The organism is Pseudoalteromonas sp. A25 (assembly GCF_009176705.1).
In the GTDB taxonomy this organism is placed as follows: Bacteria; Pseudomonadota; Gammaproteobacteria; order Enterobacterales; family Alteromonadaceae; genus Pseudoalteromonas.
Window position 1 is genome coordinate 112,501 of the sequence record NZ_AP021846.1, and the last position, 57,671, is coordinate 170,171.

Consider the following 57,671-nt stretch of genomic DNA (forward strand, 5'->3'; position numbering starts at 1 on the left):
ATGTTAATCAGGGTAGGGTAAGTCGACCCCTAAGGCGAGGCTGAAGAGCGTAGTCGATGGGAAACGGGTTAATATTCCCGTACTTGGAATAATTGCGATGGGGGGACGGAGCAGGCTAAGTAAGCATGGCGTTGGTTGTCCATGTGAAAGTGTGTAGGCTGGCGACTTAGGAAAATCCGGGTTGCTAAGGCTGAGACACGAGACGAGCCACTACGGTGGTGAAGTTACTGATGCCCTACTTCCAGGAAAAGCCTCTAAGCTTCAGATTATTTCGAATCGTACCCCAAACCGACACAGGTGGTCAGGTAGAGAATACTAAGGCGCTTGAGAGAACTCGGGTGAAGGAACTAGGCAAAATCGTACCGTAACTTCGGGAGAAGGTACGCTGACATTAGGTGAAGAGCTTCGCGCTTGGAGCTGAAGTCAGCCGCAGTGACCAGGTGGCTGGGACTGTTTATTAAAAACACAGCACTGTGCAAAATCGTAAGATGACGTATACGGTGTGACACCTGCCCGGTGCCGGAAGGTTAATTGATGGGGTTAGACTTAGGTCGAAGCTCTTGATCGAAGCCCCGGTAAACGGCGGCCGTAACTATAACGGTCCTAAGGTAGCGAAATTCCTTGTCGGGTAAGTTCCGACCTGCACGAATGGTGTAACCATGGCCACGCTGTCTCCACCCGAGACTCAGTGAAATTGAAATCGCAGTGAAGATGCTGTGTACCCGCGGCTAGACGGAAAGACCCCGTGAACCTTTACTACAGCTTGGCACTGAACATTGACCCTACATGTGTAGGATAGGTGGGAGGCTTTGAAGCACAGACGCTAGTTTGTGTGGAGCCGACCTTGAAATACCACCCTTGTAGTGTTGATGTTCTAACTTAGGTCCCTTATCGGGATTGAGGACAGTGCCTGGTGGGTAGTTTGACTGGGGCGGTCTCCTCCCAAAGAGTAACGGAGGAGCACGAAGGTTGGCTAAGTACGGTCGGACATCGTACGGTTAGTGTAATGGTAGAAGCCAGCTTAACTGCGAGACAGACACGTCGAGCAGGTACGAAAGTAGGTCATAGTGATCCGGTGGTTCTGAATGGAAGGGCCATCGCTCAACGGATAAAAGGTACTCCGGGGATAACAGGCTGATACCGCCCAAGAGTTCATATCGACGGCGGTGTTTGGCACCTCGATGTCGGCTCATCACATCCTGGGGCTGAAGTCGGTCCCAAGGGTATGGCTGTTCGCCATTTAAAGTGGTACGCGAGCTGGGTTTAGAACGTCGTGAGACAGTTCGGTCCCTATCTGCCGTGGGCGTTTGAGAATTGAGAGGGGCTGCTCCTAGTACGAGAGGACCGGAGTGGACGAACCGCTGGTGTTCGGGTTGTGATGCCAATTGCATTGCCCGGTAGCTACGTTCGGAATCGATAACCGCTGAAAGCATCTAAGCGGGAAGCGAGCCTCGAGATGAGTTCTCACTTTAACTTTAAGTTAACTGAAGGGCCGTTGAAGACTACAACGTTGATAGGCTGGGTGTGGAAGCATGGTGACATGTTAAGCTAACCAGTACTAATTACCCGTGAGGCTTAACCATACAACGCCAAAGTGGTTTTGCACGTTAGAAGTTAGTATTACTAGAGTAGTGTTTTACGAATTATCAGAATTTCCGAATTTAAGAATTAAACAAGGTGAGCGACGAAGCGGTATCGCGAAATTGATTCACCTTGCGCAAATGGAATGCTCGTGCGATGCACGATGTCATTAAACATTTGCACTAAGAATTTGCTTGGTGAACATAGCGTTTTGGAACCACCTGACCCCATGCCGAACTCAGAAGTGAAACGAAACAGCGTCGATGATAGTGTGGCAGCTGCCATGTGAAAGTAGAACATCGCCAAGCACCTAATAAAAGAAAGCCCGATTCGAAAGAGTCGGGCTTTTTTGCGTTTGGGGGGTTGTAGGCTGTGATAAGCGCAGCGCCATCCAACATTGAGGTGAGCCCTTCGGCAGTCTATTCACCTTGTGGAGTGATATTCACGTCACTTTTAAGTCTTAGACAGCTCTTGATATAGTTATCGAAGTAGGCCCGATCTTGCCAAAGAGTTTTAACACCAACGTCAAATATCGAAACGTATTGTGCACTGTGCTTATTGATAAGCAAGTATCCTTGAGTTACAAAAGCTGGTTTGTCTTGGAAGGTTATCAACTTATTTTGCTCTTGCGTGAGTGTCTTTGCATATTCCGTTTTTGTCTGTTCTGTTAAAATGACAACGTCTGCTCGTTCTCTGAGTAGGAAAGACAAGTTTTTAGTCGTATATGTTGCGTTGACTATGCTGATATCATGTCGTTCTATTGCTTCAAGTAATTCATCAGGATAAGTGAGGCCTTGGTTGAGTACGAGTCGATATGGTGCGAGATCTTTATAAGTTTGGTAGTTAAGGTTCAAGCTAGTTAAATGATAAAACCGACTAACTTCAGTTGTTACTGGCGTTTTGGTATAGATATAGTCTTGAGCGCGTTGTTCGCTAAAATACCAATAAGCACTGCCCGAAAACGCCTTTTTTTGTCCTTCTTGATATGCCCTATCCCAGGGCATGAATACAAATCTCACTTTAAGGTTTGACAGTGCAAAGGCGTCACGGATGAGTTTTGCAACACAACCTTGATCTCTGCGCCCTTGATCCATATAAGGGGGCCATTGACCTGTGCTAATATATATCGTCTTTGGTGGGCTAAGTGCTGTACATACACCTGCGTTAACTAATAAAGATAGATAAAGAAGTTGTCGTAGCACCATTATTCTCGAAGGAAAGTATTATTATTAAATATAGTCACTTTCTTATTTTAAGGAAATGAGGTGGTCACTTTTTATGGACACATTTAAAACTATTCTAGCAAGTGCAAGTGAACGTAAAGGGGGAAAGCGCAATGTACTTTCTTTACTTACCGAGCCTAGCACACAGCAACAACTTGAAAAGCTTACTGATTCCGATTGGCTTGAAGAATTTACTCGTAAGGTTTTTCAAAGTGGATTTTACTGGAATGTTATTGATGCTAAGTGGCATGGATTTAGGGAAGTGTTTTGGGACTTTGATGTCGATAAGCTGCTAATGATGTCTCCAGACATGCTTGAACAAAGAGCCAGTGATGAACGTATTGTTCGTAATTATAAAAAAGTGATGACCATTGCACATAATTGCATGATGATCTATGAAGTAGCACAGGAGCATGGGTCTTTTTCACAGTTTATAGCGCAATGGCCAACAGATGATATTACAGGCTTGTGGCTGTACTTGAAAAAGCATGGCGCTAGACTAGGTGGCAATACAGGACCATTTGCGCTTAGGGTATTGGGCAAAGATACTTTTATTCTATCGCGTGATGTAGAGTCTTATCTGCGCGCTCACGGCATTATAGACGGTGGGCTACATTCCAAAAAATCACTCGTAGCTACACAAAACTTCTTTAACACCTTGGTATCCCAAAGTGGTTGGTCTTTGCAATCACTTAGCCAGCTTATTGCTTTAAGTGTAGGCGATAATATTGTTCATTCGGTTGAAGCGTCATGAGCTTTTTTGATAGATACACCCAATTGGGTTCACAGTTTGCTGTGATGCACTCGCCAAGGTTAGCAAATAGTGTGAACCCAGAAAAACTCAATTTATTGTTATGGAACGAAGACGTTGCAAATAAATACGCTATTGCTATTGATAAAGGGCAAGCACACCTTTATTTGAGTGGGCATACTCCACTCAAAAACAGCACCGCAAGCGCTTTAGCGTATTCAGGGCATCAATTTGGCCATTTCAATCCCACTTTAGGCGATGGCAGAGCGCATATTATCGGTAGTTTTAATGACAACTCTGGTAACACATATGACTTACAGTTAAAAGGTTCTGGGGCTACGCCTTTTTCGCGAGGTGGAGACGGGCTGTGTGCGCTTGGCCCGGCAGTCAGAGAGTTTGTTATGAGTCAGGCGATTGATGCGCTTGGGGTACCAACGACAGAATGCCTGTCTGTTGTTGCAACGGGCGATGATGTATATCGAGAGTCATTGTTACCGGGGGCTATTGTATGCAGAGTTGCTAGCAGTCACATTCGTGTCGGCTCTTTTCAATATTTGGCTTTGCAGCAAGATAAAAAAGGGTTACAGCAGCTATTAGACATGGCAATTGAGCGCTATTACCCAGAGATCACTGCGCAAGGAGACGACCGACTAGTTGAGTTTTTGCGAGCGGTATGTAAAAAGCAGGTCGCACTTATTATACATTGGATGCGAGTCGGATTTGTTCATGGTGTGATGAATACCGACAATACACTTGTTGGAGGTGAAACAATTGATTACGGTCCATGTGCTATGTTAGAAGGCTTCTCTTTTGAGCAAGTATTTAGCTCTATAGACCGACATGGGCGATATGCGTTTGGTCAACAGCCCAATATAGCTAGCTGGAACTGTGCACGCTTGGCTGAGTCATTATTAATGTTGTTTGCAGCGAACGAGAAGCATGCTGTAGAGCGGATGAGTGACGTACTGGCTGAATATGCAAGTGACTTTAATAACCAGTATCAGCTTATGTGGGCAAATAAACTGGGGTTACTAGAGTGGCGTGAAGATGATGCCAGTTTATTATCAGAGTTACTGGGTATACTTAAAACCGAAGGACTAGATTATACAAATAGTTTTGCGGCTTTAACGAATCTAACTTTTGAGAACCCCTTGTCTTGCTTTGAGGTTCCAAAAGAGCTTTCACCTTGGCTTCCAAAGTGGCGAGCACGTATTAATGAATACAATAGATCGCAAGTGTGTGCTTTGATGCGCTCGGTTAACCCTGCCATTATCCCCAGAAATGCTTTACTGGAGCAAGTTATTCAGGATTATTACGAACAAGGTCAAAGTAAGTTACTTGAGCATTGGCTACCTTTGCTTAAAGCGCCTTATCAGTATCAAGAATACGAACAATGTTACCTTGAATTTACGTCAAAGAGTGCCTCCTACAAAACCTTTTGTGGCACATAATTTTATAGGATGAATATGACACAGACGCTAACTTGGCAAAGCATCAAGCGACAAGTGCTAGCACACAAAAGACCACTTTTGATAGCGCATGTCATCGCATTTTTTGCGGCATTAGTGAGTGTGCCAATTCCGCTGATGATGCCTTTGCTGGTTGATGAAGTATTGCTCGAAAAGCCGGGTCCTGCGATTGACTTTTTGAATGGCTTGTTGCCAGTTGATTGGCAACAAAGTGCGGTTTATATCGTTATCGTACTATTGAGTGTTATGTGCATGCGTCTTGCTGCACTGGTCCTTGGCGTTATCCAGTCGAGACAATTTACCATCATAGGTAAAGATATCAGCTTGAATATTCGTGAGCGCCTGCTGATACATTTACCCAAGGTTAAACTCAAAGAATATGAGACTCAGGGCGCTGCGGCGATTAGCTCTAGGTGTATTACCGATGTAGAAACATTGGATCAATTTATCAGCCAAACCTTGTCACGGTTTTTAATCGGGCTGCTGACAATCATTGGCACAGCGATCGTGTTGTTGTGGATTGATTTAACACTTGGATTGGTGATTTTGCTACTTAACCCCGCGGTTATTTATTTTTCTAGACAGTTTGGTAAGCGTGTCAAACATCTAAAAAAAGATGAAAATGCGGCATTTGAAGCTTTTCAGGCTGCACTGGTTGAGACGTTAGATGCTATAGCACAATTAAAAGCGGTGCGTCGGGAGACGAGCTACTTTGAGCACGTTCGTTCCACCGCAGCCGATCTCAAGTACTTTGCTGTTCAATCACAATGGAAAACAGATGCAGTTAATCGTTTGAGTTTTACAGTATTTTTACTCGGTTTTGAGGTCTTTAGGGCCATAGCAATGTTGATGGTAGTGTTTGCTGATCTGACCGTTGGACAGATATTCGCTGTATTTGGCTATTTATGGTTCATGATGGGACCGGTCCAAGAATTACTTGGCATTCAGTACGCCTACTATGGAGCTTCTGCAGCGCTACAAAGGTTGAATCAGGTGTTTGCTTTTAAAACGGAAGCAGCAGCACCAAAGCAAAACTCTTTCGTGTTTGAACAATCAAAAATAGGCATTTCGTTCCAGCATGTTAGTTTTGCATATCAACCAGAATTGCCGGTTTTGCAGGATGTATCTTTAGAGATCCCAGCGGGTAAGAAAGTCGCCGTTGTTGCCGTATCAGGTGGAGGAAAATCGACGTTAGTGCAACTGCTACTAGGGTTATATGAAAAGCATTCAGGGAGTATTGAAATTGCGGGCACGCCTGTTGAGCAAATTGGATATCAGAATATAAGAGAAAATATTGCGACCGTATTACAGCAGCCCATTCTTTTTAACAGCACTATCCGAGATAATTTATCATTGGGTCGAGAGCACAGTGATGAGCAGCTTTGGCATGCGCTTAAAGTTGCAGAGTTAGATAGTACGGTGAGAAGTATCGATGGTGGGCTCGATGCATTGGTTGGGCGTAATGGCATTCGCTTATCTGGTGGGCAGAAACAACGATTAGCTATAGCAAGGATGGTGCTTTGTGACCCTAAAGTGGTGATCTTAGATGAAGCTACATCGGCGTTAGACATCGAAACAGAGTCTAAAATTCATAATAATTTAAAGGCATTTTTGCATAACAGGACTACTTTGATCATTGCCCATAGACTGAGCGCGATTAGACAAGCAGATCTAATTTACGTTTTAGACGATGGTCGAATATCGCAAGCGGGTGATCATCATAGCTTGTTGTCTGAAGAGGGCTTATATCAAACATTATTTGGTCATCGTTAACTCCATAAATGCGTAAATGTGTTTATGTTAAGTAAAAATTAATTTATAGCCTACTATTATAAGGCTAAATCCATGAGCTATCTGTGCTCACTTAGTATTAAAGGACGGGACAAAAGATGAAATTTAAATCAATTAGCTTGGCAATCGCAACGCTTTTGGCTGCCTCTGCAGTGAATGCAAATGAGCACAAAGAAGGGGTTCACTTTGGCGTGTTTGGCGATTACTACAAAGCAGATTGGAACGATGTGCGTGACGCCGCGAGTGTCGATGTTGATGACTCAACGGGGTGGGGTGCAGAAATCGGATATCGCTTTAACAACAATTGGAGTGCACGTTTAGAGTATGCCGATATGGACTTTGATCTGTCGGGTGCGTCTACGGGGTCAATGGATGCCGATCGTTTTGGTGTTGATGCACTTTACCACTTTGATGATAGCCCTTTTTATGGTCTAGTTGGTTTAAAAGCCGTGGATGTCTATAAAAGCCTGACATTTGCTAATGTGGGTGCCGGTTATCGCCATTACTTCAATAATAACTTTTTTGTTAATGCTGAAGCTGCGGTTTATCAAGGATTAGACCGTGGCTACACCGATGTTGGTGCCAAGCTTGGCATTAACTATTTCTTTGGTTCTAGCGCACCTGCGAAAAAAGTAGAACCAGCTCCAGCTCCTGTGCAACAGCCAGTTGCTAAGGACAGTGATAAAGACGGTGTTATGGATAGCGATGATCGCTGTGCAAATACGCCTATGTCAGACGCTGTTGATAGCAGTGGTTGTACAAAATATGAAGAGCGTCAGGTATCAGTGAAACTGCTAGTACGTTTCCCTCATGATGCATCGAAAGTCAATCAACAATACTTTGATGATATCAATGAAGTTGTTGCGTTCATGAAAGAGTATGAGTCGGCGACGGTTGTGCTTGAAGGTCACGCCTCTGTAGTGGGTGATGCTAAATACAATCAAGCACTATCTGAAAGACGTGCTCAAGCAGTGGCAAAGCAAATGATGAGTGATGGTATTGCGGCTGAGCGTATTTCTACCATTGGATACGGTGAAGAGCGTTTGAAAAATACTGCGAATACCAAAGAGGCACATGCCCAAAACCGTCGTGTAGAAGCAACGGTAACTTCAACTGACCGAGTTAAAGTTAAACGTCAGTAATCTGCAAAACGTATTTCCACGATAAGGCCCATATCATTGGGCCTTTTTATTGTGCACTTTTGAATGCGCACTCGGTTAGCACAAGCTGCTCGTTTAGTTGGTAGCATACTTCAACTTGCATCCCTTTTTGTACGCTAGGTGATAAAGACTCAGTTATGACAAATAGCAACTTCTGCGAATCAAAGTCGATTAGTTGGGCTGCTTCAAATCCAAAAAAACGTTTCACACTGGGATATAGGGCTTTATAAATACTCTCCTTTGCGGAGAATATCACGGTGAGCGGGCAGGGAACGTATTGCTCTAAAGTAGTATGTATTCCAGTTTCAAGGGGGTGGAGGATCTGCCCTTTTAATTTTGTTTCTTGCGATCTAGACATATGTTTTTCAATATCGATGCCGAGCCCTTGCAATTGATGCTCTAGAGCCGTCATCGCAAGTGCGATACCCTGTGTGTGGCTGATACTACCAATGATATTCTGGGGCCAAATGGGCGCTCTATCTTCTGCCGTTTCTACACAGACATGTTCTATACCCATTTGTGCAAGTGCAGTATGAGCACAGATCCTACCTGCTAAGTATTCTGCTCTGCGTTTAGGTACGGCATTCGCTAACTTCGCTGGCATTACTACATTATTTTTAGGGAAATCGGTTTGCTCGAATTGGTCAACATCGAACGTGCAGCAATGGTAAGGGAAGTTGAGTAATGGCTTAAAAGGATGAGCAGGAAGATAGTGCATAAATGATTTGGTGTTATTGTTAGTTGATGAGTAATTTAACATAGTTATGACAAAGGCTCACACGCCTAAAATGATTATTTCTCTGTCGAAGGCTGAACGTTACACTGAAGATCAGTTAAATTGAGGTATTTATCTTTTTTTGGATAATATAATACGCATAGGCCATCTTTCATCAGTAGCTCAAACCGAGTTACAGATATGTCATGCTGACCCAATATGGGCTCGTAGCCGTGTTGATTCATTCCTTGTTCTAAGATGAGCGTGCTGCTGCGCATAAACACGTTATCTGCTAGCTGTGGTGCGACACCGCCTTTGAGTTGCACAATTGCGTCTTGGAGCTGCTTTTTTACTGCCGGCGAAGTATTTGCCAAGTGTGCTTTGTAAGTCATAGTGGGTTGGCTGTGTTTACAGCCAACCAGTGTAAAAATACAGCCCAGTAACAGATATGAAGCGCGCGATATCATTTAGTGTGACTCCTTAATCGGCAGTGTTACAGCGCCATTTCTAAGTGGGTGCATAGGGATATCAATCGCAGGGCCGTAGGCATTCATGCTAGCACCTTGTATCGCTCTGTTAGCGGTTTTTTGGGGGCATTGACCCGTATTCATATAGTTTAACGCAGCCGCAAAGAGCGCTTCGTCAGGCGAGCCAAGCGCTCTAGAGAAATCATCACCAACGGTACATCCTGATACTCTGTTAGATAAGCCTAGCTCAACATTGTTTTGGCCAGAAGGTACTGGTAAAAAGCCGTCGGCATAGTCACCAAATCCTTTCGCATTTTCACTTCTAAATTGAACGGTATAGTAGACTTGCCCACAGTTTGCGGTAGGGAAAAAACCATAAGGCTTGCCACATGTTGGTGCGCCAATCATCACCACATCGACATCTATTCCTCGTAATGCATTAATCACCAGCTCACTGGCTGAGCAAGTACTGTTCGTTGTTAATATATATACTCTGTCTAAATTGATACTGGGGAGCGTTTCATCGGTATACACTTGTTCTTCCCAGTCAATTACTCGATACTCGAAACCCATAGCGCGGTTTTCTGCGGTGCGCTTATCATTGTAAACTGTGTTGCTGAACACCCTTCCTGAATTGTTGGGACCTGCTCCCGTATTCGTCGGTCCAGCAATCATATAGGCCAGCTGAGAAGCCATATTGATAAGGCCGCCGCCGTTGTAACGTAAATCAAGTACTAGCTCAGATACATTTTTCTGAGCAAAAACCTCAAATGCTTCAATTAGCGGCCTTTGTCCTACAGAAATAAACTGATCAAACTGTAAGTAACCAACACGACGGTCGTTAATCGTGGTTACTTGATGCTGTCGAACCGGCGTTGAGGCAATATCACCAGCGATCAGAGATACTTCATTGATGCTGCCATTGTTTTTTAGCAGTGTAAAAGTATGGCTATCTCCGGCTTGAGGGATCAGCGCGTTATTGATGGCTGCCAGTTCATTCGAGCTGGTGGCACTAATGTCTATCCCGTCAATGGCGGCTATGGTGTCTCCTCTTTCAAGGCCCGCTTGCGCAGCTGGAGAGTTCTCTTGTATGTAAGCTACGCGTATTACCCTCGGAGGGGTGCGATTAACAAAAGCCCAGCGCACACCATAGCTTGCTGAGACACCTGATTGCGATTCTTTCTTATAGTCTTCGTAGCTTTCTGAAAAGTGGAACTGATCTTTTTGCTTACCAGACGCCGTTGTAGCCGAGGTTTTCAACGAATTAAAATAAGCTTTAATTGAGTCGAATGTACTCGGGTTTTGATCGGGTATTTCGTCATACCACAGATATGTTTCGTGGCTAAAAGAGCGCAACCAGAGCTTTTCTAACATGGCGCTGCCTGCTTTATCGGGGTAGGGCGTATTCTCAAAAGGGTCTATACCACTGCGAGGGTTTGCACAGTAATGTTGGTATTGGCTTGATGGCGGGTATACTGAAGCATTCCACGTTTCTGAAGGCGTGTTAGACGCATTCACTAGAGCAGTTGTGGAGTTATCACTGCCGCCTCCGCCACAACTTACCAACGTAACGGTAAAAACTAAACTTAAAAGCCTAAAACTGAAATTAGAATTGTTCATATTATGCGCTTTTTAAAACTAATGACTAAAAGCTAGCAAGGGCAGATTGCAAAGGCAATACAAAAGCACAAAAATCGTTCCGATATTGTTTACTGTTTTAGAAAGTAGCAGCCATCAATAACGTTGCTCGCCAGTTATAGGTGCAGATAGGACTTTACTATAGCCAGTCAGAGCTTACTTGGTTACACTTGCCTTTAGCAGCTATCTTATAATCAATTAGTTTAGGTAAATTAAATCATATGTCAGAAATACAGTTTTTAAACGTCGACTTGGAATTAGAGTCAAAACATGACATTAGCGCCTTAGTAAGTGATTTGAAGCAAAATGCCATTGTTTTACATTACGATAAAGATGAATATCGCCAATTAGCACGTATTGAAGCGGATGCTGACGTGTTGAGTCCCGATAAGGCGATAAATCACCTTTGCGAGCTAATTGAATCGTGCTCAAAAGCGGCTTTAAAGCAGTGGCTATCATGTACAAAGCGTACTTTTGACATTGGATTTAACTCAGGTACTTCTCCAAAGTGTTACTCACAAGCATTACATGCAGATACTTTGCTACGCATTTCAGCCATTGGTGCGGGCTTAGAAATTACTTTGTATCCTACTGAATAAAAACTCTACTTTTTTAGTGTCACTTATTGAGCGGTCTACGTGATGAGGGTAGACCGACTTAAAATTCATTTAAACATTGAAAAAAAAGACTTTGTGACTTGGTGTGCGATTGCTATGGCGGTTATGTCGCGACAGCTCTTCGTTCCGATAAAAATAAATTTGTTAATTTTATTTTAACGGGTTGCTAAAAAGTTAAATAAGTTTTATCTTCTTCTACTCAACAGCACGGATTATTGTCAGGAGTAGAATGTGAAAAAACTAACACAATTAGCATTACCCGCATTATTGGTGGCGATGAGTTTGCACGGGCAAGCTGCTGCGTCAACGTTACAAGTTCAACAGGTATTTCCAGCACTTGACGTGTATAACCCTGCCAGCGATCAAATTGCTGGAATGAAACAACAACTGGCGCATCAACTTGCTAAGCAATTACCAAGTATAAGCACTCATTTACAAGCACAAATGAGCCAATATCGTTTGCAAGTGCCGTTATCTGAGAATGTTGTGTCAGGGACGCTAGCAAAACAACTCCAAAGTGCAACAGACTACACGCGCGTATTAAAAGGCTTACCAAGTTCAGCTGATTCTTTATATCAGCTAAGACTTGCCGATGTGGCTATGCTTGAGCGCTGGCAGCAAGGTGAAGAGGTATTGATTGCTTTTGCGCCTAAAGGCGATGATAAAACTTGGCTACATGTTGAGGCCTATGATCAACAAGGTAATACGCATTTGCTTGATGCGCATACATTGCCTAAACAGCCTGTACTTGTGCTAGAAATTGATGGCCGTCAGAGTATGAAAGAAGGCTTGGCAGTGATGCAAAGTGTCTTTGATAATCGCCTTGGCAAAACAGAGCCATTATCAACAGAGATACAAAGTGATGCGCAACCTATTTCGACTAGCGTCCTTAAACGAATTCGTCTAAATGACGATGAAGAACCTTGGATCCTAGGTGCCGCAGAAGTATACGGTGTTGTTACTGGTGTAGACCCTAGTCGAGATGAACCTGTGCTCGATATCGTTGATATGCCATACCTTGATCACGATGGACGAGATTACACACCAAACCAAATCGTCATTCATTGGGAACGTTACCGTTGGCAAGCTGCTGATATGTTACTAATGGAGCAAGACGACAACACCAACTATCAAACCTTGGCGACGACATTTTTGGATATCGTGACTCAGGTGATGCGCACAATTCCAGACCCTAATGTACAGGGGTATGCCATTATTCCTCAGTTAACCAACCAGCTGATCAAGGCAATGCCAAGCTCATGGTTCACTAATGATGATGATTATGTTGATGTGTTTTACACCCTATTCGAAGGGCAGCAATATACGGATCATATGGGTGCCAGTGGCAACGCTAAAGTCAGTTTATCTCCCTTAACCATTAACCCTCGATAATTCCCCATTGAGTTGGTTAGCAGCCTAATGGACTAGGCTGCCTTTTTCAACAATGAGTTATAAGCAAAAAAAGCCACGATGAAGTGGCTTTTTAACGGTTTACCAAATTTGTTGCACAAATTCTGGATGATCAACAAATGGGTTACGGTTGCCTTGGAATTCATGGGCCGCTTGGTTGCGAGCGCGCTCTAGATCATCTACTGGATCTGCTTGGTGCCAGCGCAGTAACATAGCAACAACCCACGGTTCAAATACTTGAGTCGACGTACCATTGAGTACCGCATCACTGTATGTTGTGTTGTTTTGCCAGTTACTTATCACATTCTCATACCGCGTAGCCATATAGAAATAAGCACGGGCAAAATCACCTTTAAATTGATCTATGGGCTCAAATACCGTCCCTGTATAGTTTAGGGTGCTTGATGCATTGCCTAGCTTACTGCCATTACTAGATACATAAGTGGCGCTGGCAACTTCACCAAATGGAAAGTTACTGCGCTTTGAGTTCACAAAGCCATCTGTGGCAAAAATATGGTGAATGTCAGAGTTCATAGGTTCTATTTTGCCGCCAAACCAGCTTTTGGGAAAAGAGTGTTCACGATTGTAACAATCCCCCTCGCTAGAATAGGAACCACATTGATTAGTCACTGCAACATAGGTAATGCTATCTGCACCATTTGGCTGCTCTGAATAGCGATCGAGTACAGAATTATCTTTTTCAAAGTAATTGTCGCGCTCTGATTGATCGATAAATTGCCAAATTGCTGAGTAACCCTGTGATTGGTGCGTACTGATTATGCTGTGCAGCTGACTTTTCAGTGCATAGCCCGTCAGCCCTGTGGTCGATGCATAATACTCTGAAGGGTCGGTGGGTGTGCCACCGCCGTTACCGCCCCCATTACCGATGGTAAAGGTGTGCTGTTGTTGGGTCGTAAAGCTGCTGCCTTGTGCGAGTGTGCCGCTAGGTCCAGTTAGGCTGTAAGCGCCATTACCATAGCTACAACACATGCCATCACCATAGCTATCCAATATGGTGAAAGTGTAGCTATCATCATTTACGCATAGTGTTTCAGAGTAGCTTTTGTTGCTAGCATAACCACTGCCAGAAGCGACTTGTGTATTGCTGCTGTTGGTGAGTGTCCAGCTGGTTTCACTGCCATAGTTGTCGGTAGTGAGTGATAAGTTTAAAGATGTGGCTTGGCAGGTGTTAGTAGGTGGTGGGGGGGTGGCTTCGGTAGGTTGAAAATTATCGATGTAAACAATCTCACTACCATCAAATCCGGTGCCATCATAAAAGCGCAACCCTACATTGATAGTGGCATTGGCTGTTGCTGTGTATGTGTGGCTAATTTGCTGCCATTGGTTAAGGGTGAATGGATCGGAGTAGCCATGATAACCATCGACGATTAAACGTGCTTTTACGCCCCCTTCAGTATGATACACCCATGTACTGAATGTATAGCTTTGCCCCGCTTGAACGCTCACTTGCTGTAATAAATCGGTGTTGCTTTGTGTGCTGGTATTCACAGTGACTCGTGCCGCAGTTTGGCCAGACTTTATTTGATCACTTGTTGCGCTTAGTGCAACTCCAGAGTCTACAGTGGTCCAACCTGATGGCTGATTTTGCTGCCAAACTTCAAAATCACCATTGATCACTTGAGCGAGTGAGCTTTGGCTTAACGATGTTAACCCTATGACTAGCGCAAGCTTATGTTTAAAGGAAAGTTTCCCGTGTTTCATTTGGTTTCTCTTTTTATTTAAAGTTATATTTTTGCTTTTATGTAAACAAAGGCCGAGCTTACTGAACCTTTGTTATTGCAATGTTAATATTAGAGTGTCTATTTTTAAAGCAATTCTTTTAATCTGTTTTTGTTGGTGTTTTTGTATATTAATAACCAAATGGAATATAAAAGCAGATCTTCGTCTTTTTCTTGTCTGTAGAGATCAGTATGCTGCAGGCATAGAAAAGCTTGCTGCTAACTTTTAGCAAGTTAAACACCAATCTGAGCAAACGATGTTTTAGGGTTACGGGGATTATTCGATGTTGTTAGGTCAACTTAGTGCTGCGGCAAGCCCGCTCACGCAAGAGCAAGTGCAAAAATTACAGGGTCTAGTTGCAGAGCTAAATCCAATTCAGCAAGCCTGGGTAAGTGGTTATTTAGCTGCCAATGCTAATACTGCGTCATTAGCTGGTAATGTGGGTGCTGCTGGTAGTGCTGTTGAAGCTGCGCCATTGACTATCCTATACGGCTCTCAAACCGGTAATGCGAAGGCTGTTGCGAGCCAATTAAAGTCGCAAGCTGAAGCGCGAGGTTTAAGTGTTAAGCTTGTTAACATGGCAGATTACAAAACATCGGCGCTTAAAAAAGAGAAGTTTCTAGCCATTGCTGTATCGACGTACGGTGAAGGCGAGCCTCCCGAAGATGCTGAAGCGTTACATGCATTTTTAGCCAGTAAGAAAGCCCCTAAATTAGATGGGGTTAAAGTTGCCGTGATTGGTCTGGGTGACACAAGTTACGAGTTTTTCTGTCAAACAGCGAAAGACTTTGAACAGCGTTTAACGAAGCTTGGCGCTGATGTAGCTTATCAACGGGCAGACCTAGATGTTGATTACGAAGAGCAAGCTACACAATGGATAGCGGGTGCATTAGATGTTTTTGAGCCAGATTTAAAAGCGCAGCAACAAAGCCAGAACAATGTGGTTAGCATGGGTCTATCAGCACCTGTTGCGCAAAGCCAATATACTAAACAAAACCCGTTTGCGGCTGAGCTGAGCGTAGTACAAAAAATTACAGGCCGAGATTCAACTAAGGATGTACGCCATGTTGAGATCTCATTAGAGGGCTCTGACATCACCTATCTACCAGGTGACTCTTTGGGCGTGTATTTCTTAAATGATGAAGTGCTGGTGGATAAAGTCTTAGCGGCGCTAGAGATAGCTCCAGAAACGTCGGTAACAATTGGTTCAGAGGCATTATCAGTTAGAACTGCGCTGATTGAAAAACTAGAACTCACTCAGTCTTACCCTGGCTTTGTAGAAAAGTATGCGCAAGCAACGAATAACGCACAATTATTAGCGTTAGTAGAAGATAAAGCCGCACTTCGTGAATATATTGAAGCGCGACAAATTTTTGATGTGATCTTACAAAATCCAGCAAAGATTGCCGCTCAAACATTGGTAGAGTGTGCGCGTAAGTTACAAGCGCGTTTGTATTCTATCGCGTCAAGCCAAGCAGAAGTTGAAGATGAAGTACACCTAACGGTGGGCTTAGTTGAATTTGATGCATTTGGTGAAAAACATTTTGGTGGTTGCTCAGGTTATTTAGCAAATCGCGCTGAAGAAGGTGTGAAGGTTAAAGTGTTCAGTGAGCACAATGATAATTTTCGTTTACCTGCCAATGATGAAACGCCCGTGATCATGGTTGGGCCTGGTACCGGTATCGCGCCATTCCGAGCATTTTTACAAGAACGTGAAGTACGCGAGGCGAATGGTGATAACTGGTTGTTCTTTGGTAACCCTCATTTTACTCAAGACTTCTTGTATCAAGTTGAAATTCAAGGATACGTTAAGTCAGGGTTGTTGAATAAAGTCGATTTGGCGTTTAGCCGTGACCAAGCGCAAAAGATTTATGTGCAAGACCGTTTACGCGAAAAAGGCGAAGAGGTGTTTGCATGGTTAGAAAAAGGCGCACATTTTTATGTGTGTGGTGATGCCAACCGAATGGCAAAAGACGTACACCAAGCCTTGATTGATATTGTTAAAGCCCATGGTGGCAAAGATGACGAACAAGCTGAGCAATACCTAAAAGAGCTGCGCAGTCAAAATCGTTATCAAAAAGATGTGTACTAAACCAAGTACACAAGAATGACCGTCACAGTAGAATTTTTAGGATTGAGCCATGAGCACAGATTACAAACCAAATAGCAAGCTAGACCCCAACGCAAAGTTTGCAGATAACGAGCGCTTGAAAACGCAAAGTAACTTCTTACGCGGCACCATAGAAGCCGATTTAAAAGATCAGCTAACGGGTGGTTTTACTGCAGATAACTTTCAGCTTATCCGTTTTCATGGCATGTATCAGCAAGATGACCGCGATATTCGCCCTGAGCGTACTAAACAAAAATTAGAGCCATTGCATAATGTGATGCTGCGTGCTCGTATGCCTGGCGGCATCATTAAGCCACAACAGTGGTTGGCGATTGATAAGTTCGCACAAGAAAAGTCGATGTATGGCAGCATTCGTTTAACGACCCGCCAAACGTTTCAATTTCATGGTGTACTTAAGCCAAATATTAAAGAAATGCACCAAATGCTTAACAGTGTTGGCATTGACTCGATTGCAACGGCAGGCGATGTAAACCGTAACGTCCTTTGTACTACAAACCCGGTTGAATCGGAGCTACATCAAGAAGCGTATGAGTGGGCAACTAAAATTTCTGAGCACTTATTACCACACACCAAAGCGTATGCGGAAATTTGGTTAAACGGTGAAAAAACGGAAACTACTGAAGAGCCAATTTTAGGGTCTACGTACTTGCCGCGTAAGTTTAAAACCACGGTGACGATCCCACCGAATAACGAAGTAGATGTGCATGCCAATGACCTTAACTTTGTCGCGATTGCTGATAACGGCAAACTGGTTGGCTTTAACGTGTTAGTCGGTGGCGGCCTAGCGATGACCCATGGTGATGTGAATACGTACCCACGTAAAGCAGACGACTTTGGTTTTATTGCGCTTGAGCATACGCTGAAAATTGCAGAGCACGTAGTGTCTGTACAGCGTGATTGGGGTAACCGCGTTAACCGTAAAAATGCGAAGACTAAATATACCCTAGACACGTTTGGAGCGGATGCGTTTAAAGCGGAAGTAGAAAAACGAGCGGGTGTTACATTCGAAGAAAGTCGCCCGTATGAGTTTACTCACCGTGGCGATCGTATTGGCTGGGTTGAGGGCATTGATGGTAAGCACCATTTAACTTTGTTTATTGAAAATGGTCGTATTTTAGATTACCCCGATAAGCCATTAAAAACAGGTTGTAGAAAAATTGCCGAAATTCATCAAGGTGATTTCCGTATGACGGCAAACCAAAACCTGATCATTGCAGGTGTGCCGTCAGAGCAAAAAGCGCTGATTGAACAAATAGCGCGTGAGCATGGTTTGATCAATGACGCACATACTAACCAGCGTAAAAACTCTATGGCGTGCGTTGCATTGCCAACGTGTCCATTAGCCATGGCGGAAGCTGAGAGATACCTTCCAGACTTAGTAACTCAGGTTGAGGGCTTACTTGAGAAGCATGGGGTGGCTGATGACAATATTATTTTGCGTGTTGTTGGTTGTCCAAATGGGTGTGGTCGAGCCATGTTAGCGGAAGTAGGGCTTGTAGGTAAGGGGCTGGGTAAATATAACGTGTATTTAGGCGGTAACCGTCAGGGAACGCGAGTGCCTAAATTGTATTTAGAGAATGTTGGTGAAGAGGTTTACTTACCTGCGCTAGATGAACTCATCGGCCAATGGGTGAGTGAGCGTCAAGAAGATGAGTGCTTTGGAGATTTTGTGATCCGTAAAGGCATTGTGGCTGAAGTTAAAGTATCAAAAACCGACTTTCACGCATAAATAATAGGTGACTTGGCAAGTACGCTTGCCAAGCTAGGAATGACTAATGAGCGACTACAAAACACTCTTACAGTTAGATGGCGAAGAACAAGCAGCATTGCTCGCTCAAGCGAATGAGTTGTTAAAGCCGATGACGCCACAGCAACGTGTAGCATGGGCTTTAGAGCATCTACCTGATACGGCTTTTTTGTCATCAAGCTTTGGTATTCAAGCTGCTGTGATGCTGCACTTGGTGACATCAGAGCGTGCTGATATTCCTGTAGTATTAACGGATACCGGTTATTTGTTTCCAGAAACCTATCAGTTTGTGGACCATTTAACTGAGCGCTTAAATTTAAACTTAAAAGTGTATCGTGCTGCTTTAAGCCCTGCATGGCAAGAAGCCAAATTTGGCAAATTGTGGGAGCAAGGGCAAGATGGTATTAAGCAATACAATACATTGAACAAAGTAGAACCAATGACGCGTGCACTGCAAGAGCTCAGTGCTGGCACTTGGTTCAGCGGTCTGCGACGCGACCAAGCGTCTAGTCGTGCAGACAAGCAAACACTAGAGATAAGCAGAGGCACGGTAAAAGTGTATCCGATCATTGAGTGGAGCAACCGTGATGTTTATCAATACCTGACAAAGCATGACTTACCGTATCACCCACTTTGGGAGCAAGGGTACGTGTCTATGGGCGATGTGCATACAACGCGTAAGTTAGAGCCTGGTATGAGTGAAGAAGAAACGCGTTTCTTTGGTCTTAATCGTGAATGTGGTTTGCATATTGACGGTGATGGCATTTAAACATTCTCCAGCCATGGAGGAGGCTAAAAGCACAACTTCGGTTGTGCTTTTTTATTGCTTATTTTCGGTGTATGCTGCGATTGAGAGCTATTGCAAAGTGCAGAGGAAGTAAGGATGAAGTATTTTAGTTATTTAATGATCATGGTCATGCTGGTGGGAGTCGGCTCACTCTTCATTCTCAAAAAACCTGATGGTACACCGTGGCTAAGCTTTGGCGATGTAACTTGGCAAGCACAGCAAAAGGCCAGTACACTGCTTAATGAGGCTAAAAGCAACTTTAACCAAGTAGTCAATGAGTCTAACGTTGATAGTTCAAATTCATCGTCAAATTCAGGCGCTATCTATAAGTGGCAAGATGCGAATGGCAACTGGGTATATTCTGATACGCCTAACACCCAAGGTAACAGTCAAACACACACTTTAGATGCCAGTAGAATTACGGTGATGGCTGCAGAAGACACGAGTATTTTAAAGGAGCTAGCGGCACAAAAAGCCCAAATTGATACCCAACTAAGTAACCCGTCAGCGTTAAATCCTAATGATGTGAAAAAACTCATGCAAGACGCAAAAAACATTCAAAAACTGATGGATGAACGTACCCAACGACTCGACCAAGCCATTGAAGGTAATTAGCCTCAGCTGAGGTTAATTATAAGACAAGTACATTTTCCTACCTACAGTTTTGCTGGCATGTGTCATTACCAGTTTTGTCTGATGACGACATTTTACCGTTCAAAACGCTTCGTCAAACTTGTGGCTAATTAGCCTAACGGTCGAGTCACCTTGTTGACGACATGCTGCGCAATTGCAAGACTGGCGGTCAGGCCTGGAGACTCGATACCAAACAAGTTAATCAGCCCTTGAATACCATGTACGGTGTGATCTTGGATAACAAAGTCTTGTGCGCCATTTCTAAATAGCTTCGGGCGTATACCACTGTAGCTAACATGTAGTCGGCTACTATCTAAATTAGGCCAATATTTGATTATTTCTTTTACAAAATGTGCCTTTGCCTGCGCGTTTGGTGTGTAATCGAGCGTATCAATAAATGTAGTGTCGGGGCCAAACCTTAATTGTCCAGCCATATCAATCGTCGCATGAATACCCAATCCCTGCTGCTCTGGCATGGGGTAAATAAGGTGTTGAAACGGATGTGAGCCTTGGTAGCTAAAGTATTGCCCTTTACAGTAGTAAAGCTCGGGGATAAAACGTGCGTCTAAAGCATCTATTTGTTTCGCACAAGATTGTGCAAACAGCCCTGCGGCATTAATGAGGGTGGTGCATTTTAGGTTAAATAATTCACCATCACAGTTAAGTGTTACGATAAAGTGTTGGCCATCAAACTGTGCACGCACAAAACGGGTGTTATTGACATACTGTCCAGCGTGCGCTGAGAGTTTGTTTAAATAAGACAGCATAAGCTGGTGGCTGTCTACAATGCCTGTTGATGGAGACCAAACTCCCAGCGAGGCTTTGACTTGCGGTGCTTTTTTTGCAAGTTCAGCCTGACTTAAAAACGCTAGATCTTGTACGTTGTTGTCTTCGGCTTGTTGTACGAGGGCATGTAACTTTGCTATTTCTCTTTCACCGTGTGCCACTAACACTTTGCCGACTTTTTTGTATGGAACATGATAGCTTTGGCAATGCTGATACAGTAATGCTTTACCTTCAATACAAAGCTGAGCTTTTAAGCTATTACTCGGGTAATAAATTCCGGCATGAACAACTTCGCTGTTTCGGCTACTTGTGTGCTCACCAAAGTGGGTATTTTGCTCAATCACTACTACGTCATGATGCTCACTAAGTTCAGCTGCAATGGCTAAACCAACTGCACCTGCGCCAATGACTAAGGTTTGTATGTGTTCCATAATGTTTAGTGCTGCGTATTAATAGGCAACATGTTAGCAAAGACAGCAATAAGGTACTACGGAGCATCGCTTTTCACCGTGCACTAAAAAGCCTGACGGTTTGCCTGAGTGTCAACTAAACTTGTGATTATGATAAATATGACAAAAATATGTATGTCCAAACAACTCAAAGTTGTGCTCATCGCTTTGACTTTTTTTGTATCAATATCACATGCGCAAGTCAGTAAGGTTATAGGTGGGCATAATCCATGGCCACCTTACATAGAAAGCGATGGGTCGGGCTTAGTACGAGATATTTTGCTGGCTGCTTTTGGCTCCCAAGGAATGGAGTTAGAAATTCAGATCGCGCCGTTTAGTCGTATGATTGTGCTGCTTGAAAAACGAGAAGTCGATTTTATCGCGGCACTTTGGTGGACTGAAAAGCGCCATAAAACCATTTTGTTTAGCCAGCCTTATTTTCATAACGAACTGGCTGTGGTGAGTAAGAAAAACAAACTCATCAACTTTCGCGGCGCTAAAAGTCTGCAATATAAGAGTGTGGCTGCAATCAGAGGATATGCATACCACGACTTACTGCAAAGCATTGAACAGCTTAAAGTGATAGATGTACATAGCCTACATGCTTGCCTTGAGTTAGTTCACAAAGAGAGAGCAGACTTTGCTATTGCTGATCAGTTGGCTTTTAAACATGAATTGAGATTGGACCCGTCGCTTAATGATTTGGTCGCCCATTCGCCTGTGTTATTAAGTTGGCCTTTACATATTGGCGTGAATCGCGCTCACCCCAATGCAAAGGAGATTATTCGTCGCTTTAACCAAGGATTAATGCAGATTAAACGTGAAGGACGTTATCAACAGATCATTGCTAAGTATTTTGGCGAGCACGCGCAACGATAGCTGCCGTCATGCGAGACACACAGCACAACTCCCCTTTGGCATTGGTGATTTTTACTTCCCAAACTGAGGTGCGCTTTCCTAAGTGCAGTGGTTTAGCCGTGGCGGTTAACATGCCATTTCGAGAGGCTTTTAAGTGGTTAGCATTGATCTCTTGGCCGACACAATAATATTGCTCAAAATCTACAGCAAAGTTGGCCGCATAGCTTGCAACGGTTTCTGCCAGTGCCACATTGGCGCCTCCGTGTACCATGCCAATCGGGTTGTGGTGAGCTGTGGTTGCGGGCATTGTTGCCACTAAATAGTCATCGCCAATCTCTGAAATTTGTATACCGAGTGTTTTCATCAAGGAGCCTTTGCCATGCATGCCTTCGTCCAGTTGTTGACACAGCTCTAACGTGATGGGTTTGTACCAAATAGCCATAGTTTTTAAAGTGCTCTACAGAGGGTAAAAGTGAGTTGTAGTGTAAGAGAAATAGTCAGTTAAGTCACTTTAAGGAAGGAGGTGATAGCGACCACCTCCTATCAGTGTAACTCACTTAGTTCTCGCTGAGCATATTCCTTAGAACGTATTGCAATATGCCGCCATGGCGATAGTAATCCCACTCTTTAGGCGTATCAATACGCACATCAACAAGAAACTCTTTGCTGTTATTTTGCTCGTGAGTTGCGATTATTTTGACTTCATCACAATTGTCACATAGCCCCATCACTTCAAAGTCTTCTTCTCCTGTCAGCTCTAATGATTCATGGCTATCACCCGCTTTAAACTGCAATGGCAGTACGCCCATCCCAATCAAGTTAGAACGATGGATACGCTCATAGCTTTGCGCAATGACCGCTTTTACACCAAGCAGTAGCGAACCTTTGGCAGCCCAATCGCGTGATGACCCTGTGCCATATTCTTTACCGGCAAGAATAATCAATGGGGTATCACGTTTTTGATATTCCATTGCTGCGTCATAAATGCTCATGATTTCATCATCAGGCAGTAAGCGAGTGATCCCACCTTCAGTGCCGGGGGCTAACTGGTTGCGTAAACGAATATTGGCAAAAGTGCCGCGCATCATTACCTCGTGGTTACCACGACGTGAACCATAAGAATTAAAGTTGCTTTCTTTGATCCCTTGTTGTTCTAGGTACAGGCCTGCAGGTGCATCTTTTTTAATGTTGCCAGCCGGAGAAATATGATCCGTGGTGACTGAGTCTGCTAGTTTTGCTAAACATTTCGCACCCGCAATATGCGGCAGTTTAGGGACCTCGGTGGTCATATTTTCAAAAAATGGCGCATGACGAATATAGGTTGAATCTGATTGCCAAGGATATAGTTCGCTGCTTTCGGTGCTAATGTTTTGCCAGTTCTCATCGCCTTGATAAACATTGCTGTAGTTTGACGCAAACATGGTTTGCGTTACGGTCTTGTTGACTAGTTGCTTTACCTCGCTGACGCTTGGCCAAATATCTTTTAGGTAAATGTCTTTGCCGGCTTCGTTTTGGCATAACGGCTCGTTGTACACATCAATATTTGTGCGCCCAGCTAAGGCATAAGCCACAACAAGTGGGGGAGAGGCAAGAAAGTTCATTTTCACATCTTGGTGAATACGTCCTTCAAAGTTTCTATTACCCGATAGTACAGAACTCACGACGAGTTTGTGTTTATTGATAGCTTGTGAGATCTCTTCAGGTAACGGGCCTGAATTACCGATACACGTTGTACACCCGTAACCAACTAAATCAAAACCGAGTGCTTCTAAATGTGTCATCAAGTTGGCTTGTTTTAGGTAGTCAGTCACCACTTTTGAGCCCGGAGCCAATGAGGTTTTGACCCAAGGTTTGGGTTTTACACCTAGTTCGTTGGCTTTTTTGGCAACCAATGCCGCGGCTAAAATAACACTGGGGTTCGATGTATTGGTACAGCTTGTGATTGCGGCGATCACACAGGCTCCATCTTTGAGCGAGAAAGTTTCGCCTTGATAAGTTACTTGTGCAAAACCCAATACTTCTGACTCAGTTGATGCATCTGCTGGTTGGCCACCTTCGTCAACAATTTGCGCCTCTGGTAATGAGGTACTTTGTTCACTGCGCTTATCTTGCATCGCTTTAAGCTGCTCATTGATGAGCGTGCCAGCGGCATCTAAATTTATCCTATCTTGCGGGCGACTTGGGCCGGCTATGCTTGGCACCACGGTGCTTAAATCTAAGGTGAACGTATCGCTATATTCAGGTTCATCACCATCATAGCGCCACATACCTTGATGTTTTGCATAGGCTTCTATTAAAGCCAGTTGTTGTTCATCACGGTTGGTTAATCGCAAGTAGGTTAATGTCTCTTCATCGATCGGAAAAATACCACAGGTCGCACCGTATTCTGGCGCCATATTGGCAATGGTTGCTCTGTCGGCCAGCGGTAGTTGTGATAAGCCATTGCCATAAAACTCAACAAATTTACCAACCACACCGTGCTCACGTAAGATTTGTGTAATGGTGAGTACTAAGTCAGTTGCTGTGGTGCCCTCAGGTAGCTCGCCTTCTAATTTAAAACCAACAACTTGCGGTATTAATAGACTTATGGGTTGGCCGAGCATAGCGGCTTCGGCCTCGATGCCGCCAACACCCCAGCCAAGCACGCCTAAGCCATTTATCATGGTGGTATGTGAATCAGTACCAACCAATGTGTCGGGGTAGGCGAAAGTTTCGCCATCAACTTCGCTTTGAAATACCACGCGTGCTAGATACTCGAGGTTCACTTGGTGCACGATGCCGGTGGCTGGTGGTACCACTGTGAGGTTATTAAAAGCTGATTGTCCCCAACGTAAAAATTCATAACGTTCTTTGTTACGTTGATATTCCAGCTTGGCATTTAAGTCAAATGCGCCTGAGTGACCATATTCGTCGACTTGAACAGAGTGGTCAATCACCAATTCGGCAGGAGAAAGCGGGTTAATTTTTTTAGGATCGCCGCCAAGGCGTGCCATGGCATCTCGCATCGCTGCCAAATCAACAATCGCTGGTACACCAGTAAAGTCTTGCATGACAACACGTGCGGGCGTAAATGCGATCTCTTTATTAGGGGTGGCGTCTGGCTGCCAATTGAGTAGGTGATCGATATCTTCTTTGGTCACCGCTCGGCCATCTTCATGACGTAGTAAGTTTTCTAGCAGTATCTTTAGGGAAAAAGGCAAGCGTCTGGCTTTTGCGCCGAGCTTGTCTAATGAATGCAAGTGAACCTGCTGTTGGTTGACGGTCAGTTGTGTGAGGGTACTGTAAGAATTTTGCATGCTACCTCCGCTCAATGCGTTGTGAAGCGATGATTGGCATACGCCGCTTACCCTGCGGCATATTTTTTAGCCATATTCTTAACTGTATTGCGATAGAATGAAAAAATTCAAGGGTTGTGTGTGTTTTTTAACCAAATGAGATTGGTTTACGACCCGTATTGCTGTCTTTTTTATCTTTTCGGCTTCTATTGCGTTTTTTGCGCTGACTTGGTGCATCTTGCACTGCGTTAGTTGGGTTCTCATGCACTGGGCGCTCCGCCGGTTTAACTCCTTGGGCTAAAGTCAGCTGGTAATGCTCACCATCAAACTCTAAAGTGTCTCCAGCGTAGAGCTTCTTTCTTTTCACAGTGCAAAGCTCATGGTTGACGGCTACATAGCCCTCACTTATGAGCATTTTTGCTTGTCCACCTGTTTCAGCTAAATCAAGTACTTTCAAAAGGTTGCATAGCTCTATGGGCTCTTCTTCTAATTCTATTTCGATATATTCTAAGGGCTGCTCTAACATCTCTAACTCGTGATCTTGCCATTTACGTTAGTATAACTGTTTGCTGCGATGAGTGACGAAACTTTTTCTAATTTTAAAAGGTCTTTAACGTAACTGAAGTAATTGGCGTGTATCTTGCTGCCAGATTTGCATGAGTTGATTGTTGCAATTGATGATGAGGAGCAAACAATATGGGTATTCGTTCAGCATTAAAAAAGGAATTGATGAACTTAGATTCGTTGGACCTAATGACTGCAGACGACGTAAGGGGTTATTTGCAAACGCATATAGAACAAGTAGAAGGGAAAAGTGCTCAGCACTTTAATTTAATTGCTCGTTTTAATGCTCAGCACAATCAAATTCAATCAGGTTTACCTGCCCAGAAGTCAATGTTTACGCATCAACGCCATCGTCTATTTAAAGAGGTACTTTATTCTAAAACTGAGGTACAAAAATGGGTGTCTCAGCATGTATGATTTAGCGCTCAAGTCGTGGCACCGCGTGTTTGCTTAAATGATACATGGTGCTCAGCGCTGTAGGAGTACACAAAAGTAATCACTCAAAACGAGCCACTGTCTGCTAAGCTTAGAAAACCCCTCGACAAAACGTGCATAATTTTTATGATTAAATATTTATGCCTTGCCTTTAGCTTGTTTTTATCATGCGCATTAATAGCTCAATCTTTTGTCATTAATGTCAGTGAAGATGTTGCTTATCAGATGGGGAAAGACAAAGTTCGCAAGTCACTTGAGATCATTTATGCGCCGCTTGCTATTAAGCCTACCCTCGTTTTTATCCCCAGCCGTCGAGGTTTGAGCCTATTAAATCGCGGCGAAATAGATGCGGATGCCGGAAGAATCGATTCGGCTATGATAAGTTATGAAAATGTGCTTCAAGTTCCTTATCCGCTCTCAACCATTCGGCTTTTTATTTATTGTATTCGTCCTGATGACTGCATGCTTAGCGAAGGTGCGGAGCACTTAATTGTTAAAGGTACGGTGATCTCTGAACTTTACTGTAAAAAAAGACGGCTCAAGTGCAACATCGTAGCCAACGATGTATCTGCCTTTTCTGCCTTAGCTAAGGGCTTTGCGCCAACACTGATAGCCAACGATCGCTTTTCTGTCGGGACATTGTGTGCATCTAAGATAGAAGAAATATACGCTAAACCGCTCACAGGCGTACTCAAAGCCTACCATTATGTACATAAGAAGCATGCCGATCTGGTACCTAAGTTAACCGAGTCTATCACTGCTTTAATGTCTAGGAATATACTACAAAATAGCTTTCAGAGTTTAACTGACACCGCCAGTGCTTGTGGTGTGAAACTGACGATTATGGAAAATATGACCCTATCTGAGTAGGCTTTAGTTATGATTACTCAATGTTATTGTTTTCTATCTCAGTCAATATAACGCCACACTCGTTCGCCGCATCAGATAAACTTTGAAATGTGTTTGGTAGAGCACTACTTTGTACCAGCTGCTCGATAGATTTTGTTATTTTAGGAACCAATGCCGCGTGTTTATTATGAACATAATGATGGATAGGAAGTTCTTTGGTTAAAGGGCGGGTGTACAGTTTACGCAGGCCCGATTCGCATATGGTCGCCAGCGCAAACCTGTCGTTTGCAATAATCGCGGGGGCATGGTGTTTTTCTAGTGCTTTAAAAGCAGAAATATCGTTCATGACTTGAGTACAGTTTAGGTGTTGTTTTTTACAAAATTGCTGCGCTATTAACCCCCCTTGAATTGTCACAGCACTGCTATTGGCTGTTGCCGAGCAGTTTTGTGCTTGTATGCAATAAATAGACAATCGCGTTTGAGATAGCGGGTAGGATATTTTTATTAAGTTCTGATAATTATGGACAGCACCTTCTATACGGCCAGCTTCCGCATCCAGCTGGCCATTATCTACGAGTTGTAAACCGCGTCGGCTTGGCAAAAAAATTACTTCAGGAGTAATAGACAGTGGTGCATAAATGGCATTCATAGCATCAATGACTTTTTCTTGCCCAAGCTCATATGCCAACCCTTCACTTGCGTTAATGGTATAAGGTCTGGCGTAAACATGGCTGTATACAAACAGGCTAATTAGAAGAGTTATGTACTTTGACATGGTGAGCTGATACAAGTTAGTTTTATAAAAGCATAGCAAAAATACTAAGGGTTACCTGCATTTGTACAGATGTGCTTTTTGACAGGCAGCACGTATATTTTGGCACATCAAAAGATAAAGGAGCGAACTATATGAGACAGCATATACTTGTAACCGGCGCCAATCGAGGGATCGGGCTAGAGTTTTGTAGACAACTTTCGGAGCAAGGCAATGAAGTAACAGCAGTCGTACGGAAACCATCAGCAGCGCTTGAAGCACTCGATGTAGAAATAATAAGCGGTGTTGATGTCAGTAATGCCCAACAAGTCACTCAGCTTGCCTCGCAATTGTCTGGCAAAGCAATCGATATCCTGATTAATAACGCGGGTATCTTCGAAAGTGAGACCTTAGCAAATATGGATTTTGATGCTATCGAAAAGCAGCTGCAAGTGAATGCGCTCGCGCCTCTTAGAGTGGTACATGCGTTATTACCCAACTTAAAAGAAAATAGCAAAATAGCGATGATCACCAGTCGAATGGGCTCAATTGCTGATAATAGTTCAGGTGGTTACATAGGCTATCGCATGTCGAAGGCCGCTTTAAATGCAGCCAGTGTCAGTTTAGCGCATGAGTTAAAAGGAAAAGGTATTGCCGTTGGGCTATTTCATCCAGGGTTTGTGCAAACACAGATGGTTAATTTTGCCGGGGATATATCACCTGAAGTGGCAGCTGAGCGGCTGTGTAAAAGGATTGATTCACTGACTTTGGAAAACACCGGAGGCTTTTGGCACTCTAATGGTGAAACACTGCCTTGGTAAGATATTTGGCTTGGCTGGGCATATCGAACACTCAGGGTATGCCCCAGCGCCTAGTGCATTAAGCTTAAGGGCATTGTATGCTAGTATCTGCCTATCTTTTATTTTTTTATGTGGCTTACCTGCATGGACTTGTCTGAAAATACCCCACTTGTTTTACCGCTTTTTTTACTCAATGATACGATTGAACAACGAGATATTGAGCACCCTGATCTGACACTGGAAGTAACGCTTGATGAGACGCTTTTGGCGAATTTATGTCAAAACCCCAGTATTGAGGAAAATATAAGTATCAACCTAGCGCAATACAGCTTGAGTGCGCATGAGACTGAATATGAAACGGCTATTAGCAGTGCGCATCAGGCGCAGCTTATTCTTAATCATGGCCCTGTATTAAGCGCAGTAGTGAGTTTAGAAAGTGAACTCGTTTTTATTTCTCCGCCGATGGAAATGATGCCTACGTTTGACTTAGGTGAAGAAGAGGACAACTAATGATGGTGCGTGCTTGGTGGATGTTGGGGGTTGCCGTTATTTTATGTGGCTGCGTGACTTTGGGTATGAGTCACTATGACGATATGTATGGTCACCCCAGTGTGCAAGTACGCAATGTTGAACATACGCAAGGCCAGGGCTCTGAATACTTACAACTTGTGAAACCGATTATAGATCAACGCTGTGTGGTATGTCATGGATGTTACGATGCGCCATGCCAGTTAAAGCTGTCTTCACCTGAAGGTATTGATAGAGGTTTGAGCAAGGAACGAGTCTATCATGGTACTCGGCTGCTAGCCCAAGACCCTTCGCGACTTTTGTTTGATGCAACAAGCACGCAGCAATGGCGGGATAAAAGCTTTGCCCCAGTGCTCAATGAGCGCGCACAAAGTGAGCAGGCTAATTTGGCTGGTAGTGTGCTATACAATAGTCTTTTACTAAAGTTGAGTCATCCTTTTGCACAAGAAGGTTTGCTTGGCGAAGAGTTTGATTTTTCTTTGGATAGAGAACAAAGTTGTCCGAGCATGGATGAGTTTGACAGCTTTGCAAAAAAGCAACCTCATGGTGGGATGCCATACGGCTTACCCGCTATCTCACAAGGTGAGTTTAAGCAGTTAGAACGTTGGCTTAAAACAGGCGCAAAAATGGCGCAAATAGCCCCACCCTTGGAGGCTGAGCTGAGGCAGGTTAGCCGTTGGGAGCAGTTTTTAAATCAATCGGGGCTGAAGCATCAGCTGGCTGCACGGTATATCTACGAGCATTGGTATCTCGCTCATATTTATTTTCCTGAACAAAATAGCAGCACGAGTCCAAGTTTTTTTAAATTAGTGCGCTCAAAAACGCCGCCGGGTGAGCCGATAGAATTAATCGCTACACGACGCCCATACGATGATCCACAGGTAACGCGAGTGTATTACCGCTTAATGCATGAGCGCAGCAGTATTTTGTCGAAAACACATATGCCGCTAGCATTATCCGATAAAAAAATGGCGCGTTTGTATGAGCAGTTTATCGCACCTGATTTTAAAGTAACTCAACTGCCAAGTTATGAGCCAGAAGTAGCGTCGAATCCATTTAAGGCATTTTCTGCCATACCTGTAAAATCAAAATATCAGTTTATGCTTGATGAAGCAGAGTTGATCATCAAAGGGTATATCAAAGGGCCTGTCTGCAGAGGTCAGGTCGCGCTTAATGTCATCAACGACCACTTTTGGGTCGCGTTCATTGATCCGCAAAAAAATAGTGTTCCCGCTGTAAGTGAATTATTAATGCGCCATGAAGATGACCTTGCCTTACCTGCGCAAGAGCAAAGTAATGCTTTGCCTATATCCAGTTGGGTAAAATACGCAAACCGTCAACATGAATATATTAGAGCCAAAACACAGCTTGCAAATGAGTTGCTAGCGGATGGTCAACTATTGACTACTGATTTGATTTGGCAAGGGGATGGTAACAACGGTAATGCTGCGCTGACGGTGTTTCGTCATTTTGATAGCGCAACTGTCGTTAAGGGCTTTGTAGGACAAGCACCGAAAACAATGTGGTTGTTAGACTATGCGTTGTTCGAGCGGATCCATTATCTATTAGTGGCTGGGTTTGATGTGTTTGGCAACATAGGACACCAGTTGCATACGCGCTTGTATATGGACTTTTTGCGTTTAGAGGGTGAGCAAAATTTTATTAATTTACTGCCGCAAAATGTGCGCCAAAAAGTGAAAAATCACTGGTATCGCCGCTCTAGTGTAAGTTTGAGTGAATTTATTAATCGTAAAACCTTGTTAGCTACACCCAGTGGTATTGAATACACCACAGACAACCCTAAAGAAGAACTATACGCAAAAATAGCAGCGGCGCTGCAGCCTGTATTGAGCGAGCGTTACAGCTACAAAGCAGTAGCTGAGCCTTTGGCTAAGTTAAATGACTTACCCTACAAGGCTATTAATTTTTTGCCGCAAGTCTCCTTTATATTGCAAAGACAGCCCAATGGAGAACACAAAGCATTTACCCTTATCCATCACAATGCGCATTATAATGTTTCATCTTTGTTGAATGAGGAAGCACAGCGCGCATTTGAAGAAGATACCGCCACATTGGTGCCTGGCTTTATTGGCGATTACCCTGAAGCAATCTGGTATTTGGCAGATGAAGCAAACACCCAGGCCTTTGTAAGTCAATTACAAAAGGTAACGAGTGAGAGACAGTACCGCGCGCTAACGCAAGCATATGCCATTCGCCGGACACACCCACAATTTTGGCAGTACAGCGATTTATTACATGATGTTGCCAAGCAATATCGCGGCGTAGAATACGGCCTGTTCGATTATAACCGATTAGAAAATCGCTGATAAATGAGCTTGAAAAGTTAGCTCTCAGTCAGTGCACAATGCTGTTGGCTGAGGTATCATTATGGCCTTTTAAAGCACAAAGAGAGAGCGCAATGTCAGCCAATATCACTAAGCTAGCCGTGATGTTAGAAATGCAAAATGCCATGAACACTAAAGTACATGAGCAGTGGTTTAACCAAGGGTTTGAGTGGTACCGAGCAATCTGGGTTGAGTGTGCCGAAATGCTTGATCATTATGGTTGGAAGTGGTGGAAAAAACAAACACCAGATACTGAGCAAGTCATTTTGGAACTAGTGGATATTTTCCACTTTGGCCTGTCTTTGCGCATTGATGGTAAAACGTCATACCAAGCTCTTGCTGAGCAACTCGAGGGCGAGTTAAGTCAACCGCTAGCTGGCGACAACTTTAAGCAAACGCTTGAAACATTGGCAGCCAGTGCGGTTGCTGATAAACAATTTAATGCCCAAGCATTTGCTGGGTGTATGCAGCAGATCGGTATGGATATTGACGACTTATACCGAGGCTATGTTGGTAAGAATACGCTTAACTTCTTCCGTCAAGATCATGGCTATAAAGAGGGCACTTATATCAAGGTGTGGAATGGTCAAGAAGACAATGAACACTTAGTCGAAGTGGTAAAAAGCCTAGATACTGAACATCCAGACTTTGCGAAAAATGTATACGCAGGTTTGCAAGCACGTTACCCAAGTTAATGCGCTATTTGATAGGCAGCAATGTCCTATAATCCGTGATAGACAAATAGTCAGTGATCACATTCACTGGCTGTTTACTATCGGGGTTAGCGACGGCTAGTAAGTGGCCTATACCAAATTCTTTAGCGGCGTTGAGTACACTCAAGCTGTCATCTACAAATAGTGTGCGCTGTTTATCAAAACCAAGATCAGCCTGAACCTGCTGCCACAGTGATTGACTCTCTTTACTCACACCATAGTGGTGAGTTGAAATCAAGGCATCTAAGTAGTGAGCAAAATCAGCCAGCTCGATTTTTAAGCTCAAGCTATCAGGGTGAGCATTAGTCAGTAATATTAATTCTTTCCCTGCATCTTTAAGGGCAGTTAAAAACTCAGGTACATCTTCGCGAACGGAGATCAAATCTTGAATTTCTCGTTTTAAGGCCATAATTGGCAGCCCTAATTGCTCTTGCCAGTAGTCTAAGCAGTACCATTGGATTTGGCCATGTACGGCTTCATAACGTTTTAGTATATCTGCTTTTGCAGCTTCAAAACTGATGTTTTGTTTTTTGGCGTGCTCGGTGGGAATAACATGGAGCCAAAAGTGGCTGTCAAAGTGTAGATCCAGCAAAGTGCCATCCATATCGAATAGCACGGTATCAATTTCAGACCAATTTAGCATAGGCATTTATCTTTAAAGGCTTTATGATTAAGTGTATGTCATCATAACAAATAAATACTTATGTCACAGAAAAAGCATCCGATACCGCCTGAGATCTTGCATTGTGAAGTCACTGCTAAAAGTCGCTTATTTACTGTTGAAGCGCTGCAATTGCAGTTTTCCAATGGCGAGCAACGCCACTATGAGCGTATTCGAGGCGGAGGAAGAGGTGCGGTGATGATAGTGCCTATTACCGCTGATAATGAGCTATTATTAGTAAGGGAGTACTGTGCTGGAACACACAATTATCAGCTGGGGTTTCCCAAAGGGCTTATTGACCTCGGAGAAACGGCCATTGAAGCAGGCAATCGCGAACTTAAAGAGGAAGTTGGGTTTGGTGCTAAGCAGTTCAGTGATTTAAAAACTCTTTCATTGGCACCGAGTTACTTTAATGCGCAAATGCATATTCTCGTTGCCAAAGACCTATATCCTCAAAAGTTAGAAGGTGATGAGCCAGAGCCACTAGTTACTGTAACGTGGCCTGTTGATAAGTGGCAATCACTACTGAGTCAAAGTGACTTTACGGAGGCACGTAGTGTTGCAGCGTTGTTATTGCTTCAACAATATTTAGCGACGGAGGTTTAACATGCAAAAGCTGCTAGAACCTTGTATAGCCTTAGCGATTAAAGCTGGGGACGCGATCATGGATATCTATCAAAATGAAGATGTTGGTGCGCGAGAAAAGTCTGATCATACCCCTGTTACTGAGGCTGACTTAGCGGCAAACGAGGTACTCATGGCTGGGTTAAAAGCGCTGGCGCCTGATATTCCTATTATGTCTGAAGAAACCCCCATTCCCGCACTATCTTTGCGTGAAACATGGCAGCGATACTGGTTGCTCGATCCGATGGATGGAACGGGCGAGTTTATCTTACAAAGCGGTGACTTTGCAGTAAACATTGCATTGGTGGAAAATAATCAACCAGTACTGGGGGTGATTTATTGGCCCTCTAAACAAACGACTTACTATGCAACCAAAGGACATGGTGCTTTTAAGCGAACTGAACAAACACAGAAGCAGATTTTTGTTGCTCCGCCAGATAGCTTGACGTTAGCTGTGAGTCGTCGTCAAAAGTTGGAGGCGGTAAGCCAGTATTTAAATAGTCACTTTGATACTGTGGCTTTGGGATCGTGCTCTTTAAAAGCGTGCATGATAGCCGAGGGTAAAGCGGATTGTTTTTTGCGGGTTGGGCCAACGGGCGAGTGGGATACTGGCGCATCACAAGTGATTGTTGAGGAAGCGGGTGGATGTATTACAGATGCTGAGTTTAACCCTTTGACATACAACCAGCGAGAGCATACAGAAAACCCCGACTTTATTGTGATGGGGCACCCTGATTGGCAGTGGCAAAAACTCATTACGCCACATCATCGTAGTTAATATTGCATTTTGTGTGATATTTGTTCACTTAGTTTGTTTTGGTGTTTAAATGCTTGCATTTAAAATTCAATCCTATATGATAGCGACCTCTTCGAAAGACATGCCTTAACAGCTTGTTTATTGAAGGATAAAATTTAAGATAATTTCTTAAATTTACAGGCGCGGGATGGAGCAGCCTGGTAGCTCGTCGGGCTCATAACCCGAAGGTCGTCGGTTCAAATCCGGCTCCCGCAACCACTTTTATGTGGTACTGTAAACTTCTTTAGTTAAGTCAGAAGTATAAATTAGCACTTACATATACAGGCGCGGGATGGAGCAGCCTGGTAGCTCGTCGGGCTCATAACCCGAAGGTCGTCGGTTCAAATCCGGCTCCCGCAACCACTTTTATGTGGTACTGTAAACTTCTTTAGTTAAGTCGGAAGTATAAATTAGCACTTACACATACAGGCGCGGGATGGAGCAGCCTGGTAGCTCGTCGGGCTCATAACCCGAAGGTCGTCGGTTCAAATCCGGCTCCCGCAACCACTTTTATGTGGTTACTTCGAAGACAATCAATTCGTTTAAACTCACTCCTTTTTATTTCAATATGCTAAGCCTCACTGCTTAAAACTAAGTTTTTAACCCATAGTCCTGCATTTAGTCGATTCTATTGCTTTTATATTTTTTCTTGTAAATTAAACAACCTGTTTATTTTACATGAGAAATATTTAACGCAGTTAATGAGTTATTTAGCTCGCTAGAATGATCAATGTATTAATAAAGTTGGTATAAGGGTAATTGCGAGTTGCTATCAACCTCAATCGATACGTATCAAGCTTCAATGACTTTTGTAAATAGGTAGGAGCAAAGTGAACTTTGCTCCTGTGTGATGGGATTAAAACTGTGTTGCGTACTCTTCAGCTTGACGCCAAACACGCAGCGTATTGCCACTTAGAATTTTTTTGATTTGACCCTCGCTATAGCCTCTGTCCAATAGCCCTTGAACAAGGTTTGGATAGCTTGAAACATCTTTAAGGCCCACAGGTAGAGAGTCACCAACACCATCATAATCTGAGCCTATACCAACATGGTCGATACCAATGAGTTTCACCACATGGTCGATATGATCAAGTACCTGCTCTAATGTAGCGTAAGGGAAAGGGTTCTCTTTTATATATTTTTCTCTTTGATCAGCTTTATTGCGTTGGTCGTACCAATTGCGTGCACTCGATGTGACAAAGCTTGAACCAAAGTTAATTTGAATGACACCGCCATTTTTTTTCAGCGCTTTAAGCATGTCGTCATCCATATTTCGTTCAAAGCCAGGTGTATATTTACGCAAAGAAGAGTGTGAGGCGATAACTGGTACTTTTGACAGCTCCATTACTTGATAAAAAGCCGCATCTGAGATGTGTGAAACATCGATTAACATGCCTATTTTGTTCATCTCAACAACAAGCTCTTTGCCAAATGGACTGAGCCCTTTCCATTTTCGGCGTATATCATACGACGAGTCAGAGATGTGGTTACTTTGCGAATGAGCAAGAGTAATGTAGCGTACACCTCGGTCAAAGAAGTGTTTTAGATTTTTTAACTCTCCTTCTATAGGAGAGCCATTTTCCATGCCCATCGCAATCGAAATTTTGCCTTGTTTAAAATGGGTGTAGATATCTTTGCTTGATGTAGCGATAGCAAATTTATCAGGTGCTCTGAATGCTAAAGCTTCCATGCCGTCAATGAGCTGGTTTGCTAGTTGATAGCTTTTACCTTTGCCTTCAAACTCAAGGTTCGCAGGGATATAGATAGACATAAAAGGCGCGTTTAAGCCACCTTTGACGGCGCGTGGGTAGTCAAAGTCTCCGCCTTCTGTGGCTTTGCTAACGTCATCCCATTTATCTTTTATGCGATAGGGTACGTCGATATGAGTATCGATCAGAATGCTTTTTTGAGCGATGCGCTGAGCGCGCTCAGACGCTTGATAATCTTGTGCTTGTGCTGATAACGCCGACAAAGCAAGGGCGCAAAGAGTAAAACGTAATGTCATTAGCCTGCCTTTGGTAATTATAGGTATATCCAGACTATAACTGAAAAGTGCGGCAGGCTAAATGGTCTGCGACCAGTTACTCGTATTGAGCATACTCTTCACTTTGCATTGCTTGAAACTGCGCTTTTGAAACAATGTTAACTGATTCATGCAGCTGCGAAAAAACAATGATGGCTTCGCCGGTTTTTAATTGTGACTTTACGTGCTCTACTTTGGCGTCTGTTGAAAACTCTTGATCTCCATAATCTGTGCCTTCACGAAGGACATAGTGCTCAATTAGGTTATTTAGAGTGTCTTTATCTATTTGCTGATAGGGAATAATCATTTTAACTTCCTTTGGTCCAGTTCGTTAAAATAGTTCGGTACCACTTTTTCTAACCAAAACTGGGGTTTGAATGGGTTTGCGCCACTAATAAAACCCACATGCCCACCTGTTTCTGATACGGCGAGCGTGACTTGCGCACTTACTTGCTCAGCTTTGGGCACCGCTTGCGATGACAGCATGGGGTCGTCTTTTGCGTGGATCAACAAAGTTGGGGTGGTAATGTCTTTTAAGTAATTTTGCGCACTGGCTTTGGCGTAGTAATCCTCAGCATCATCAAACCCATGCAGCGGTGCGGTGATCAAATTATCAAATTGCCACAAGTCATCAATGGCGCGAAGCTTTTGTTCATCAACGGGTAACACATCGGTAATGGTATCTAGTTTTCGGCTAAATGAGCGTTTCATTCGATCCAGCAAATACTTTTGGTAGAGTCCAAAGCAACTTTTTCTTATTACTTGGCACGATGATGACAAATGATGAGGAGCTGAGATCACTGCAGCACCTTGTAAGCCGCTTAACGCCTGCTGTTCACCCAAGTATTTGGCCAGCACATTGCCGCCAAGAGAAAACCCCACAGCATAAAGCGGGCGGTCAACAAAGCGCTGTTTTAAAGTCTTGATTAGAAAACCAAGATCTGATGTTTCGCCGCTGTGATAAGCACGCGGTAAGCGGTTTGCATGTCGAGAGCAGTTCCGAAAATGCATCAATACGGCATCAAACCCTTTGTGAGTGAGCGCTTTGAGCATACCCTTGGCATAAAAGCTGTTAATGTTTCCTTCAAGGCCGTGTAACACAATAGCAAGTGGTGCATTAGGGCGTTTTTCATGTGCCCATGCTAATTCTAAAAAATCGCCGTCTGGCGTAGTTAGCTCTTCAAATTTAACAGGCACCTTTTGCAGTGGTCGAAAAAAGCGCGGCAAAATTGTTTGAGCATGTCGATTGCGCATCCACCATGCGCTGTTAAATGAATAGTCCATAAAGCGTCTTACAATCCAAGGTGGCAGCAGTGTAGCAAAGATAGTTAAGTCTGTTGAGCGTAAAATAAAAAGCACCCGACTAACTAGGTTAGTAAGGTGCTTTGTGCGTCGTGCTTAATTCTTGTAATTCTGGGGGGAACCAGTAGTGGGGTTTTTATACCCTCAATGCTGATTTAGTGTATGACCACTGAGCTCAACATACGCTTAAATAATTAATTTGGTACTTCAGCTTCTTGTACTTTTTTAATGAAGTAGTAAACGTAGAAGATACATAAACCAATCACCACACCTAGGATCCCAAAAGAGAGAAACAACACTGGGTCACTGAAAAAGTCTCTAAAGAATACGTTCATGGCTGATGCCTCCTAACTTGTCGATGAGGTAATCTTAGTTGAGGCGAGGAGTGGGAGATATGATCTCGATCAAGTTTCAAACTGGGTAGCAACGAGTGATACAGAGAATTTGATCTCGATCATGATTTAGCGGTTGTGAAGCTCATTTTTAACTGCTGGAGTTGGCTTTCATTAAGATACAGTGCCAGGTTATTGCTTGGATTCTTTAAGGTTGTGGCCCCTTGATTAAGGGCTCGGATCAACTCCGATTGCTGCAACTTCTCCAGTTGTAGCTCACTCTGTAATAGTTGCTGGCGGATCTCGCTATACTCTGAGTGCGTAATGAACTGCGCTTTGAGCGAGCGTCTGATCTTGCGATGGGGTGCAAGCAGGTGTGCATCTAAGCTTTGGCACAAAGCGTCAAGATGCACGAATGTAGTATGGCTAAGCTGTAAATTGAGCGTGTCTAAATAATACAACAGCAAACACAAGTTGATATTTTTATGCTGCTCATTTTGTAGGGTCAGCAAGGTGTGTTGCACACTGCCTTGCTGATACACTGCACATGAAAACTGCCAAAAAGCCTGCTCATCTAAGGTACTCATGCGTCGATGCTTTGTTCAAACTCGGCTTGCTTTTCTTCAAGCTCTTCTAGGGCAAATAATAGCGACTCTTCTACTTCATTTAGTAGTGGCGTTACTTTGGCTTGCTCAGCGAGTAACTCAGTCAGTTTGGTCTTGTTTTCTTCCTGATAAATATCGTTGTCAGCAAGTTGTTGTTCGATTTTAGCAAGTTGCTCTGAATATTTATCGAGTGATTTCTCAAGCTTCTCTATGTTTTTCTTCAGTGGTTGTACGGATTTTCTAAACTCCGCTTCGAGGCGTTTTTGCTCTTTTCGATTAACGCTGGAATGCGCTTTATGCTGATCTTGTGGCTTCTTACTCGCTTCTTTATTAGCGTTGAGTAGCCATTGATAGTAGGCATCTAAATCGTAGCCAAACTGTGTGACTTCACCATTGTCGACTAAATAATATTCATCCGCGGTATTTTTCAGCATATGACGGTCGTGCGATACGGTTACCATCGCCCCCTCAAAGCCTTGCAATGCCATCACCAATGCGTGACGCATCTCCAAATCTAAGTGGTTGGTTGGCTCATCCAGTAACAGTAAGTTAGGTTTTTGGTAAACCAGCATTGCCAATACTAGCCTTGCTTTTTCGCCACCAGAGAACGGTGCAACAGGCTCAAGTGCCTTATCACCGTGAAATGCAAAACCCCCTAAAAAGTCTCGCAAGGACTGCTCGCTGGCTTTTGGGTCTAGGCGTTGAATATGGGTCACTGCACTGGCACTTAAATCTAGAGATTCCAGTTGATGCTGAGCAAAGTAACCTACCTTTAGCCCTTGATGCATAAATACTTCACCAGATTGTGGCTTAAGTTCGCCTGCGAGTAGTTTAATTAGTGTTGACTTACCTGCGCCATTTCGACCCAGGAGCGCGATACGGCTACCGGGTACCAAGTTAAGCTTAATTTTATGTAGTATCGTTACATCACCGTAGCCTGCTTGTGCACCATCTAGTGTCATAAGCGGATTTGGTAGCGTTGTCGGCTCTGCAAATTCAAAATCGAAGGGGGAGTCGGCATGTGCTGGGGCTAATTTTTCCATGCGTTCCAGTGCTTTTACACGGCTCTGTGCTTGCTTAGCTTTACTGGCTTTTGCTTTAAAGCGGGTAATAAACTTTTCCAAGTGCGCTATTTGCTCTTGCTGCTTGGCAAACAGCGCTTGGTGTTGTGCCATACGTTCAGCTTTTTGGCGCTCAAATTGCGAGTAGTGACCTTTATAAACATTAATTTTTTGTTGGTCTATGTGCCAAATTTGATCTACCACCGCATCTAAAAATTCTCTATCGTGAGAGATCAGCACCAGTGTTCCTGTGTAGGCGCGCAAGAATCGTTCCAACCAGTAAACGGCATCTAAATCTAAGTGGTTAGTTGGTTCATCCAGTAATAATAAGTCGGCGTCACGAATAAGTGCCTGCGCTAAGTTTAAACGCATACGCCAGCCACCTGAAAATGCGCTGACAGAGTGAGTAATTTGTTCATTACTAAAGCCTAAGCCATGCAGTAATTCACCGGCTTTTGCTTCAATGCTATACCCTTTCATCAGTTCTAGCTGTTGATGAACTTTGGCTTGTTTTGCGCCATCTTGAGCTTGCTCTGCTTCTTGTAATGCAACACGACATTGGTAATATTCAGGATGCCCTTGCAGCACATAATCTAGTGCACTTATCTCTAGTGCAGGGGTTTCTTGTTTTACTGAGGCAATAGACCAGTCTTTGGGAATTTGTAACTCACCGGCATCGAGGGTTAGCTCTCCTTTAAGTAGCGCAAAAAGCGAAGATTTTCCGCTACCATTTGCGCCAACAAGGCCGACTTTATGTTCAGGGAACAAAGTTGCACTGGCATTTTTTAGTAGGCTTTTAGTACCGCGCAGTAATTCAATATCAGACAGCTGGATCATAGTGTTTTATTGTTAAACCCGAATAATCGACATCATATCATGAACGATTGTGTTTAAGTCAGCACAGAAACATCGATAATTGATGAATACAATTAACAAGCATATCCTCGCTCATTGGTTTAGGTTAAAATAGCGACTATTGAAGTTTGGCGAATAGTTGTAGGGGCGGCCATGAGACAAAAAAAGCGTTTTATTGCGGGGGCTTCTTGTCCAGAGTGTAAAGAGCTCGATGTGATGATGTTGTTTAAAGAACATGATGTAGAAAAAGTGGAATGTGTAAAATGTGGTCATGTGATGACGCAGCCAAAAGAAGCTGTACAGGCGTCGACTCGTCAGTTTGAGCAGGTCATTGGAGTGTTTAAGCCAGAGTGAACCTCTGGCTTAGTGGTTTAGTAATGTGGCGGCGGTGGCTCTTGGTTTTGTGGCATTAAGCCCTCTTCGCGGCCTTCCTTTATTTTTTCACCCAACAACTCAATCTGACGCTGCATTTTGGCTAACCTTTGTTGATGCATTTTGAGTTCATCATTGAGTGTTTCAATGGTATCGTCTTGAAAAGCAATTTTTGCTTCTAGCTCCATAACGCGGTTTTCTAATTCTGTCATTGGGACTCCAATTGATTAAAACGCTCTAATAAACCGCTGGAACTTTCGGTCATTAAAGCATTATCTTGTTCGATAAATGTAACATCGAATACCACTGCTGATTTAGGCCGGCTGCCTTCTCGTGGCTGAACTTTCCAAAGGCCGAGTTTTTCTCCATCCTTTACCCGCCATAATGTCAGCTCTCTATTGGGGGAGCCTGTGGCAAGTAAAGTGCCTGATTGATTAAAGCGCACCGCACTAAATATTTTCTGGCGCGCAATATACTGCAATTGCGACACGAGATCACCTGAAGTTAATTGCCAGATACTGGCTTTTTTTAAACTGTCGGCTGTGAATGCGTATTGGCCTGACGCATCCAATGCTACTTTTGTCACTCTACTTGGGTGATTGAAACGGTGAATGACTTGACCTGTGCGGGTGTCCCAGAAGTAGGCGCTGTAGTCGTTAGCTCCGGTGAGCGCAAAGGCACCATTAGGGGATAAAGCGATAGAATTAATTTTTTCTTGGTGACCAAGGAACTCTATGCGTCTTCCACTTTCTAAGTCCAGATGTACAGCCACGTTGTCACTGCGGCCATACAATACAAAGCGGCCTTGATTGCTAACAGCAATGTCTCTGATAGTACCTGTTTGGATACGATAATAACCAAGGTTTTTACCTGTGGTAATATCCCAAATGGCAAAGGTCTCATTTTCTGCGGTGACTGCAACACTGTTGTCGTAGGCAATGGCCAATGAATGGACTAGGTTGCCATCAGGCTTGGATTGTTGCCATTGATATTTTAGTCCATGGACTTGATTGTCCCAGAGACTGACACCATGTTCTACAGATGACACTAAACTGTAACGGCCATCGTGTGAAATAGCGGCAGCAAAAGCGCCTCGGGCGGCATGCTCAACGGTTAAATCGGCTTTTTTGTCAGCTGGTGTGCAGCTACTTAATAAAAATAGCGCGATGAGCAGTAATAAGCGATCAAGTTTGGGCATAATATGGGTATTTCCCCTTAACGCTGTGAGTTACACAAGGTAGACTATTAGTATTTAGATACTTTGCGTGCATTGGTACTTTGATAGTAGCGTATCGTTATCACAAAGTCGCTACAAGTCACAGAAAACGTTATATATATGCAGAAGTGCTTTACGATTTGGCATCTATTGCGATGAATGGTAATGTGGCTAAACAGATTTAACCATTAATATAATATTAACAGACAGCCGCAAGGCTTGTCGGAGAGAGAGAATGAAACAGACGATTAAATTGTCTTTGGTCGCAGCGTCGGTACTTGCACTGACTGCATGCAACCAAAAAGCAGAAGAAAAACCAGCTGAACTAAAACTAGAAACAGAAGCTCAGCAGCAAGCCTATGGCATTGGTGCATCGGTTGGTAACTTTTTACAAAAAGATTTAGAAGATAAGAAGAGCTTTGGCATTGAACTTGACCAAGCGTTATTAATGCGTGGTTTTGAAGATGCACTTGCAGGCAATGCACAGCTTGATGAAGCTAAAATCCGTGAAGTACTCACGTCACTTGATACATCAGTACGTGAAAAGCAAGCAGAAAAAGTGAAGCTTGAAGCTGAACAAAATAAGGCTGATGGTGAAAAGTACCTAGCTGAAAATGCTCAAAAAGAAGGTGTCGTAGTTACTGATTCAGGTCTTCAATATGAAGTTATCTCAGAAGGTGAAGGTAAAAAGCCACTTGATACTGATGTAGTTAAAGTACATTACAAAGGCACGCTACTTGACGGTACTGAATTTGATAGCTCTTATGCGCGCAACCAGCCAGCGACTTTTGGTCTTCGTCAGGTGATCAAAGGCTGGACTGAAGGTTTACAATTAATGCCTGTTGGCTCTAAATATAAGTTCACTATCCCTGCAGATTTAGGTTACGGTGAGCGTAACTTAGGTAAAATTCCTGCAAACTCTACTTTGATCTTTGAAGTTGAACTACTTGAGATCCAAGAAGAAGAGAAGAAAGCAGAAGCTGAATAAGCCAATGCGATGATATTAAAAAAGGGCCTTTTGGCCCTTTTTTAATATTTGGTACGTTCCGCTTCGTACAAAATATCAGTCGCTGTGATTAGCGTATAAATTATCGATTAACTCGTCTTCTAATTCAAAACGAGACTCTAACACTTCGCCTAAACGAGATAAGTCTTTGTCAAAGTCTTCCAATACCTGCTCTTGAGCGTTTTCTGCGTACTTGTCGTTAAAGTCTAATGCGACGTCAGTTGTATCTGCAATACGCGGATATAATGCTTTTGCTAGCTTCGCACTATCTGGGCCCTTTTCTTCGCATGCTTCAACGAGATTGTCATAGATCTCAAAGTGCCCTGCTGAAAGGTAATCCATGAGAATTTGGCAAAAAGACTGTATTTGCATTTGATCAGGCAATGCATGATCTTTTTTGTCATAAGGAGAGAATCCTGCAATTTTGTAGTACTGCAGCAATAACTCTTGTCGCTCTGCTAACCATGCATCAATAACACTATGGCTGCCTCCCCATTTTTCTTGGGCTTGTTCTAACCTCGAAAGCATAGTGATCTCCTGTTGCGGATTGTTTTATTCTATAAAAAGGAAATCTGTGGCAAAGGTCAACCTATTTTTATTTTTATTGTTTAAAAACATTGCAAGGTATTGATTGGTAAGAAGTTCCTTTTTTGGGGTTTTAGAAAAAGAAAAACCACCTTAGCGGTGGTTTTAATGCAGTTTAGCTATTTGATAATTGTTTTTATTATTATAAAGGTGTTTTGTTGTTATTTTTGTAACGCGGCATTTTTATAACAAGTTTTTACCTATGTTGTAAATAGTTATATAACATGTTTTTTGCTTGTTTTTGATGGTGACCATATAACGCTATGAGTTAATTGCACTTTAATCTAGATCATAAGGTAGCGAATTAGCGCTTGGGTTTAGATAGAGTGCATGGGAAGATAGTGATACAATCTGCACAATTTTTGAAGCTTTGGAATCGAGATACGCTATGAGCGAATTGAAAAACGATCGTTATTTACGTGCACTGATGAAACAGCCCGTTGATGTTACTCCCGTTTGGATGATGCGTCAGGCAGGTCGTTATTTACCTGAATATCGTGCAACGCGAGCACAAGCTGGCGACTTTATGAGTTTGTGTAAAAATGCAGAACTGGCGTGCGAAGTAACCTTGCAGCCACTGCGTCGCTATCCACTTGATGCTGCCATTTTATTTAGCGATATTTTGACGATTCCAGATGCGATGGGTTTAGGGTTGTACTTTGAAACTGGCGAAGGTCCTAAATTTGAGCGCCCGATCAGTTCATTGCAAGATGTAAAAAACATTCCGAATATCGACCCTAACGATGAGTTGGGTTACGTAATGAACGCGGTTAGTACCATTCGCAGAGAATTAAAAGGCGAAGTCCCACTGATTGGTTTTTCGGGTTCTCCATGGACATTGGCCACTTACATGGTAGAGGGTGGAAGTAGTAAAACTTTCGGAAAGATCAAGAAAATGGCTTTTGCCGAGCCACAAACCCTGCATTTATTGTTAGATAAATTGGCTGATTCGGTGATTGACTATTTAAATGCTCAGGTAAAAGCGGGCGCCCAATCATTGATGGTTTTTGATTCATGGGGTGGTGTGCTTAGTCCTCGTGATTACAAAGAGTTTTCGTTGCAATACATGCATAAAATAGTGGATGGCTTGATCCGAGAGTATGATGGTCGAAAGGTACCAGTTACATTGTTTACCAAAAGTGGTGGTCAATGGATTGAAGCGATTGCAGCCACGGGGTGCGATGCAATTGGGTTAGATTGGACTATTGATATTGCTGATGCGAAGCGCCGCGTGGGTGATAAAGTTGCGTTACAGGGTAATATGGACCCTTCAATGCTACATGGGACACCTGAGCGCATTCGTGAAGAAGTACAATCTATCTTGGCTGGCTTTGGTGAAGGGTCAGGGCACGTGTTTAACTTAGGGCACGGCATCACGCCTGATGTAGACCCAGAAAATGCTGGTGTATTTATTAATGCGGTACATGAGTTCAGCGCGAAATATCACAAGTAAACTTAGCTGAATAAAGATTATAAAAAACCCAAGCCAGGCTTGGGTTTTTTCGTATTTAAGACGCGTGGTTCTCAAGGTTATTTGGTAAACGCACGCTTCATAAAATTAGGTGTTGCGAGTGCACCTTTGTGAATACCGGTGTTGTAGTATTCTGTCGAAAATATTGCGCTATCTGCATCAGCTTCCCTAAAGCCATTAAACGTTTCACTTTTACGTGCCAGTGTTGCAGACCATAAACCGCTTGGATAAATCGGTTGAGGGAATGGTAAAGTTTGCAAATCTACAAAGCCCACATCTAACATGGCATCGCGCATTTCTAACAATAATGGCATATGAGTAAGTGGTGACTCACTTTGTTGGACCATAATACCGCCAGGGCGTAATGCGTTTAAGCAGCTGGTATAAAATGCATGATTAAATAGCCCTTCACCGGGACCTACAGGGTCGGTGCCATCAACAATAACGACATCAATAGACTCCGGCGCCGCTTCGCGCATATACTTGATGCCGTCATCAAACATCACTGTGGCGCGCGGGTCTTTGTTAGATTCACAAAGCTCAGGGAAGTATTTCAGTGACATTTGCGTTACGACTTCGTCGATATCAATCTGTGTGACTGTCTCAACATCTGGATGTTTTAGTACTTCTCGCAATGTACCACAGTCGCCGCCACCAATGATCACGACATTTTTTGGCGCAGGATGAGAAAACAGCGCTGGGTGGCTCATCATTTCATGATAGAAAAAGTTTTCACGCGAGCTGACCATGGTACAGCCATCGATGATCATCAGGTTGCCATAATTGGTGGTCTCATACATTTCGACATTTTGAAATGGCGATTGAATTTCATCTAGCTTTTTGTTGATGCGCAACGAAAACGCGCTGCCATCGCGGTCACTGACTTCGGTAAACCAGCGGTTTGCTTCTAAATTCGACATATCAATTTCACACTTACTAAAAAATAGTTGGCAATTCTGCCAGTGCTTGCCCATTAGCTCAATCAAAATTTACCCAGTGAGAGTAACTATTCGAGCCGATGTGTACGACACTGCAGCAGTTTAATAATAGAGCAAGTTTCTACTTTATGAAAAGCAACGATGTGCAAAGAGTAAACAAGGTCCAATTTGTTTGATTTGCGTACAAAAAGTGAATGTTATAGTCTGTTTAGGTAAACATCAAAGAATCAATATAATAATTACTTAAACAGGAAAAGGAGATTGTATGGACATGAGTAAAGCTATAAAAGTGATTGGCGTTATCGGCTTTGGTGTGGCTATAGCTGGTTGCAGCAGTACTCAGGATACCCAATCAGGTAGCGCTGCATCATGGAAAGACCCCGACATGGTTTGCGAATCAATAGCTCAGACTGGCAGTAACTTGCGTAAAAAACGTTGTATGTCTAAGGAGTTAGCTGATGAGATTAGGGCAAATACAAAAGAAGGGATGAGGAAGTTGGAAAACAATAGCCGAACCGTTAAATAACAGAGAGCTTAGTGTTAGCTTTATTTGGTTAATTAATACGTATTTCTAAACAAAAGTTTTTACAAAACACGCATAATTATTGTACTGTTGCAGAGCAGTGCACCAAAAAGCACTCAAAATTTTAACGCTTTACAGCACATATAAGGAAGATATATGAAACTAAAATTACATTTCTCGGCGGTAGTAGCTGGTAGTATCTTGTTGCTCAGTGGTTGCAACTCTACGAGTGAAAGTAGTGGCGACCGAGTTGCAAAAGTGGATAACGATTTAGTATGTGAGTCTCGCCCAACGACAGGAAGTAACCTAAGAAAAAGGCGTTGTATGTCTCGAGAACTCGCTGATGAGATGCAAAAAGAAACTAAAGCATCTATGCGTAAGGTTGAAGTTAAAGGTAGAGCACAGAGCCACACCAAACTTTAATTACAGCGTCGTCAGACCATTTTTAAATAAGCGCTGCTATGTAATGTTAGCGCTTTTTTATTGTTATTTTTCTTGTTAAACCTGCGCTTTTACTTTCCTTTACTGCACATCTACAAATTAGTGCATGCCAAAAATCGACCTTAAAATTCTATCGCTAATCATACCTGCTCGTATTAAAATAGAGGTTTTAGTTACTTAAAAGAGTTGGCCATGAATTGGGGTTTAGATACAGCACGCGAAATTTACAACGTTGCTCATTGGAGTGAAGGGTACTTTGATATTAATTCCCATGGTGAACTTGTGGCTTACCCTGATGGCGACCACAATAAATCGCCTATCTCGCTTAATCAATTAACCGAAGAGTTTAAAGTGCAAGGCTTAACGTTGCCAGTTTTGGTGCGTTTTACTGATATTCTTAAACACCGCGTTGATACGATGACAGAGGCATTTTCTTTGGCATGTGAGCAGCGTGGCTATCAAGGGCAATACAACTGCGTTTACCCAATTAAAGTGAACCAACAACGCTCTGTTGTAACTAAGTTGCTGGCGCACCCAAGTGGTCAAGTGGGCTTAGAAGCCGGCTCAAAACCCGAGCTTATGGCGATTTTAGGTGTGGCGACTACGCCTATTACGATTGTTTGTAATGGTTATAAAGATAGTGAATTTTTAAGGTTGGCATGTATTGGCCAAGCGATGGGCCATAAAGTGAATATTGTGGTTGAAAAACTATCGGAACTGACAACCTTAATCAAAGAGATCGATGATTTAAATATTGAACCTGCCATTGGCATTCGTATTCGTTTGAACTCTGTCGGTAAAGGTAAGTGGCAAAACACAGGCGGCGAAAAAGGCAAATTTGGCTTAACAGCAGGACAGGTGCTTGAGGCCGTTGAAATGTTGAAGGCTGCCAATAAATTGCACCTGATGAATTTAGTGCATTTTCATATTGGTTCTCAGATAGCAAACATTCGAGATATTCACCGTGCCCTTAAAGAATGCGCTCGCCACTTTGCTGAGCTCTCGCAGCTGGGTGTACCTTTAAAAACCGTTGATGTGGGCGGTGGCTTAGGTGTTGACTACGAAGGTTCTGGGTCGCGAAGTGCATGCTCAATGAATTACACGGTTGCTGAATACGCTCGCAATGTAGTCAGCGCATTTGCTGAGGTATGTGAACTACACGACTTGACTCACCCTGCCATTATTACTGAATCTGGGCGAGCATTAACAGCGCACCATGCCGTACTCATTACCGATGTTATTGACGTTGAAAAGGCACCAAATCAGCGTATCCCCAATGCCCCATCACCTGATGCGCACGCTATCTTACAAGAACTTTGGCAAGCATATAGTCGTATCACTGTGCGTTTAGCACTTGAGACATATCACGATGCAATGCATCTATTTAGTGAAGCGCATGCGCAGTATGTGCATGGCTTGGTTAGCATGACTCAGTGGGCTCAGATCGAGCAGTTATACTTTACCATACTCCATCGAGTCAGAGAGTTACTCAATGAAAATGCGCGCACGCATAGAGAAGTGCTTGATGACTTAAACGAAAAACTGGCAGACAAACTGTTTGTAAACTTTTCACTGTTCCAGTCATTACCTGATGTATGGGGTATTCAGCAGTTGTTCCCTGTTATGCCGATAGAATCATTAGATCAGCCACTAACGCAACGCGCCATTTTGCAGGATATAACGTGTGACTCAGATGGCCAAATTCGTGACTATGTTGAAGGTTCTGGCATTGAATCAAGTTTACCTATTCCTACGTATATTCCTGGTGAACAGTATCACATTGCGATGTTCATGGTTGGCGCTTATCAGGAGATTCTAGGTGACTTGCATAATCTTTTTGGTGATACCGACTCAGTACATGTCGAGCTAAGCGAGGATGGCTATAAGTTAACGAATGCGATAAAAGGCGACAGTGTACAAGAGGTGTTAAAGTTTGTGCATTATGATCATACGCAGTTAGCTCAAAATTTCGTAACCACAATAGAGCATAACGTCACTGATGAGCAGCTCAGAGCACAGTATATTGAGGAGTTAAATGCGGGCTTAGCTGGCTACACTTACTTTGAGGATTAGATAAATTATAAGCTGTTAGGTTTTTTGCATATCGAAAACAAGGTATCATCTTTTGCCATATTAAAGGCTTAGCCATTCACAATTGGCTAAGCCAGTTGGTTTGGTTGTAAAGGAAGCATTGCATGTCATTGTTACGCTGTATTTTGAGTTTGCTATTGTATGCTCTAAACACGCTATTCTGGTTTGTGCCAATTTTTTTATTTGGTCTGATCAAATTAATACCCATTACTGCATTACAAAAGGCATGCAGCAGGTTGGCTAAGGCGTTTGCAGGCTTTTGGGTTGCGGGTAATACTTGGAATCAGAAACTACTCTCGCCGTTTGCTCTAAATGTTGTTGGTCTAGATAGCCTTAAACAGAAAGATTGGTATTTGGTGATAGCAAATCATCAAAGTTGGGTGGATATTTTAGTGATGCAACGCATGTTGCATGGGAAAATACCTTTTTTAAACTTCTTTTTGAAAAAAGAATTGTTATATGTGCCTTTTCTAGGCCTTGCGTGGTGGGCGTTGGATTTTCCATTTATGACGCGCACCAGTAAAAGCCAATTAAAGAAAAACCCTAAACTTAAAGGTAAAGATGTAGAAACAACACGAAAAGCCTGTGAAAAGTTTAAGACTATGCCAGTGAGCATCGTGAACTTTGTTGAAGGGACACGATACACGGATGCGAAGCATCGCCGCCAAAAAAGCCCTTTCCAGCACTTACTCAAACCTAAAGCGGGCGGTATTGCGTTTGTGATGCAGGCGATGGGGGAACAGATCAGCAAGGTGGTGAATATTACAATTCATTACCCGGATGGTATTCCCACTTTTATAGATTTTGTAAGTGGCCGCGTGACGCGAGTAGATGTGCACGTTGAGATCCTGCCAGTCAGTGAAAACTTAATTGGTGACTATAGTAATGATAGTGATTTTAGAGTACGTTTTCAGAGCGAGCTGAACCATTTGTGGCAACAAAAAGATGAACAATTGCAGCAGCTAAGTGGTTCAGAATAAACAGTCTGTGAGGTTGCAAATGCTTAGAAATGTGTTACCAAAGTGGTTTTTCGGGTTAAGTGCTACCGTTATTTTGCTGGCTAATACGATTGTGTGCGGCATCGTTGTTTTTGTGCTGGGGTTAGTCAAATTATGCCTACCATTTCGTGCTATATCTCACATTTTACACGCAGCTTATGGGATGTGGTGCAAAGGTAATAGGCTTGGTCTGCAAGTGGGATGTGGACAAATAGATGTTAATGTACCAGCCCAAGTAAAGCAGCAAGGGTGGTATTTGTTGGTATCTAACCATATTAGTTGGCTCGACATTGTGGTACTAAGTGCAGTTGACGCTCTGCCAGCGCCGAAATTTTTTCTTAAAGATGAGTTGAAGTACATTCCTTTTATTGGCACTGGTGCGTGGGCTATGGGTATGCCTTTTATGAAACGAGCAACGAAAGCGCAAGTTGCTAAGGATCCCAAGCTAAAAGGGTTAGATGTGGCACGTACGAAGCGAAGCTGCCATAACTTTCGACGCCACCCGACAACAGTAATTAATTTTGCTGAGGGGACACGTTTTACGCCATCTAAAAAACAACAGCAAAATAGCGACTATCAGCACCTGCTAAAGCCAAAAGCAGGAGGTACCGCGTTTGCCTTGGAAGTCTTAGCTGAGCAGCTCGATGGATTGCTAAACTGCACCTTGGTTTATCAAGCGCAAGGGCAGCATATATGTCGCAGCTTTATCCTTGGACAACTCCAGAGTGTGCATGTTGAAATTGATATCTCAGATATTAGCGCCATACCACAAGGGAGCTATCAGTTTGATAAAGAATATCGAGTTGCTTTTCAAAATTACTTAAATGCACTTTGGTATGACAAAGATGAGCAAATAACGCGACATATTCTTGAATACGATAACCTGAGCACACAGACGAGCAAGGAAACGGCACCATTATGACTTTGGTTCATTTGACGGATCTATTCGATACTTGGTTTGCCAATGTCCCTCAAGGCGCTTTTTTGAGTGCGTTAACGGCAAACAGTGTTGGTTTTATCGGTCTAATTTTATTGTATTTATTCACTCGCCGGCTAGTTTTCCCAACTATTCAAAAAGGGTTAGTACGAGTTTCTCCAACTCGAGTGGGTCACTTGGCACCAGAGCTTAACAAGGTAACGGGACGTTTAGCGGCAGTGATCTGTAGTGTCGCGTTCTTGGCGCTCAATGATAAAGTATTGGTTGCGCCAACATGGGTAATGGATGTTTTGCATTCGCTAGGGCAAGTGGTATTGGTGATCCTAGCGGGCTTTTTATTCAGTGGTATGGTCAATTTGGCTCATGCTATTTATAACCAGTTGCGGTTTGCTCAAGATGTGCCAATTCAAGGGATTGTGCAAGTTACCAAGCTGATGACATTTATTATCAGCGGTATCTTTGTGATTAGTTTAGTGCTTGATAAATCTCCAACATATATCTTGTCGGGTTTTGGTGCGATAGCCGCTATTACATTATTAGTATTTAAAGACACGATTTTGGGATTGGTAGCAAGCATACAGATCGCTGCTAATCGACTAGTAAAAACCGGGGATTGGATCCAAGTCGATGCATTTGGCGCAGATGGTGAAGTAATTGACTTAGGATTAAATACAGTAAGAGTTCGTAATTGGGATAATACAGTAACCACCATTCCCACCTATATGCTCATTTCTGACTCCTTTAAAAATTGGCGCGCGATGCAAGAGTCTGCAGGGCGAAGGATCAAAAGAGCAATACTGGTGGATATGCACAGTATTAAAGTGCTTGCCGAGCATGAAGTTGCACACTTACAAGCGCAATTTAGCGAATTAACACACCTTGAGCACTGGCCTGATAAGACCACAAATTTAGGCTTGTTTCGTCGATATGCTGAAAAGTATCTGCAAGAGCATCCGGCCATTAGCAAAGAATGTGTGTTAATGGTCAGAGAGCTTGCGCCTGCAAACAATGGCTTGCCCGTAGAGTTTTATTGCTTTAGTGCGGATAAAAGATGGGTTGCTTATGAGCATTTGCAGGCGGATATTTTTGACCATATGCTGGCTGTAATGGGCGAATTTGAGTTACGCCCATATCAGAATTTTTCAGGGCATATGTGGCAATAGTATACCTATTGAGGCAAATAACAGTAACATCATCCAAATTGGTGGCTTAAAGTATTTAAGCAATGCAAAGCCGCCAACCGCAAAGGCGATATGCCAAATAGACTGAACACTTGATAGCCAAATAGGATTGTAAAACGCAGCAGCGAGCAAACCTACAACCGCGGCATTAAGTGCTGCAGTTATGCTCGCAAATCGCGGTAATGCGCTGAGTGATTGCCAGTTATGATGGCATGCCCACATCAGCAATAATCCCGGCAAGAAAATGGCAATAGTAGCCAGCATTGCGGATAACACTGCGTTTGCACTGCCTACCTCTGCACCTAGATAGGTCGCTATGCTAAACATAGGTCCTGGCACCGCTTGAGCTGCAGCGTAAGCGGTTAAAAAGCTTTCTTGCGAGAGCTCTGGTACACTATTTTGCAGTAAAGGCAAAACCACATGTCCGCCCCCAAATACTAATGCACCCGCTTGATAGAACTGTGAAAAAAGTACATTAGGTAGATCTGCAAACGTTAAAGCAAACAAACCAAAAAATACAGCCAGCACCGGCCAATTCAGCATGAGCTTAGCGCGTTTTTTAGTATCAGGAATGGCGCTAAACGAATATAAGCTAGCAACGAACGCGACCCCAAGGAGTAGCCACAATTGCGCATGTAAGTTGGGAAAAAGTAATAATATCAGCGTGCTTACAAAGGTAACGATTTTGAGGGCTGTGGTTTTACAAAAACTTTTAGCCATGTTTAAAATGGCATCTGCAACTATCACGACAGCAAATAGTTTTAATCCTGAGATAACATTATCAAATACTCCATGCATTTGGGTCGCTGTCATGGCAAGCATTAGCATGATTAAAAAAGAGGGTAGGGTAAAACCTATAAATGCGGCGATACCGCCAATGATACCAGCACGCTCTAACCCGATAGCAAAACCTACTTGACTAGAGCCTGGACCTGGAAGAATTTGTGATAAGCTTATCATCGCACCGTAACGTTCATGACCTATCCAGCCTAAATTGTCGACAAAGTGCTTTTTAAATATGCCTAAATGTGCGGCGGGACCACCAAAACTGGTACAGCCAAGTAAAAAAAATTGATAAAAAATACTCAGTGCCATAGTTCACCTTGTGATACAGTTAACATTAAATGCTGACACAGTATTGTGACATATTTATTTCAACTTAAATCGGCTTTATCGTTTTGTTAGCTAAGTCACACAGTCATGTCAAAATTAGAGGTATTAGAATTTGCAGCAACTAGCATTATCTTTGTTGTTTTTCGCTTTGTATGCCAGCTTTAATGTGTGTGCTGCACATCGCGCTATTCAGGTTGCCATCGATCATGCTCCCCCATACAGCTCCGTGAGCAATGACGGGGAGTCCTCTGGATTAATTTTAGATATTATTAGTGCCACCGCTGGCACAAAATACCCGATCCGTCCTGTTCCTTGCCCTGTGTCTCGGTGTTTGCGCATGTTGGAGCAAGGGGAAGTTGATGTGATGGGAGGGTTGCTAAAAACACCTCAACGTCAAGAATCGATGGTATTCGTAGAGCCGCCATATATGGCACTTTCGTCGTCTTATGTATTTTATGCAAAAAAAGGCAGCAATTTATCGGTTATGCGTTTTGAAGACCTGTACGGCAAACGTATCGCAGTGATGCGAGGTGCAGCATACTTTGAACGTTTTGATAAAGATACAAAGCTTAATAAAGTGGATGTAACGTCTGAACAAATCGCGCTAGATTTAGTATTAAAGGAACGCGTTGACCTTGCTATTGGCATTGAGGATACGGCTGAAGTTGCGATGAAAGTGCTCAAGCAACCTATTTCTCAGCTAGAGAAAATGCATTATCGGCAAACGAATGTAATATACGGCTACATGGCGTTTAGTCAGGATTTTGCACAAACAGATGCTGCACACTATATCGCTGAAAAAATGCAAGAAATTGCAAGAAGTAAGTTACTGGACAAACTGATAGCGCCATATTCATTACCCCCAATCCCCAACGAACTGATGCAATAAACAGCATAAATTAATATACCATTCATCAAGCGCTCGCTAGCCTAACAGACATGAATTCTTAGAACCCACCTCTACATGCGCTTCATTGTTTGAGGCTGGTACTTTGGTGGGGCACATCTGATTTTAGAAGTTTGATATCGTTTCTTTGGATCCGAGATAAAGCAATGTATTACTGGGAGAAACCATAACGTGAATAAAAAAGGGTTTATAGCAATTACACTGGGTGTTGCTTTGGTATCTGGCTGTGAAATGACGAACACAGGCAAAGGCGCTTCAATCGGTGCTGCGACCGGGGCGGTTTTGGGTAAAGCAACGGGCAATCATAAAGACAAGCGTATTTTTATCGGAGCCGCTATTGGCGCAATAGCGGGGGCTGCCATTGGAGATTACATGGACAAGCAAGAAGCTGCTTTTAAAAAGGAGCTTGCAGGTTCGGGCGTAGAAGTTATCCGCGAGGGTGATAACATGCGTTTGGTGATGCCAAGTAATATTACCTTTGCATCCGGTCAAGCCAATATATCGGTAGACTTCTACCGTACGTTAGATGGTATCACTAAAGTGATGAACAAGTATGAGAAGACATTTCTAAATATTGTTGGCCATACTGACAGTACAGGCTCTGCGCAGCTCAATCAACAATTGAGTGAGCAACGTGCCAATAGTGTAAAAAATTACTTGCTAGGTCAGCAAGTATTAGCAGCGCGTTTGCATACTCAAGGTATGGGAGAGTCAGCCCCTGTTGCTAGCAATACCACTGAACAGGGCCGTGCCAAAAATAGGCGTGTAGAGATCCAAATCGTACCAAATAAGGCATAGGTTAAACGTGTCGTTGTTATCATGATACAGCGGTGCATCTACACCGCTGTATTTTTTGTAAAACTAGTTTGAATTTGCCAACTGCAGGGCTAAGTGCAAAATAGTGTTGAATGCCTGATTATTGGATTGATGATTATCATCGCCATTGCTGAGCAAAATGACCCCATTTTGTGTTGTTAAATTGCCTATCATCTGAGATATCACACCAGGGTCTGAGCCATCATGGTGAATATACTCTCCATCAAGCTCCCAAAAATAACCAATATCACGGCTTGGAACTGGTGTGGTTGTTTGTGGCGTCAGCATGGCTTCAACGGCAGCTTTAGACAAGGCTTGTTGTTGCTCTATTTGTCCGTTATTCATACTCGCAATTAAAAAGCGTGCCAGATCGTTAACTGTCGAAATAGCTGAACCGTCGGCATAAGTGATAGCGCCATAGTTTGGCATTGCGACGCGCTCCCCTGTTTGCGGATTGTGCACAAATCGAGTTGCGACATTATCCGCGGGCTCTCCAACTCCCCATGTACTATTGCTCATGTTAAGTGGGGTAAAAATGTATTCTTGAGCAAGCTCTACGAAGGGGATATTCCTCTTTTGCTCTAAGGTATAGGCTGCGAGGGCGGTGGCGATGTTTGAATAAATATACACTTCGCCAGTGTTAAGCCCGTATTGCGAGGTAAAGTTTTCTTGTTGATAATATCTGCCATCACGATTGAGGTAATCCGTTAAATAAACTTGTAAGTCTGGGTTGATCTGACTATCACACGTGTTGGTACCTAACATGGCATCACTGATGTTTTGTTTGGTGGCGTGAATATAGTATGCACATAAAAATGCGGGGCTCGCATCAACAATACCACTAGTATGCGTGATCAGGTGGCGTAAAGTTACGGGCGTTTGTTGAGCGGGTGTTACATCAATCGCAAAAGGTAGCAAATGGGCAATGTTCTCATCAATTGAGATGGTTTGCGCCGATGCGGCATGGGCGATTGTTGCACCGACAAGTGCTTTACTAACAGACGCAACATAAAACGGGGTATCTGCAGTGACAGGCGCGTTTTGTTCATTAGCAATGCCAAAGCCATTAGCATATTTAATTTGGCCCTGATTTATCACCGCAACAGCGAGACCGGGTATCGCACCTTGTGCCATTTGTGCTCTAACTTGTTGCTCAAACTCACTGATACTCAACTTCGCAGAAGTTTGTTTGCCCATCATGTCCAGCGCATAGTCATATGTTGAGAATCGCTGTAGATCCGTTTCTAAGCTAGAGTAGGCACTTATGTGTACGTCAGGCTGTAACCCTATGCGCTCAAAGCGTTCTCCTTTGGGGTTACTATATACCTCATTTGATAAGCCAATTTCCCAGCCATTTGGCAAGGTAAAGTTGAGGATGTCTGAAAATGCGCCAGCAGTTTCTTCGCCAACTTGGGTTACGTGAGGAAGTTGCTTCATGGTCATTGCAAACACTTCACCTGCACTGACCGTCACTTGACTGGTTAGCATGTAAACAGGCTTGGTATACGCTTCGCCTTTGCCACCAATTGAAAAGATTTTAGGTATGCCTCTACCAGAGCGATTAACCGCTTGTTTTTTATAGGCCATTTGCCGCTTTTCAGTGAATCGGTTGGCAATTATCGTTGCAATCACATCGTCTCCACCAAGGTTATTCCTGATATCTAAAATAAGGCCATCGGTGTCTTTTAGGTCCGACATGACTGAGTCGATTAATGTTTTTGCTGCAGTCAACTGTTGCTGCTCTGTTGCATCCGGATCAGAATGATACTGCGCCATATTATTAATCACTAAAATTCCGACATTATCTGGTGTTATGCCCCATATCAGAGTTTTAGCATCAGTCTCTTGAGGAAAGCTTTTTAAACTTTCTGCGTCAATGTAGCTGGCGGTTGTGTCGTAGTAGTCATCCCATAGGTCATTGATGACATCTATTGTGTCTACATGTGCGCCAAAGCGTAAGTAAGACTTTGCTTTACCATGCGCGCTTCTGAGCAGGGGAGCAGGTTTGGTGTTTGAAAAAGATTTGCTGCCATCGTTTATCGAAACATGGGCGTCTTGCAATGGCGCAATCATTTGTGCAAGCACATTAAAGAGCGCATCGTCAGTCATGCTATCGTGAACTTGCGGGGCATAAGCAGTATATTGAGCTTGCCAATCAACATCACGCAACTCAAAAAATGCGTAATAATCATTGAACGAGTGCCAAAAGTATTCAAAGACTTGGGTTGCCGTGCTCGATTGAGTTAGCTGAATTGGGGTTTTACACGACACCGGGAGTTCATCTACTTTGAAAAGCGTTTCGCTCTGCGTGGTATCTTTTTCGATAATATCTAGGATCTGGGAGTTCGTGATATGCAGCGTGCTTGCGTGATCTTGCATGAACTCTTGATAACTTTTATCACTGATTTGTGTGCAAGCTTGACTGTTATATTCATAGTATTTGATGCGTCCATCAACAATAGATAAAACTTCTCCATATGCTTTTTTATCCCAAATTCCTTGGGCTTTATTGAGCTGCGAGTGTTCTTTGATGAGTAAGCTATGGGGGTTTTTGTCTTTGTTGTCATTGCAGCCACTGAGTAATAAGCTAGCTGCGATGGCCAA

The 57,671-nt window shown here is 43.3% G+C and carries 53 protein-coding genes, 3 tRNA genes and 2 rRNA genes (2 of these 58 only partly in view); 35 read left to right on the forward strand and 23 right to left on the reverse strand.

The annotated features are described in order from the left end of the window. Positions 1-1,583 (forward strand): 23S ribosomal RNA (locus GDK41_RS00495); it begins 1,302 nt to the left of the window's first position. Between the two features lie 191 nt (positions 1,584-1,774). Further along, a 5S ribosomal RNA gene (gene rrf / locus GDK41_RS00500) occupies positions 1,775-1,889 on the forward strand. Between the two features lie 111 nt (positions 1,890-2,000). On the opposite strand, the gene GDK41_RS00505 is transcribed toward rrf, so the two are convergent. Further along, positions 2,001-2,786 (reverse strand): substrate-binding periplasmic protein, encoded by a 786-nt coding sequence (locus tag GDK41_RS00505; RefSeq protein WP_152084585.1) that lies wholly within the window; start codon positions 2,784-2,786, stop codon positions 2,001-2,003. A gap of 73 nt (positions 2,787-2,859) precedes the next feature. Between GDK41_RS00505 and GDK41_RS00510 the strand changes: the two genes are divergently transcribed. The 4 genes from GDK41_RS00510 to GDK41_RS00525 all read left to right on the forward strand — a co-directional run bounded on the left by GDK41_RS00510 (position 2,860) and on the right by GDK41_RS00525 (position 7,957). Then, complete coding sequence (locus GDK41_RS00510; protein WP_152084586.1) at positions 2,860-3,558, forward strand: DNA-3-methyladenine glycosylase I; 699 nt, start codon at positions 2,860-2,862, stop codon at positions 3,556-3,558. Then, positions 3,555-5,006, forward strand: coding sequence for a protein adenylyltransferase SelO (locus GDK41_RS00515; protein WP_152084587.1), 1,452 nt, complete (start codon positions 3,555-3,557; stop codon positions 5,004-5,006). The genes GDK41_RS00510 and GDK41_RS00515 overlap by 4 nt, the downstream gene beginning before the upstream one ends. Before the next feature lie 15 nt (positions 5,007-5,021). Continuing rightward, on the forward strand, positions 5,022-6,797 hold the full coding sequence (locus tag GDK41_RS00520) for an ABC transporter ATP-binding protein (protein WP_152084588.1): 1,776 nt from the start codon (positions 5,022-5,024) through the stop codon (positions 6,795-6,797). A gap of 116 nt (positions 6,798-6,913) precedes the next feature. Continuing rightward, positions 6,914-7,957 (forward strand): OmpA family protein, encoded by a 1,044-nt coding sequence (locus GDK41_RS00525; protein ID WP_152084589.1) that lies wholly within the window; start codon positions 6,914-6,916, stop codon positions 7,955-7,957. A 46-nt stretch (positions 7,958-8,003) separates the two neighbouring features. On the opposite strand, the gene GDK41_RS00530 is transcribed toward GDK41_RS00525, so the two are convergent. From GDK41_RS00530 to GDK41_RS00540, 3 genes are read right to left on the reverse strand one after another with little or no spacing between them, the layout of a single operon-like run. After that, the gene (locus tag GDK41_RS00530) at positions 8,004-8,735 is read right to left on the reverse strand and encodes a 4'-phosphopantetheinyl transferase family protein (protein ID WP_232056495.1); all 732 of its coding nucleotides are present in this window, start codon (positions 8,733-8,735) and stop codon (positions 8,004-8,006) included. Positions 8,736-8,767: 32 nt separating this feature from the next. Further along, complete coding sequence (locus GDK41_RS00535; protein ID WP_152084590.1) at positions 8,768-9,157, reverse strand: hypothetical protein; 390 nt, start codon at positions 9,155-9,157, stop codon at positions 8,768-8,770. Next, on the reverse strand, positions 9,158-10,777 hold the full coding sequence (locus tag GDK41_RS00540; RefSeq protein WP_152084591.1) for a S41 family peptidase: 1,620 nt from the start codon (positions 10,775-10,777) through the stop codon (positions 9,158-9,160). A gap of 239 nt (positions 10,778-11,016) precedes the next feature. On the opposite strand from GDK41_RS00540, the gene GDK41_RS00545 reads away from it, so the two are divergent. Both GDK41_RS00545 and GDK41_RS00550 read left to right on the forward strand, forming a co-directional pair. Beyond that, entirely contained in the window at positions 11,017-11,394 is a 378-nt protein-coding gene (locus GDK41_RS00545) for a hypothetical protein (protein ID WP_152084592.1), read from the forward strand. Between the two features lie 249 nt (positions 11,395-11,643). After that, positions 11,644-12,804, forward strand: coding sequence for a DUF3103 family protein (locus GDK41_RS00550; protein ID WP_232056496.1), 1,161 nt, complete (start codon positions 11,644-11,646; stop codon positions 12,802-12,804). A 99-nt stretch (positions 12,805-12,903) separates the two neighbouring features. On the opposite strand, the gene GDK41_RS00555 is transcribed toward GDK41_RS00550, so the two are convergent. Next, entirely contained in the window at positions 12,904-14,544 is a 1,641-nt protein-coding gene (locus GDK41_RS00555; RefSeq protein ID WP_152084593.1) for an endonuclease, read from the reverse strand. Positions 14,545-14,845: 301 nt separating this feature from the next. Between GDK41_RS00555 and GDK41_RS00560 the strand changes: the two genes are divergently transcribed. The 4 genes from GDK41_RS00560 (at position 14,846) to GDK41_RS00575 (ending at position 19,842) form a co-directional block, all read left to right on the forward strand. Further along, entirely contained in the window at positions 14,846-16,654 is a 1,809-nt protein-coding gene (locus GDK41_RS00560) for an assimilatory sulfite reductase (NADPH) flavoprotein subunit (RefSeq protein WP_152084594.1), read from the forward strand. Positions 16,655-16,703: 49 nt separating this feature from the next. Next, positions 16,704-18,422 (forward strand): assimilatory sulfite reductase (NADPH) hemoprotein subunit, encoded by a 1,719-nt coding sequence (gene cysI, locus GDK41_RS00565; RefSeq protein ID WP_152084595.1) that lies wholly within the window; start codon positions 16,704-16,706, stop codon positions 18,420-18,422. Between the two features lie 46 nt (positions 18,423-18,468). Next, positions 18,469-19,209 (forward strand): phosphoadenylyl-sulfate reductase, encoded by a 741-nt coding sequence (locus GDK41_RS00570; RefSeq protein ID WP_152084596.1) that lies wholly within the window; start codon positions 18,469-18,471, stop codon positions 19,207-19,209. A 114-nt stretch (positions 19,210-19,323) separates the two neighbouring features. Then, entirely contained in the window at positions 19,324-19,842 is a 519-nt protein-coding gene (locus GDK41_RS00575; protein WP_152084597.1) for a DUF4124 domain-containing protein, read from the forward strand. Between the two features lie 128 nt (positions 19,843-19,970). Here the strand turns inward: GDK41_RS00575 and GDK41_RS00580 are convergent, their stop codons facing one another. Beyond that, on the reverse strand, positions 19,971-21,077 hold the full coding sequence (locus GDK41_RS00580) for an NAD(P)/FAD-dependent oxidoreductase (protein ID WP_152084598.1): 1,107 nt from the start codon (positions 21,075-21,077) through the stop codon (positions 19,971-19,973). 138 nt (positions 21,078-21,215) lie between these two features. On the opposite strand from GDK41_RS00580, the gene GDK41_RS00585 reads away from it, so the two are divergent. Beyond that, on the forward strand, positions 21,216-21,974 hold the full coding sequence (locus GDK41_RS00585; RefSeq protein WP_172971524.1) for a substrate-binding periplasmic protein: 759 nt from the start codon (positions 21,216-21,218) through the stop codon (positions 21,972-21,974). Here the strand turns inward: GDK41_RS00585 and GDK41_RS00590 are convergent. The 3 genes from GDK41_RS00590 to GDK41_RS00600 form a co-directional block, all read right to left on the reverse strand. Then, positions 21,943-22,395: a PaaI family thioesterase gene (locus GDK41_RS00590; RefSeq protein ID WP_152084600.1), complete on the reverse strand. Its 453-nt coding sequence runs from the start codon at positions 22,393-22,395 to the stop codon at positions 21,943-21,945. The two genes, GDK41_RS00585 and GDK41_RS00590, sit on opposite strands and share 32 nt — an antisense overlap. 115 nt (positions 22,396-22,510) lie before the next feature. Next, the gene (acnA, locus tag GDK41_RS00595) at positions 22,511-25,249 is read right to left on the reverse strand and encodes an aconitate hydratase AcnA (protein WP_152084601.1); all 2,739 of its coding nucleotides are present in this window, start codon (positions 25,247-25,249) and stop codon (positions 22,511-22,513) included. Between the two features lie 127 nt (positions 25,250-25,376). Beyond that, positions 25,377-25,754, reverse strand: a complete 378-nt coding sequence (locus GDK41_RS00600; protein WP_152084602.1) for an RNA-binding S4 domain-containing protein — start codon at positions 25,752-25,754, stop codon at positions 25,377-25,379. A 170-nt stretch (positions 25,755-25,924) separates the two neighbouring features. On the opposite strand from GDK41_RS00600, the gene GDK41_RS00605 reads away from it, so the two are divergent. Further along, complete coding sequence (locus GDK41_RS00605) at positions 25,925-26,209, forward strand: hypothetical protein (protein ID WP_152084603.1); 285 nt, start codon at positions 25,925-25,927, stop codon at positions 26,207-26,209. Between the two features lie 144 nt (positions 26,210-26,353). Then, positions 26,354-27,097 (forward strand): hypothetical protein, encoded by a 744-nt coding sequence (locus GDK41_RS00610; RefSeq protein WP_152084604.1) that lies wholly within the window; start codon positions 26,354-26,356, stop codon positions 27,095-27,097. A 13-nt stretch (positions 27,098-27,110) separates the two neighbouring features. Here GDK41_RS00610 and GDK41_RS00615 read toward each other — a convergent pair whose 3' ends face one another. Continuing rightward, positions 27,111-27,851, reverse strand: coding sequence for a hypothetical protein (locus GDK41_RS00615; protein WP_152084605.1), 741 nt, complete (start codon positions 27,849-27,851; stop codon positions 27,111-27,113). A gap of 131 nt (positions 27,852-27,982) precedes the next feature. On the opposite strand from GDK41_RS00615, the gene GDK41_RS00620 reads away from it, so the two are divergent. The 4 genes from GDK41_RS00620 to GDK41_RS00635 all read left to right on the forward strand — a co-directional run bounded on the left by GDK41_RS00620 (position 27,983) and on the right by GDK41_RS00635 (position 32,195). Beyond that, entirely contained in the window at positions 27,983-28,648 is a 666-nt protein-coding gene (locus GDK41_RS00620; protein WP_152084606.1) for an SDR family oxidoreductase, read from the forward strand. A 123-nt stretch (positions 28,649-28,771) separates the two neighbouring features. Further along, positions 28,772-29,137, forward strand: coding sequence for a hypothetical protein (locus GDK41_RS00625; protein WP_152084607.1), 366 nt, complete (start codon positions 28,772-28,774; stop codon positions 29,135-29,137). Further along, positions 29,137-31,482 carry a fatty acid cis/trans isomerase gene (locus GDK41_RS00630; RefSeq protein ID WP_152084608.1) on the forward strand — a complete coding sequence of 782 codons (2,346 nt, stop codon included), beginning with the start codon at positions 29,137-29,139 and terminating at the stop codon, positions 31,480-31,482. The genes GDK41_RS00625 and GDK41_RS00630 overlap by 1 nt, the downstream gene beginning before the upstream one ends. Before the next feature lie 92 nt (positions 31,483-31,574). Next, positions 31,575-32,195: a dUTP diphosphatase gene (locus tag GDK41_RS00635; RefSeq protein ID WP_152084609.1), complete on the forward strand. Its 621-nt coding sequence runs from the start codon at positions 31,575-31,577 to the stop codon at positions 32,193-32,195. A 4-nt stretch (positions 32,196-32,199) separates the two neighbouring features. On the opposite strand, the gene yrfG is transcribed toward GDK41_RS00635, so the two are convergent. Further along, positions 32,200-32,856, reverse strand: coding sequence for a GMP/IMP nucleotidase (gene yrfG / locus GDK41_RS00640; protein ID WP_152084610.1), 657 nt, complete (start codon positions 32,854-32,856; stop codon positions 32,200-32,202). 60 nt (positions 32,857-32,916) lie between these two features. Between yrfG and nudE the strand changes: the two genes are divergently transcribed. From nudE to GDK41_RS00665, 5 genes are all read left to right on the forward strand, one after another. Further along, a complete protein-coding gene (gene nudE, locus GDK41_RS00645; protein ID WP_152084611.1) occupies positions 32,917-33,480 on the forward strand; it encodes an ADP compounds hydrolase NudE in 564 nt (187 codons plus the stop codon). 1 nt (position 33,481) lies between these two features. Then, positions 33,482-34,276, forward strand: a complete 795-nt coding sequence (cysQ, locus tag GDK41_RS00650; RefSeq protein WP_152084612.1) for a 3'(2'),5'-bisphosphate nucleotidase CysQ — start codon at positions 33,482-33,484, stop codon at positions 34,274-34,276. A gap of 160 nt (positions 34,277-34,436) precedes the next feature. Further along, a tRNA-Met gene (locus GDK41_RS00655) sits at positions 34,437-34,513 on the forward strand. A 67-nt stretch (positions 34,514-34,580) separates the two neighbouring features. Continuing rightward, positions 34,581-34,657 (forward strand) — tRNA-Met (locus GDK41_RS00660). Between the two features lie 67 nt (positions 34,658-34,724). Beyond that, positions 34,725-34,801 (forward strand) — tRNA-Met (locus tag GDK41_RS00665). Positions 34,802-35,150: 349 nt separating this feature from the next. On the opposite strand, the gene GDK41_RS00670 is transcribed toward GDK41_RS00665, so the two are convergent. From GDK41_RS00670 to GDK41_RS00695, 6 genes are all read right to left on the reverse strand, one after another. Beyond that, positions 35,151-36,299 (reverse strand): dipeptidase, encoded by a 1,149-nt coding sequence (locus GDK41_RS00670; protein WP_152084613.1) that lies wholly within the window; start codon positions 36,297-36,299, stop codon positions 35,151-35,153. 76 nt (positions 36,300-36,375) lie between these two features. After that, positions 36,376-36,624 (reverse strand): YheU family protein, encoded by a 249-nt coding sequence (locus GDK41_RS00675; RefSeq protein WP_152084614.1) that lies wholly within the window; start codon positions 36,622-36,624, stop codon positions 36,376-36,378. After that, the gene (locus GDK41_RS00680; protein ID WP_152084615.1) at positions 36,621-37,601 is read right to left on the reverse strand and encodes a hydrolase; all 981 of its coding nucleotides are present in this window, start codon (positions 37,599-37,601) and stop codon (positions 36,621-36,623) included. Before GDK41_RS00680 ends, GDK41_RS00675 begins: the two co-directional genes overlap by 4 nt. Positions 37,602-37,813: 212 nt before the next feature. Then, positions 37,814-37,954 (reverse strand): DUF3149 domain-containing protein, encoded by a 141-nt coding sequence (locus tag GDK41_RS00685; protein ID WP_152084616.1) that lies wholly within the window; start codon positions 37,952-37,954, stop codon positions 37,814-37,816. A 119-nt stretch (positions 37,955-38,073) separates the two neighbouring features. Then, entirely contained in the window at positions 38,074-38,538 is a 465-nt protein-coding gene (locus tag GDK41_RS00690) for a TIGR02444 family protein (RefSeq protein ID WP_152084617.1), read from the reverse strand. Next, positions 38,535-40,454 carry an ATP-binding cassette domain-containing protein gene (locus GDK41_RS00695; RefSeq protein WP_152084618.1) on the reverse strand — a complete coding sequence of 640 codons (1,920 nt, stop codon included), beginning with the start codon at positions 40,452-40,454 and terminating at the stop codon, positions 38,535-38,537. The genes GDK41_RS00690 and GDK41_RS00695 overlap by 4 nt, the downstream gene beginning before the upstream one ends. Positions 40,455-40,625: 171 nt before the next feature. Between GDK41_RS00695 and GDK41_RS00700 the strand changes: the two genes are divergently transcribed. Beyond that, the gene (locus GDK41_RS00700) at positions 40,626-40,826 is read left to right on the forward strand and encodes a YheV family putative zinc ribbon protein (RefSeq protein WP_070992667.1); all 201 of its coding nucleotides are present in this window, start codon (positions 40,626-40,628) and stop codon (positions 40,824-40,826) included. Between the two features lie 17 nt (positions 40,827-40,843). Here GDK41_RS00700 and GDK41_RS00705 read toward each other — a convergent pair whose 3' ends face one another. Next, on the reverse strand, positions 40,844-41,056 hold the full coding sequence (locus GDK41_RS00705; RefSeq protein ID WP_152084619.1) for a SlyX family protein: 213 nt from the start codon (positions 41,054-41,056) through the stop codon (positions 40,844-40,846). Beyond that, entirely contained in the window at positions 41,053-42,042 is a 990-nt protein-coding gene (locus GDK41_RS00710; RefSeq protein WP_152084620.1) for a WD40 repeat domain-containing protein, read from the reverse strand. Before GDK41_RS00710 ends, GDK41_RS00705 begins: the two co-directional genes overlap by 4 nt. Before the next feature lie 253 nt (positions 42,043-42,295). On the opposite strand from GDK41_RS00710, the gene fkpA reads away from it, so the two are divergent. After that, positions 42,296-43,048: an FKBP-type peptidyl-prolyl cis-trans isomerase gene (gene fkpA / locus GDK41_RS00715; RefSeq protein WP_152084621.1), complete on the forward strand. Its 753-nt coding sequence runs from the start codon at positions 42,296-42,298 to the stop codon at positions 43,046-43,048. Between the two features lie 75 nt (positions 43,049-43,123). On the opposite strand, the gene rsd is transcribed toward fkpA, so the two are convergent. Further along, complete coding sequence (gene rsd / locus GDK41_RS00720) at positions 43,124-43,594, reverse strand: sigma D regulator (RefSeq protein WP_152084622.1); 471 nt, start codon at positions 43,592-43,594, stop codon at positions 43,124-43,126. 445 nt (positions 43,595-44,039) lie between these two features. On the opposite strand from rsd, the gene hemE reads away from it, so the two are divergent. Further along, the gene (hemE, locus tag GDK41_RS00725) at positions 44,040-45,104 is read left to right on the forward strand and encodes a uroporphyrinogen decarboxylase (RefSeq protein ID WP_152084623.1); all 1,065 of its coding nucleotides are present in this window, start codon (positions 44,040-44,042) and stop codon (positions 45,102-45,104) included. A 77-nt stretch (positions 45,105-45,181) separates the two neighbouring features. On the opposite strand, the gene speE is transcribed toward hemE, so the two are convergent. Next, complete coding sequence (gene speE / locus GDK41_RS00730; protein ID WP_152084624.1) at positions 45,182-46,042, reverse strand: polyamine aminopropyltransferase; 861 nt, start codon at positions 46,040-46,042, stop codon at positions 45,182-45,184. A 283-nt stretch (positions 46,043-46,325) separates the two neighbouring features. Here speE and GDK41_RS00735 point away from each other — a divergent pair, with 283 nt between their 5' ends. The 6 genes from GDK41_RS00735 (at position 46,326) to GDK41_RS00760 (ending at position 52,213) form a co-directional block, all read left to right on the forward strand. Then, the gene (locus GDK41_RS00735) at positions 46,326-46,586 is read left to right on the forward strand and encodes a hypothetical protein (protein ID WP_152084625.1); all 261 of its coding nucleotides are present in this window, start codon (positions 46,326-46,328) and stop codon (positions 46,584-46,586) included. A gap of 153 nt (positions 46,587-46,739) precedes the next feature. Next, a complete protein-coding gene (locus GDK41_RS00740; protein ID WP_152084626.1) occupies positions 46,740-47,006 on the forward strand; it encodes a hypothetical protein in 267 nt (88 codons plus the stop codon). A gap of 210 nt (positions 47,007-47,216) precedes the next feature. After that, entirely contained in the window at positions 47,217-49,097 is a 1,881-nt protein-coding gene (gene speA / locus GDK41_RS00745; protein ID WP_152084627.1) for a biosynthetic arginine decarboxylase, read from the forward strand. 122 nt (positions 49,098-49,219) lie between these two features. Continuing rightward, entirely contained in the window at positions 49,220-50,095 is an 876-nt protein-coding gene (locus GDK41_RS00750; RefSeq protein WP_152084628.1) for an acyltransferase, read from the forward strand. A gap of 19 nt (positions 50,096-50,114) precedes the next feature. Continuing rightward, positions 50,115-51,035, forward strand: coding sequence for an acetyltransferase (locus GDK41_RS00755; protein ID WP_152084629.1), 921 nt, complete (start codon positions 50,115-50,117; stop codon positions 51,033-51,035). Next, positions 51,032-52,213, forward strand: a complete 1,182-nt coding sequence (locus GDK41_RS00760; RefSeq protein ID WP_152084630.1) for a mechanosensitive ion channel family protein — start codon at positions 51,032-51,034, stop codon at positions 52,211-52,213. The genes GDK41_RS00755 and GDK41_RS00760 overlap by 4 nt, the downstream gene beginning before the upstream one ends. Here GDK41_RS00760 and chrA read toward each other — a convergent pair. Further along, positions 52,193-53,326 carry a chromate efflux transporter gene (gene chrA, locus GDK41_RS00765; protein WP_152084631.1) on the reverse strand — a complete coding sequence of 378 codons (1,134 nt, stop codon included), beginning with the start codon at positions 53,324-53,326 and terminating at the stop codon, positions 52,193-52,195. The two genes, GDK41_RS00760 and chrA, sit on opposite strands and share 21 nt — an antisense overlap. A 130-nt stretch (positions 53,327-53,456) precedes the next feature. Here chrA and GDK41_RS00770 point away from each other — a divergent pair, with 130 nt between their 5' ends. Together GDK41_RS00770 and GDK41_RS00775 are read left to right on the forward strand one after the other, a co-directional pair. Further along, positions 53,457-54,233, forward strand: coding sequence for a substrate-binding periplasmic protein (locus GDK41_RS00770; protein WP_152084632.1), 777 nt, complete (start codon positions 53,457-53,459; stop codon positions 54,231-54,233). A gap of 249 nt (positions 54,234-54,482) precedes the next feature. Further along, the gene (locus GDK41_RS00775) at positions 54,483-55,049 is read left to right on the forward strand and encodes an OmpA family protein (protein WP_152087468.1); all 567 of its coding nucleotides are present in this window, start codon (positions 54,483-54,485) and stop codon (positions 55,047-55,049) included. A gap of 63 nt (positions 55,050-55,112) precedes the next feature. Here the strand turns inward: GDK41_RS00775 and GDK41_RS00780 are convergent, their stop codons facing one another. After that, positions 55,113-57,671, reverse strand: partial view of a serine hydrolase gene (locus GDK41_RS00780; protein WP_152084633.1) — the 3' portion only. It continues 27 nt past the right edge of the window; only the last 2,559 of its 2,586 coding nucleotides appear in the window; its start codon lies off the right edge, out of view — the gene reads right to left on this strand; it ends in the stop codon at positions 55,113-55,115.

Coding starts and splice junctions, on each gene's coding strand:
- GDK41_RS00520 (WP_152084588.1), top strand. CDS start 5,022: ATGACACAGACGCTAACTTGGCAAAGCATCAAGCGACAAGTGCTAGCA.
- GDK41_RS00580 (WP_152084598.1), bottom strand. CDS start 21,077: ATGGAACACATACAAACCTTAGTCATTGGCGCAGGTGCAGTTGGTTTA.
- GDK41_RS00675 (WP_152084614.1), bottom strand. CDS start 36,624: ATGATTATTCCCTATCAGCAAATAGATAAAGACACTCTAAATAACCTA.
- rsd (WP_152084622.1), bottom strand. CDS start 43,594: ATGCTTTCGAGGTTAGAACAAGCCCAAGAAAAATGGGGAGGCAGCCAT.
- fkpA (WP_152084621.1), top strand. CDS start 42,296: ATGAAACAGACGATTAAATTGTCTTTGGTCGCAGCGTCGGTACTTGCA.
- GDK41_RS00545 (WP_152084592.1), top strand. CDS start 11,017: ATGTCAGAAATACAGTTTTTAAACGTCGACTTGGAATTAGAGTCAAAA.
- GDK41_RS00750 (WP_152084628.1), top strand. CDS start 49,220: ATGTCATTGTTACGCTGTATTTTGAGTTTGCTATTGTATGCTCTAAAC.
- GDK41_RS00610 (WP_152084604.1), top strand. CDS start 26,354: ATGATTAAATATTTATGCCTTGCCTTTAGCTTGTTTTTATCATGCGCA.
- GDK41_RS00740 (WP_152084626.1), top strand. CDS start 46,740: ATGAAACTAAAATTACATTTCTCGGCGGTAGTAGCTGGTAGTATCTTG.
- GDK41_RS00700 (WP_070992667.1), top strand. CDS start 40,626: ATGAGACAAAAAAAGCGTTTTATTGCGGGGGCTTCTTGTCCAGAGTGT.
- GDK41_RS00515 (WP_152084587.1), top strand. CDS start 3,555: ATGAGCTTTTTTGATAGATACACCCAATTGGGTTCACAGTTTGCTGTG.
- GDK41_RS00695 (WP_152084618.1), bottom strand. CDS start 40,454: ATGATCCAGCTGTCTGATATTGAATTACTGCGCGGTACTAAAAGCCTA.
- GDK41_RS00620 (WP_152084606.1), top strand. CDS start 27,983: ATGAGACAGCATATACTTGTAACCGGCGCCAATCGAGGGATCGGGCTA.
- GDK41_RS00710 (WP_152084620.1), bottom strand. CDS start 42,042: ATGCCCAAACTTGATCGCTTATTACTGCTCATCGCGCTATTTTTATTA.
- GDK41_RS00615 (WP_152084605.1), bottom strand. CDS start 27,851: ATGTCAAAGTACATAACTCTTCTAATTAGCCTGTTTGTATACAGCCAT.
- GDK41_RS00585 (WP_172971524.1), top strand. CDS start 21,216: ATGACAAAAATATGTATGTCCAAACAACTCAAAGTTGTGCTCATCGCT.
- GDK41_RS00670 (WP_152084613.1), bottom strand. CDS start 36,299: ATGACATTACGTTTTACTCTTTGCGCCCTTGCTTTGTCGGCGTTATCA.
- GDK41_RS00625 (WP_152084607.1), top strand. CDS start 28,772: ATGGACTTGTCTGAAAATACCCCACTTGTTTTACCGCTTTTTTTACTC.
- speA (WP_152084627.1), top strand. CDS start 47,217: ATGAATTGGGGTTTAGATACAGCACGCGAAATTTACAACGTTGCTCAT.
- GDK41_RS00735 (WP_152084625.1), top strand. CDS start 46,326: ATGGACATGAGTAAAGCTATAAAAGTGATTGGCGTTATCGGCTTTGGT.
- GDK41_RS00755 (WP_152084629.1), top strand. CDS start 50,115: ATGCTTAGAAATGTGTTACCAAAGTGGTTTTTCGGGTTAAGTGCTACC.
- GDK41_RS00535 (WP_152084590.1), bottom strand. CDS start 9,157: ATGATATCGCGCGCTTCATATCTGTTACTGGGCTGTATTTTTACACTG.
- GDK41_RS00760 (WP_152084630.1), top strand. CDS start 51,032: ATGACTTTGGTTCATTTGACGGATCTATTCGATACTTGGTTTGCCAAT.
- speE (WP_152084624.1), bottom strand. CDS start 46,042: ATGTCGAATTTAGAAGCAAACCGCTGGTTTACCGAAGTCAGTGACCGC.
- acnA (WP_152084601.1), bottom strand. CDS start 25,249: ATGCAAAATTCTTACAGTACCCTCACACAACTGACCGTCAACCAACAG.
- GDK41_RS00560 (WP_152084594.1), top strand. CDS start 14,846: ATGTTGTTAGGTCAACTTAGTGCTGCGGCAAGCCCGCTCACGCAAGAG.
- chrA (WP_152084631.1), bottom strand. CDS start 53,326: ATGGCACTGAGTATTTTTTATCAATTTTTTTTACTTGGCTGTACCAGT.
- GDK41_RS00705 (WP_152084619.1), bottom strand. CDS start 41,056: ATGACAGAATTAGAAAACCGCGTTATGGAGCTAGAAGCAAAAATTGCT.
- GDK41_RS00590 (WP_152084600.1), bottom strand. CDS start 22,395: ATGGCTATTTGGTACAAACCCATCACGTTAGAGCTGTGTCAACAACTG.
- GDK41_RS00630 (WP_152084608.1), top strand. CDS start 29,137: ATGATGGTGCGTGCTTGGTGGATGTTGGGGGTTGCCGTTATTTTATGT.
- GDK41_RS00685 (WP_152084616.1), bottom strand. CDS start 37,954: ATGAACGTATTCTTTAGAGACTTTTTCAGTGACCCAGTGTTGTTTCTC.
- GDK41_RS00690 (WP_152084617.1), bottom strand. CDS start 38,538: ATGAGTACCTTAGATGAGCAGGCTTTTTGGCAGTTTTCATGTGCAGTG.
- cysI (WP_152084595.1), top strand. CDS start 16,704: ATGAGCACAGATTACAAACCAAATAGCAAGCTAGACCCCAACGCAAAG.
- GDK41_RS00575 (WP_152084597.1), top strand. CDS start 19,324: ATGAAGTATTTTAGTTATTTAATGATCATGGTCATGCTGGTGGGAGTC.
- GDK41_RS00570 (WP_152084596.1), top strand. CDS start 18,469: ATGAGCGACTACAAAACACTCTTACAGTTAGATGGCGAAGAACAAGCA.
- GDK41_RS00775 (WP_152087468.1), top strand. CDS start 54,483: ATGACGAACACAGGCAAAGGCGCTTCAATCGGTGCTGCGACCGGGGCG.
- GDK41_RS00600 (WP_152084602.1), bottom strand. CDS start 25,754: ATGTTAGAGCAGCCCTTAGAATATATCGAAATAGAATTAGAAGAAGAG.
- yrfG (WP_152084610.1), bottom strand. CDS start 32,856: ATGCTAAATTGGTCTGAAATTGATACCGTGCTATTCGATATGGATGGC.
- GDK41_RS00525 (WP_152084589.1), top strand. CDS start 6,914: ATGAAATTTAAATCAATTAGCTTGGCAATCGCAACGCTTTTGGCTGCC.
- GDK41_RS00530 (WP_232056495.1), bottom strand. CDS start 8,735: ATGTTAAATTACTCATCAACTAACAATAACACCAAATCATTTATGCAC.
- nudE (WP_152084611.1), top strand. CDS start 32,917: ATGTCACAGAAAAAGCATCCGATACCGCCTGAGATCTTGCATTGTGAA.
- GDK41_RS00605 (WP_152084603.1), top strand. CDS start 25,925: ATGGGTATTCGTTCAGCATTAAAAAAGGAATTGATGAACTTAGATTCG.
- hemE (WP_152084623.1), top strand. CDS start 44,040: ATGAGCGAATTGAAAAACGATCGTTATTTACGTGCACTGATGAAACAG.
- GDK41_RS00555 (WP_152084593.1), bottom strand. CDS start 14,544: ATGAAACACGGGAAACTTTCCTTTAAACATAAGCTTGCGCTAGTCATA.
- GDK41_RS00635 (WP_152084609.1), top strand. CDS start 31,575: ATGTCAGCCAATATCACTAAGCTAGCCGTGATGTTAGAAATGCAAAAT.
- cysQ (WP_152084612.1), top strand. CDS start 33,482: ATGCAAAAGCTGCTAGAACCTTGTATAGCCTTAGCGATTAAAGCTGGG.
- GDK41_RS00505 (WP_152084585.1), bottom strand. CDS start 2,786: ATGGTGCTACGACAACTTCTTTATCTATCTTTATTAGTTAACGCAGGT.
- GDK41_RS00510 (WP_152084586.1), top strand. CDS start 2,860: ATGGACACATTTAAAACTATTCTAGCAAGTGCAAGTGAACGTAAAGGG.
- GDK41_RS00680 (WP_152084615.1), bottom strand. CDS start 37,601: ATGGACTATTCATTTAACAGCGCATGGTGGATGCGCAATCGACATGCT.
- GDK41_RS00540 (WP_152084591.1), bottom strand. CDS start 10,777: ATGAACAATTCTAATTTCAGTTTTAGGCTTTTAAGTTTAGTTTTTACC.